The sequence below is a fragment of the Stenotrophomonas sp. CASM106 genome (assembly GCF_049384825.1).
GTDB lineage: Bacteria > Pseudomonadota > Gammaproteobacteria > Xanthomonadales > Xanthomonadaceae > Stenotrophomonas > Stenotrophomonas muris.
Map to the genome: position 1 here is coordinate 171,499 of NZ_JBMRFS010000004.1, position 55,999 is coordinate 227,497.

Here is a 55,999-nt window from a genome sequence, read left to right on the forward strand (position 1 = left end):
GCGGGTTCTCAGATTCACCGATGAGCACCGGGGCGAAGCTGATCCGGCACTGGGAGGTTCACAGGTCTGGACGTGATTAGTGCCGTGTCAAGAGTTCAGAACGGATGCTTCAGCGCACACGGTTCTAGAGCATCCGAGAAGCCCAGTGAAGAAGGAAGCGCTCTTGCTCCGCCGTTTCCACGGCTCCGGGACGAGCACTCCGAACTCTGGCCATAGCTTCTTCAGCGCTTAGGCATGATCTGCTCTCGAGCAGTAGCATCGAAGCCACGGTGCCCGCTCTGCCAAGCCCTCCTTTGCAATGAACGACTACTTTGTCACCGCGGAGCAAATCGTCAGTGAGGACGGGGCCTAGTCGTGTCCACTCGTCCAAGAACTGAGGATCCGGCGCTTCTCCATCACGAATCGGAAGACCATGCCAGTGCAGGCCATGAGCGCGCGCGCGTTCGGGTAGCGACCCTATCCCGAGATCGTCGAACTCCCACGGTTCAATCAAGGAAAGCAGATGGCGACATCCCCAAGCTGAGACGGACGCTAGATCGAGCTCGAGATCTCTACACCACGAGCCCGTCATTGCAACTTTCTGATGCTTACCGGGGGCAAAGGTAACGCCTATGGTTCCTCCGTTGGCACCGACGGAAAGTCCCGCAATCTGCAACGGATGAGACAAGCTAGTTCTGTGCACAGAATCCTCGAGTATTGGGGGCTGGCGGTGTCTCACTGCGGCGTCCGAAGATTGCATCCACGGCACACTCCATCCACTAAGGCCGCGCCTTGGGCTTTGTGCTGCCTGGATTGAGGCGCTCCTCAAGACGCTGGATCACCAGCTGCAGCCCCTCGTCTCCATCAGAATATGGTGCAGCGAAGAGAGGGGCTTCAATCCAGAGGAAGTGTTGGCCGGGATGCACGTAGGCCCCGTGATCATCCAGCAACAGTGCCTCGCCAAGTTCTGCCGAAACGAATCGAAGGTCCTTCGTCGGACCGTCCCATTCGATGTATGGGAGATGTTGAGACCATTCGGGAGCGCGTCCCTCCAGCACCAAGAGGGATGTAATCTCTGCAACAACCTTTTGGGGTACAGAGGTGAACATGACGATCCGATTGAAGGTGCTGCTGGCATAGTTTAGGAACTCCATCAGGCCGGGTCGGGGTATTTGACTGACGGCATTGGAGATAAGTGTTCCCTCAAGGTCCAGTGCAAGAATGATTGGACGCATCTATCAAGTCTCGTGATTCTTGGTTCAGCTGAGCCAGGGAAGTGGGTAATCGAGGGCCTCTGTTTTGACTAGATTTCGCCCAAGGATGGAGCTGCAAGCCAGTAGTCATCGCCTATCTTCAGTATGCTTTCCAGCGCTACATCGATCATCAGTGGTCGTCGCCAACCTGTGTCAGGAAGGAAGCAATAGTCGGTTCTTCGAAGTTCACCCGCGGCCGCCTTTACTACCAGCCAGCGCGTCCTCCTTCGCATCTCTCGGGAAAGCACTTCTAGTGCGGCGTCCTCGTTGCCACCGCTACTAAGGAACTGGCTCGCTGCTCCCCTTACAGATGACCAGAGCACGTATCGTTTCCGCCCCAGGCTCAGACGAGTCCACTCCTCATCCTGACTTCTCAGGATTTCATCTACGCGGTGCACTCCGATACGGTGACGGCGCAGCAATGATGTGAGATAGGCGCTTGCCTCTCGATCCGCTAGCTGGCGCCAGATCCAAAGTCTTGCGTGTTTATCAAGCGTCGGGCGCCAAGCATCAAGCATCCCCTTGAGCGCTGCATCAAGGTCATCAGGAAGAATCAGGTCATCGACGTAGGACCAACTGACCGGTTCGTAGAGAGAGCGCTTAACGGCTCCGTTGCCTGAACTGGAACCGGTCACAACACCTGCGCTTTTTAGGAATTGCAGGAGTTGCTGGGCGACAGCAGGGTCTGAGGAAACGGGCGCGCTAACGGAAGTGGAGCGTTCAAGCGCACACCAGGCGCAGGTGTAGAAAGGACCAAGCGATACGACAAGTGAGTCGAGCTCGGGCCACGAAGGAAGGAGGGTCTGTTGGCTACGGCCATAGATCACTCGATCCCCGGCAAATTAACCAGTCCGGATGCTACCAAGGCGGCACGATGTCGTCTACATGATTTTCATGTATGCCGTGCCCCGGTCATAGATTTCCATCCGCTCCTTGAGGCGGACCGGATGGCTACGAAGACGATCTATCAGAACCCGTACCTCCGTTTGGTCGGAAAGCTTCGGGAGCATCGGGAGATCTTGGGCATCAGTCAGACTCAGCTTGCTGCCCATCTGGGGTGGCCCCAACAGCGCATTTCTTCAATAGAGTCTGGATCACGTCGTCTAGACGTTCTCGAATTCTGCCAAATGGCATCTGCGCTGGGTGTCTCTCCAGCTGAGGTGTCTGATCTGATCTGCAAGGCTCTAAAGGCAGTGCGAGTCTCGAGGATCAATTGACAAGGCTCACATAAGTCGAAAGTCTTATTTCAAGCATAAGTAATTGATTTATATGCTTTAAATAAGTTTTCCGTTGTTATTTAGTCCTTCAGCAGCAAATAGGTCCGGCTGGTGCCGGCCGCTGGCCGGCAACCCCACGAACCCCGGTAGTGCCGGCCGCTGGCCGGCAACCCTGGAAACCGGAGGCGACCCCACGCCGCCCCCGGTGCCCTGCCTTCAGTACTCGATCCAGGCATCACGCCAGGCAGAGCCGGTACCCGGGCGGTAGGCCTCTGCATTGATGTTGCACCAGGCGCCTTCCGGGAACGGGCGGCAGGCATACAGCTTGCCGTCGGTGCCCTTCACCACGGTCTGGCCCGGCGTGTAGCTGCCGATACCCGCGGGGTATACGAAGTCGTAGTCGTCAGCCGGCGGCGGATCGATCGGATCGACCGGATCCGGCACGCGGGTATCGAGCTGGAACAGGTGGCCTGGCTTCAGATAGACGCGGTTCCCGGTAGCCGAGGCGACGGGCGTGATCACGCCGTTCTTCATCACCCCCACGCGCGCCTGCTGCGCAGTGCCATTGACCTTGTGGGCCAGTGCCAGCGGCCACTGGTTCGCAGCGGTCTGGCCGGCGGCAAGGGTGATCTGCGGGCTTTCCAGATCGTTGCCCTGGGCGTTGAAGACCCGCAGGGTCAGGACGGTGCCCACGTCCAGCGCACCACGGGCAGTGACCGGACCCGCGTCCTGCCACTGCGGCGGCGGGGTCACACCACCGCCCCCCTCGAAGCGCACGTCTGCGCAGGTATAGAACGCCTCGCCCGAATCCGAGCGCTGCCAGGTGTTGTAGATGATGTGCTGGCCGCTGCGCTTGGGTAGCGGGCAGTCCAGCTTGTAGACGTCGCCGGAGACCGGCACGTTGCCCAGCGTGCAGAATTCCTGCAGGTCGGCCCAGCGCAGCGGGCTGCCCGGTTGCCAGCCATCGCGGGTGACATAGAACTTCCACTCGCGGGTGGCATGCGGGGCCGGCGCCTTGAACTCGAACGTGTAGCGGCCACGGGCGTCGGCACGGATCGGCGAGGTCTGCCAGTCACTGCGGTTCAGATCCAGGCCGCGGTACTTGCGGTTGCCGCCGCTGCACAACTCGCCATCGGGCACGACGGCCTGGTGATTGCCATTGGCCTCGGCCTGGTTGATCCCGGCCCAGTCATAGAACGGTTGCGCACCACCGATGGCCTTGGCGGCAGCGCAGGCGGGGTTGGTCGGATTTTCGGGATTGCCCTGGTAACAGGCATAGACACGGCTGGCGGGTGTGGACAGGGTGCCGTGGGCGAACGCGCTGCCAGAGGTGGCAATGCCTGCGATCACAGACAGCGCGATGACAGTCCGGTGTGACAGATGCATGGAGATCTCCTGTGGGTGGTGAAACCCCGCGAAGTCTCGGCATCCCGCCCGCCCGCATCCATCGGATTACGTTGAAAAAAGCATCGCGTGGTTGCACATGGGAACGGCTTCACACTCACGCGCTGGTGCGTCTCACGCTATGCAGGGAACGGCGCTCTGCCACCGTTCCCTGTACCCGGTCTCAGTATGCAATCCACGCATCGCGCCAGGCCGCACCCACACCCGGCCGGTACGCCTCGGCGTTGACGTTGCACCATGCACCTTCCGGGAACGGGCGGCAGGCGTACAGCTTGCCGTCGCTGCCCTTCACCACGGTCTGGCCCGGCACATAGCTGCCGATGCCCGCCGGGTACACGTGGTCGAAATCACCGCCCGGTGACGGTGTACCCGGGTCGGGCACCTGGGTATCGAGCTGGAAGCGGTTGCCGTCCTTCAGGTACACGCGGTTGTCGGTGGCCGAGGCGGTCGGCGTGATCACGCCATTGGCAAGCACGCCCACGCGCGCGTGCTGGGCACTGGCATTGACCTTGCGGGCGAGCACCAACGGCCACTGCGCGGGTGCGGTCTGGCCGCTGGCCAGGGTGGCCTCCACACGTTCGACGTCATTGCCGTTGGCGTTGAACACGCGCAGCGCCAGCGTCGTGCCAACCGGCAGCTCACTGCGTGCGGTGACCGGGCCGGCGTCCTGCCATTGCGGTGCCGGTGCGGTCCCTCCGCCGCCCTGGAAGCGCACGTCCATGCAGGTATAGAACGCCTCGGTCGAATCCGAGCGCTGCCAGGTGTTGTAGATCACATGCTGGCCGGTGCGCTGCGGCAACGTGCACTGAAGCTTGTAGGTGCCGTCGGCCGACAGCGGCGTATTGCCCAGCGTGCAGAACTCCTGCAGGTCGGCCCAGCGCAGCGGGCTGCCCGGCTGCCAGCCTTCGCGGGTGACGAAGAAGCGCCAGTCGCGCGTGGCGTGTGGTGCGGTCGCCTTGAACACGAAAGTGAACTTTCCATTGGCATCGGCCTGGATCGGCGTGGTCTGCCAGTCACTGCGGTTCACGTCCAGGCCGCGGAAGGTCGGGTTGTTGCCGCTGCACAGCTTCCCGTCGGGCACCACGGCCTGATGGTTGCCGTTGGCGTTGGCCTGGTTGATGCCGTTCCAGTCGTAGAACGCCTGCGAACCGCCAATCGCTTTTGCAGCGGCACAGGCCGGGTTGGTCGGGTTCTCGGGATTGCCCTGGAAGCAGGCATAGACGCGGCTGACCGGCGTGGTCATCGTGCCGTGGGCGAACGCGTTGCCGGCCAGGCACAGGCCCGCAGCGGCGAACGAGGTGGCCAGCAACAGCGGTGTGGATCGGAATGACATGGCGCATCCTTGTGGTCGTCGAAAGGGAACGGTGACCGCAGGAGCTGCGCTGCGCGGCGGACTTTCGGCGGCACCACGGCGAGTATCGAGTCGCACTGCAGGCGACGGAACCATCGCAGTGCCGATCCGTGACTGCGCATGTGAAGCCCTTCCCGCAGGCTTCACGCAGGGCTGAACGGATGCGCTGGACGTCACGTGACCGGCGTGGCATCGATCACGTCATGGAGATCACGCGACGCAGTCCCGGTACCCACCCGATCTGCCTGGCACGAGAAACAGCCATGCGCCGCGTTGTGCAGCTGCACGAACGCCACCGACGGGTCGGCAAACAGTGCATCCAGGTGGTCGGCCACCTCGGTGCCCGCGCAGACCTGGGCACCGCACATCAGCGCGGCGTGGTCATAGGCACGCATCGAGATCATCCGGCGCTGCACATACGGGGGCACCTCGCCCGGCGGCAGGACGCAACGGGTCACGCCGCGCTGTACGAAGATCGGGCCGGCGGCGCGGTACGGCGAATGCAGCGGCAGGTGGACGTGGGACAGCAGGAGCAGCTCGCTGCCAGGCGCGGGATCGCTCAGGCTGATCCGGCAGGGATGTCCGCCGTTGGCGCCGGCCCAGCGACGCTGGATGCCGAGCGCGGCGAGCGCGCTGTCGCTCATCTCGAACAGGTGCAGGAAAGGGCGGTGGTCGATGCCGCCGAGGTACCACGCGTGCATGGGCGTCTCCTTGGGTTGTCCGCGGATTGTGCGCATGCGCCGGTCGCCGTGCTCGCCGTTTTCAGACCCCGCATCGCCGTCGGGCCGGAACACTGGCCCTTGGGGTGCTGCGGGCCGCCGCCGATGCCGCCCTGCACGGGCCAAGGCCGAGCGCGGGACTGCCAGGTCTGCGCGCCGTCGGCGGCGGATTCGTCATTGCCCATCGCCGTCGGCGCGCTGCCCGTGTAAGTTGGGTCACATCTTCCACGGCAGCCCGTCGTGGTCGACAGGAACGTCCTCCAGGGGAAACGAGCACGATGCAAAGACACCACCTCGCGCTGGCCGGGATGCTGGCCAGCCTGATGCTTGCCGGGTGCAGCCAACCGCCGCCGGCCACCGCCGGAAGCGCCAGCGATGCACCCAGCCGCCGCTTCGGCACGATCGACTTCCAGCCCTGCACGTTGTCCACCGAAGGCGCCAGCGCCAACGTGGAGGCGCAGTGCGCCACCCTGCAGGTGCCGGAGAACCGGGCCCAGCCCGATGGCCGCCGGATCGGCCTGCGCATCGCCTGGCTGGAATCGGGCAGCAGCGGCGCCAGCCAGCCCGACCCGGTGTTCTTCCTGGCCGGCGGCCCCGGCCAGGCGGCCAGCGAGGTGGCGGTCATCGTCGATACCGCACTGCGCCAGGTGCGCAAGCAGCGCGACGTGTTCCTGATCGACCAGCGCGGCACCGGCGGCTCCAACCCGCTCAGCTGCCTGGGCGCAGATGGCAAGTCGCTGCAGATGGACGAGGATGCCGCGCCTTCCGAGGCATCGCTGCGCGACTACGCCCAGCGCTGCGCCGCATCGCTGCAGGGGCGTGCCGACGCACGCTTCTACACCACCACCGAGGCGATCGCCGATCTGGACGCGGTGCGTGCGGCGCTCGGTGTGGACCAGCTCAACCTGGTTGGCGGCTCCTACGGTACCCGCGTGGCCCAGCGCTATGCCGGGGCCTATCCGCAGCACACCCGCAGCATCGTCATCGATGGCGTGGTACCGAACGAGCTGGTGGTCGGTGGCGACTTCGCGACCACCTTCGAGGATGCGATCGCCCTGCAGTCGGCGCAGTGCCGCAAGGATGCCGCGTGCAGCAAGCGTTTCCCGACCGACACCCGCGCGCAGCTGCGCAGCGTGGTCGACACCCTGCGCCGTGCACCGGTCTCGGTCGAGTATCGCGACCCGGGTACCAACGCACCGCGGCAGGATGTCCTGACGCCGGACAGCGTGGTCGGCCTGGCCTTCGCCTTCTCCTACGTGCCGCAGTATTCCTCACTGCTGCCACTGGTGCTGGATGAAGCCGCGCACGGTCGTTATGCCCCGTTGGCATCGCTGGCGCGCGGCGCGAACCGCAGCATGGATTTCCAGATCAACCGCGGCATGCAGTGGTCGGTGATCTGCAGCGAGGATGCGCCGCGCTACCAAGCGCCGGCCGAGGACCCCGAGCGGCTGTTCGGCAACGAAGTGGCCAGCGCCTTCTTCGCCGCCTGCCCGGTGTGGCCGCACCGTCCGGCGCCGGCAACCGATGCCGTGCCGCTGCGCAGCGACGTGCCGGCACTGCTGTTGTCCGGTGAGCTGGACCCGGTGACCCCCCCGCGCTACGCCGCACAGGTGCTCAAGGGCCTGCCCAATGGCCGTGCGCTGGTCGCCCGTGGCCAGGGCCATGGCACGTTGACCGCCGGCTGCATGCCGCGGCTGCTCGGCCAGTTCATCGACAAGACCGATGCCAAGGCGCTGGATGCTGGCTGCCTGGACACGCTGAGCTACGTGCCGGCGTTCACCTCGTTCAACGGATGGGAACCATGATCGTCGCCGACAACCTGCACAAGGCCTTCGATACCCGCACGGGCCGCATCCAGGCCGTCGCCAACGTCGGCTTCCGCGCCGGGGATGGGCAGATCACCGGCCTGCTCGGCCCCAATGGCGCTGGCAAGACCACCACCATGCGCATGCTCTACACGCTGATGACCCCTGACCAGGGCAGCATCAGCGTCGATGGCATCGACGCCGCCGGCAATCCGGTGGAGGTACGTCGCCACCTGGGCGTACTGCCCGATGCGCGCGGCGTCTACAAGCGCCTGACCGCGCGCGAGAACATCGCCTACTTCGGCGAGCTGCATGGCCTGTCGGCCGAGTGCATCCGCGAACGCATCGAGGTGCTGTCGCACGCGCTGGACATGGGCGACATCCTCGACAGGCAGACCGACGGCTTCTCGCAGGGCCAGCGCACCAAGACCGCGATCGCCCGCGCGCTGGTGCACGACCCGCGCAACGTCATCCTTGATGAACCGACCAACGGCCTGGACGTGATGACCACGCGCGCGCTGCGCCGCTTCCTGCTGGGCCTGCGCGAAGAGGGTCGCTGCGTGATCCTGTCCAGCCACATCATGCAGGAGGTGGGCGCGTTGTGTGACCACATCGTGATCATCGCCAAGGGCACGGTGATGGCCGCCGGCAGCGCCGACGAACTGCGTGCGCAAGCCGGTGAAGCCAACCTTGAGGACGCGTTCGTGAAACTGATCGGTAGCGAAGAGGGCCTGCACGCATGAGCATGATGTCGACCCTGATGACGGTGATGCGCAAGGAACTGCGCGACCTGTCGCGTGACCGCCGCACGCTGCTGCTGACCCTGCTGTTCGGGCCGCTGCTGTACCCGGTGCTGCTGCTGGGCATGGGCAAGCTGGCCGAGAGCCGGGTGCGCACCCAGATCGAGGAGCCGTTGCAGATCCCGACGATCGGCGCGGAGAACGCGCCGAACCTGGTGCGCTTCCTCGCCGCACAGGGCCTCAATGCTGCACCGGCGCCGAAGGACCTGGCCGAGGCCATCCGCAGCCAGGATATCGATGTGGCGCTGCGCATCAGCGGGGACTTCGGCAAGGACTGGGCCGAGGGCAAGCCGGCGCTGGTGGAGGTGATCAAGGACAGCACGCGTCGCGCGGCCGAGGTACCCAGTGCACGCCTGGAGGCGGCGCTGGCCACCTACAACGGCCAGGTCGGTGCCTTGCGCCTGATGGCACGCGGCATCGATGCACAGGTGGCACGCCCGCTGGACGTGGCACGCCAGGACCTGGCCAGTGCCGAAGCCAAGCGCGGCATGATCCTGTCGATGCTGCTGCCGGTACTGCTGACGCTGACCTCGTTCATCGGGGGTGCCTACCTGGTGATGGACGCCACCGCCGGCGAGCGCGAGCGGCAGTCGCTGGAACCCCTGCTGGCCACGCCGGGCTCGCGCAGCGCGATCGTCAGCGGCAAGATCGCCGCCGCCTGCGTGGTCGGTTTCGTGTCGCTGCTGCTGACCCTGGTCGCGTTCAAGGTGAGCGCGCAGATCGCACCCGGCAACATCGGCCGCCAGTTCAACATGAACGTCGGCTCGATGCTGCAGATGTTGCTGGTGATGCTGCCGATGCTGCTGATCGGCACCTCGCTGCTGACCTTCCTGTCGGCCGCGGCCAAGAGCATGAAGGAAGCGCAGAGCCACATGACCTGGCTGATGCTGCTGCCGATGCTGCCTGGCTATGCACTGGTGGCCTACCCGCTGAAGAGCGAGATGTGGCAGTACGCCGTGCCGTTCCTGTCGCAGAACCAGATGCTGCTGAAGGTGATCCGCCACGAGACCATCACCCCGACGGTCTGGGCGATCTACCTCGGCGCCAGCCTCGGCCTGGCCGCCGTGCTGTGGTTCGCCGCCGTGCGCCGCTACCACAACGAGCGCCTGGCCATCTCCGGCTGACCGCCACGGGTAGCGCCGGGCCATGCCCGGCGGAAATGAAACGAGGCCCGGTCATTCCGGGCCTCGTTGTTTTCAGGTTTGTGTTGCCTGCCAAGCGGCGAAGCGCTGGGCGATCACCGGTGCCAGTCGGTCGAAGTTTTCCCAGGTATCGGCGACGTGGTACAGCGAAGGAAGATCGTCTGCGAGCAATTCGATGTAGTCATCGGGATACAGGCAGTCATCCGCTTGGTAGTACTCCAGCGTGAATGCGTTCGCCTCATCGTTGATCATTTCGTCAAGGAACTTGCCATCACACACCAGCAGGAACTGACCGGGTGTCATAGCACGCCGAGTCAAGGATCTCAGCTCCTCCTGCATGTCGTCGGCCAGTTCTTCGCCTGCCATACCCCGCAGTAGGAGCCATGCCACGTACATACCGATATGCGTTGCACCGGCCTCGGGCGGAAGCTCGGCAGGAAAATCACCGTCGGAATGCCAGCTGGCGTCGTCGTACTTCATTTGTTTTCCTTTTGAAATGACAACCAGCTTAGGTCGCGAGGAATTGCGGCGGGAGTGTCAAATACGTCAGCCTTCGCTGTACCGCGCAGGCGTTACCCCCATCTCGCGCTTGAACACGTTGATGAAGGAACTGGGCGTGTCGTAGCCCATCGACAGGGCGACGCTGATCACCCGTTCGCCTGCCAGCAGGCGTGGCAGTGACAGCAGCACGCGCAGGCGCTGCCGCCACTGGCTCAAGGTCATGCCTGTTTCGGCCTGCCAACGGCGGGCGAGGCTGCGGCTGGACAGTCCGCTGGCGGCTGCCCACGCTTCGACGCTGCGCAGGTCGTCCGGCGAACGCGCCAGCGCCGCCGCGATCCGCCGCAACCGGCGATCCCGCGGCTGTGGCAGGGCAAATGGCAAGGGAGTGCTGGCACGGATCTCATCGGCGATGACGCCGGCCAGGCGTGCCTGCGCAGCGTCCAGTGCCTGATGGGGCCAGCGCAGTGCGCGCGTCACCGCCGCCTGCAACAGCGCATCGGGTTGGAAAATACGGGGCAGCGGGGGCAGATCCAGGCCGGTATCGGCGCGGACGTACAGGCTCCAGCCATCGAATGCGTCTGCCCCTATCAGGGCGTGGGGCAGCAAGGGCGGTATCCAGGCAACATGCCCCGCCGGCAGCAGCCAGTGCAGGTCGCCGGCCTCGATCCGCAGCAGGCCGTGGTGGGCACCCAGCAACTGGCCGCGCACGTGCTGGTGGCGCGCGGTGCGGCGCCGTCCCGGCACCCGCAGCTGGGAGGCCATGACGAGAGGACCGCCTTCAGCGTTCGCCAAAGCGGGGTCAATCAGCACAGGTGATGTCTGATCTGCCATATCCAATGGCAGTTATACGGCAGAACTGCCGATGACTGGGCGTCACACTGGGCTCCCGATCCCACAGGAGCATCACCATGCAGCCGCAGGACATTCTTCCCGACCATCAGAACGAGGTGCAGGTAAACGGCCTCACCGTGCGCAAGGGCAGCGTCGGCGCCTTCCTCGCCAGCGTCCGTGACTGGCAGGACCCCGCCAGCGATGACGCCACCCGCGTCACCGCCGAAGCAGATCTGCGTGGGCTGCTGCCGGGCCTGCATGCGCTGGGCCTGTTCCAGGTGCTGGCCGCGCGCGATCCGGCACTGCAACGCCTGATCGACAGCCTCTCCTGAAACGAACACGGCCCGGACATGCCGGGCCGTGTCCTCATTGCGGGGGCGGAAACGACTTAATCCCCTCCGTCCCCTTTTTGCGGTCAGGTGCCGCCCGGGGCGAATACCAGGGTACGGCGGGTGGTGACCGGTGCGCTGACCGGCTCGAAGCGCCAGCGCTTGACCGCGTTCATGGCTTCGCGATCGAAGACGCGCGACGGTGTTGCGCGCAATACGCGGGCGTTGGTCACTGAGCCGTCGGTGCCGACGGTGATTTCCACCAGCACTTCGCCGGAGGTGCCTGCACGCAGTGCCTCGGACGGATAGCGCGGCGCCGGGGTGCTGACCGGGCGCAGGTTCGGCGCCGCAGCGGCCGCTGGAGCCGCGGCCTGGCGTGCGGCACTGGCCTGCTGGGCGGCGGCCTGCTGCTGCTTCAGCTCGGCTTCGCGGCGCGCGGCGGCCTGGCGCTCGGCTTCCTGGCGCTCGTTGTCGCGGCGGGCGGCATCCTGCTGCGCAGCGATCTGCTTGGCCGCGTCGGCTTCCTTGGCACGCTGCTCGGCCAGGCGCTGCTGTTCGGTCTGCTGCTTGCTGCGGTCCTCGGCGTCCTTCTTGGCCTTCTCGGCTTCGGCCTCGGTGCGCTTGGCCGCGTTCTGCACGCCCTTGGCCAGGCCGTCCTTCAGGCGCGGCAGGGCCGGCGCGGATGCATCCACCTTCTCGATCAGCGCCACCAGCCGCTGCGCTTCGGTGTAGTCCTCGCGCCCCAGGTGCTGCTCGGCGGCGATCAGGGTGTACGGCAGCAGGTCGGTCAGCGCGCTCTTCACCGAGGCGTCGTCCGGGGTCTTGTCGCGCAGGGCGAGGTAGTACTCGATGGCGTTGTCGCCGGCCGGCGCGTACATGCGGTTCTCGCGCAGGGCCTGGCTGGCCGACTCACGCAGCTGCTCGGTGCCCATCGACTGCACCTTGGCGGCGACCACCGGTGCGGCCGGTGCAGCGGCGGTGGGGGCGGCGGCCGGAGCCGGTGCTGCGGATTCTTCCTTGCCCGAGCAGGCGGCCAGCGCCAGTGCCAAGGCAACCGGCAGCCACCGGCGCGCGGCGGTGATCGTTGAGACGTGCGACATCCTGCTCCCCTTTAGAAGACGACGTGACGTAAATCATTGATATGCATGGCCGGGACCCGTGGTCCAGGCGCGGCAGGGTGGCGTTTCCCGACGCCACCGCCGGCAACGGCGAGGATGCAATCTAGCATCCCGGCCACCGCCCCGCACAAGGGGTGGTGGCCGGGTGGGGCCGCGGCGATCATGTCGTGGCCGGCGGCGACCTCAGTGGTCGTGTGCCTTGTCGTGCGACTTGCTGTGGCCGTTGGACATCAGCTTGTCGGTCCAGGCGATGCCGATCGCCGACAGGATGAACACGCAGTGGATGATGGTCTGCCACAGCACGCCTTCCTGGGTCAGCATCGAGCAGCGGGCGACACCGATGTTGGCGGCGGCCACGCTCATCTGCTCCGGCGTGCACAGCGGGATACCGCCCAGCGCACCGCTGGCGATGAAGGTCTTCAGCAGGTGGATCGAGGAGATGCCGATGATCGCCATCGCCAGCTTCACCTTCAGCACGCTGGCATTGACGTGGCTCAGCCATTCCGGCTGGTCCGGGTGGCCTTCCAGGCGCAGGCGCGAGACGAAGGTCTCGTAGCCGCCGACGATCACCATGACCAGCAGGTTGGAGATCATCACCACGTCGATCAGGCCCAGCACGATCAGCATGATCTGCTGCTCGCCCATCGAGGCGGAATGCGAGATCAGGTGCCACAGTTCCTTGCCGAACAGGAACACGTAGACGCACTGCGCCACGATCAGGCCCAGGTACAGCGGCAGCTGCAGCCAGCGCGAGGCGAAGATCAGCGTGGACAACGGGGAGAGCGGCGGGCGGTTTGCACTCATGCGGGGGATGCTGCGTTTCGGGGGAGAGGCGAGGTTACCGGCCCGCCATGACGGTGCCAACCCAACTCACGCACTAGACTTCAGGTTCCTTTCCGCACCCCGAGCCGACGCCATGATCGACCTGTATTACTGGCCCACCCCGAACGGCCACAAAGTGACCCTGCTGTTGGAGGAAGCCGGCCTGGAGTACCGCATCCACCCGGTCAACATCGGCTCGGGTGACCAGTTCAAGCCAGAGTTCCTGGCCATCTCGCCCAACAACAAGATGCCGGCCATCGTCGACCACGCCCCGGCCGATGGCGGTGCCCCGCAGAGCGTGTTCGAGTCCGGTGCGATCCTGCTGTACCTGGCCGAGAAGACCGGCCGCTTCCTGCCCAGCGACCCGCGCGGCCGCGTGGCCACCCTGGAATGGCTGTTCTGGCAGATGGCCGGCCTGGGCCCGATGAGTGGCCAGATGGGCCACTTCAACGTGTACGCACCAGAAAAGATTCCCTACGCGATCGAGCGCTACGACAACGAGGTGCGCCGCCTGCACGGGGTGATGGACAAGCGCCTGGCCCAGCACGCCTTCCTGGCCGGCGACGAGTACACCATCGCCGACATGGCCAGCTACCCGTGGATCGGCGCCTACGACAAGCTGCCGGTGGACTTCGCCGCGTTCCCGAACCTCAAGCGCTGGCACGAGGCCATCGCCGCGCGCCCGGCCACCCAGCGCGCCTATGCGCTGCGCCAGCAGGTGAACCCGAACGCCGGCAAGCCGCTCAGCGACGAAGAGCGCAAGCACCTGTTCGGCCAGCGCTGACCCGCCGCGGGGTCGGATCCCTTTGCAACGCAAAGGGCCCTGACCCCAGCACCGCAGCATGGGCAGAAGGTCATGCTGCCTTCCTGCACGGGCTTGGTTAGGATGGGGGAACGACCGCCCCGCGCCCGCCGCAGGGCGGACCTGCCGTTTGCCGGGATCCTCCATGCGCCACCTGTTCGCTTCGCTTGCCCTCATGCTCGCCACCAGTACCGCCGCCCACGCCGAGAAGCTGACCCTGGAGGCCATCACCGGCCCGCTGCCGCTGTCCGGCCCGACCCTGATGAAGCCCAAGGTGGCGCCGGACGGTTCGCAGGTCAGTTTCCTGCGCGGCAAGGACAGCGATCGCAACCAGCTGGACCTGTGGACCTACGACATCGGCAGTGGCCAGACCCGGTTGCTGGTTGATTCCAAGGTGGTGCTGCCCGGCACCGAGACCCTCAGCGATGAGGAAAAGGCGCGCCGCGAGCGCCAGCGCATCGCCGCGATGACCGGCATCGTCGATTACCAGTGGTCGCCGGACGCACAGCGCCTGCTGTTCCCGTTGGGCGGCGAACTCTACCTGTACGACCTGAAGCAGCAGGGGGCGGCGGCCGTGCGCCAGCTGACCCACGGTGAAGGCTTCGCCACCGACGCCAAGCTGTCGCCCAAGGGCGGTTTCGTCAGTTTCATCCGCGGCCGCAACCTGTGGGTGATCGACCTGGCCAGTGGAAAGCAGCTGCAGCTGACCCGCGACGGCAGCACCACCATCGGCAACGGCGTGGCCGAGTTCGTCGCCGATGAAGAGATGGACCGCCACACCGGTTACTGGTGGGCACCGGATGATTCGGCGATTGCCTTTGCCCGTATCGACGAGGCACCGGTGCCGGTGCAGAAGCGCTACGAGGTCTACGCCGACCGCACCGATGTGATCGAACAGCGTTACCCGGCCGCCGGTGACGCCAACGTGCGCGTGCAGCTGGGCGTGATCGCACCGGCCGCCGAGGCGCAGCCGCGCTGGATCGACCTGGGCAAGGAACAGGACATCTACCTGGCCCGCGTCGATTGGCGCGATGCGCAGCACCTGAGCTTCCAGCGCCAGTCGCGCGACCAGAAGCAGCTGGACCTGGTGGAAGTGGCACTCGACTCCAACCGCCAGCGCGTACTCGCCCACGAAACCAGCCCGACCTGGGTGCCGCTGCACAACAGCCTGCGCTTCCTTGAAGACGGCAGCGTACTGTGGTCGTCCGAGCGCACCGGCTTCCAGCACCTGTACCGCATCGACAGCAAGGGCAAGGCCACCGCGCTGACCCACGGCAACTGGCCGGTGGACGAGTTGCTGGCGGTGGATGAGACGGCCGGCAAGGCCTACTTCCGCGCCGGCATCGAAAGCCCGCGCGAAAGCCAGATCTACGCGGTATCGCTGCAGGGCGGTGAGCCGCAGCGCCTGTCGAAGGCGCCGGGCATGCACAGCGCCACGTTCGCCCGCAATGCCAGCGTCTATGTGGACAGCTGGTCCAACAGCACCACGCCGCCGCAGATCGAGCTGTTCCGCGCCAACGGCGAGAAGATCGCCACACTGGTGGAAAACAACCTGGCCGATCCCAAGCACCCGTATGCGCGCTACCGCGACGCGCAGCGCCCGGTCGAGTTCGGCACGCTCACCGCCGCCGACGGCAAGACGCCGCTGCACTACAGCCTGATCAAGCCGGCCGGCTTCGATCCGTCCAGGCGCTACCCGGTGGCGGTGTATGTCTATGGCGGCCCGGCCAGCCAGACTGTCACCGACAGCTGGCCCGGCCGTGGCGACCATCTGTTCAACCAGTACCTGGCCCAGCAGGGCTACGTCGTGTTCTCGCTGGACAACCGCGGCACCCCGCGCCGCGGCCGCGACTTCGGTGGTGCGCTGTACGGGAAGCAGGGCACGGTGGAAGTGACCGACCAGCTGCGCGGCGTGGCCTGGCTCAAGCAGCAGCCGTGGGTGGACCCGGCGCGCATCGGCGTGCAGGGCTGGTCCAACGGCGGTTACATGACCCTGATGCTGCTGGCCAAGGCGTCGAACCAGTACGCCTGCGGCGTGGCCGGTGCCCCGGTCACCGACTGGGGCCTGTACGACAGCCATTACACCGAGCGCTACATGGACCTGCCGGCGCGCAACGACGCCGGTTACCGTGAAGCGCGCGTGCTGACCCACATCGATGGGCTGCGCTCGCCGTTGCTGCTGATCCACGGCATGGCGGACGACAACGTGCTGTTCACCAATTCGACCAGCTTGATGAGCGCGCTGCAGAAGCGCGGCCAGCCGTTCGAGCTGATGACCTACCCGGGTGCCAAGCATGGCCTGTCCGGCGCCGATGCCCTGCATCGCTACCGTGTGGCCGAAGCCTTCCTGGGGCGCTGCCTGAAGCCTTGAAACACAGACGGGAAGGAGCCCGCCGATGACACTGCCGCCGCCGATTCCCACCCACGGCCCGAAGCCCGCCGGCTGGTGGTCCCGCCACTGGCGCTGGGCGATGCCCGTGGCCGTGCTGCTGGTGCTGGCCGGGGCCGGTGGCACGGTGGCCTGGAGCGTGCTGCGCTGGAGTGAGGCGGCACGCGAGAGCCCACCGATGCGCGAGGCGATGCGTCGCGCCGGCTGCAGCATCGAACTGGTGGAAGCCTTCGGCGAGCCGTTGCGTACCGAATCGATGCCGCTGGGCAGCATGCAGACCGCACTCAACGGCCAGCGCGATGTCGGCCTGACCGTGGCCCTGGAAGGCCCCCGCGCACACGGCCGGTTGTTCGTGAAGGGCACCCGCAGTGACGACGTGTGGGACTACCCGGTGATGTACGTGCTGGGCGAGAACAAGCAGACCTTCGACCTGACTGCGCTGGATGACGATGAGGCCGCGCAGGAATGCGAACTGCAGGCCTGCCGCGAACGCGGCGAATGCCCGCTGACCGCAGCGTTGTGACCTCCGGCCGATTGTCGCCACCGCGCTGAGCGCGTAGGGTGCGGGCAACCCTGTCCTGGAGTGCACCATGAAGCCGATCGCGTTGGCCGTTGCCCTGGCCCTGACCGCCGCCCCGCTGCTGTCCGCACCGCCGGCGCTGGCGGCACCCGCCGCCAAGGCCGCCACACCGGCCAGCCCGGCCTGGGTCGCCCGCAGCAACGCACTGGCGCAGATCCTGCTCGATGCGCAGGGCCCGTTCCAGCCGGAAGAAACCGGCTTCTTCGGCGTGCCCGGCTACGACGACAAGGTGGCCGACCTCGGCGCGGACAACGGCAAGCGCTACCGCGCCGCGATGGCCAAGGCCCGCGACGAACTGAAGGCGAAGCTGGCCACCGAGCAGGATCCCAACGTCCGCCAGGACCTGGAGATCATGATCCACGCCGCCAACCAGAACATCGAAGGCAGTGAGCTCAACGAGAAGTACCTGTTGCCGTGGAGTGACGCGCCGCAGACGGTGTTCAGCGGCCTCAACCTGCTGCTGTCCGACCAGGTGCCGGCCGAGCGCCGGGCCAAGGCGATCGACCGCCTCAAGGCTTACGCCGGCCTGCAGCCGGGCGGCACCGCGTTCACCACGCTGGCCCGCCAGCGCTACGAAGAGCGCTTGAAGGACAGCAGCCTGCTGCAGCCGACGAAGATCGAAGTGCAGCAGTCGCTGGACAACGTCGAGACCTACATCAGCGGCATCGAGTCGCTGCTGAAGAAGTACCAGATCGCCGGCGCCGATGAAGCGATGAAGGCCCTGGCCGGGCAGATGAAGGACTACGCCAGCTGGACGCGCTCGACCGTGCTGCCGAAGGCGCGCACCGACGCACGGCTGCCGGCGCCGCTGTACGCCTACCAGCTCAAGCAGGTCGGCATCGACATCGACCCGAAGCTGCTGATGCAGCGTGCGCAGCTGGAGTTCATGGAAACCCGCTCGGCGATGCAGCAGCTGGCGCCGCTGGTGGTGAAGGAGAAGGGCCTGAAGGTGGCCGACCCGAGCGACCCGGTGGCGGTGATCCGCGCGCTGAAGGCCGACAAGATCGCCGACGACCATCTGGAAGGCCACTACCGCAAGGTGATCGATGCGATCGATCCGCTGATCCGCGAGCACGCCATCGTCGACGTGCCCAAGCGCGCCATGCAGATGCGCCTGGGTTCGGCCGCCGAGAGCGCGGCCAGCCCGGCCCCGCATTTCCTGCCGGCGCCGCTGGTCAACAACACCGGGCAGCAGGGCACCTTCGTGCTGCCGCTGGGCAACCCGGCCGCGGGCCCGGGCGCACAGTACGACGACTTCAACTTCGGTGCGGCGGCGTGGACGCTGAGTGCGCATGAAGGCCGCCCCGGCCACGAGCTGCAGTTCACCGCGATGGTCGAGCGCGGCGTGTCGCTGGCACGCACCATGTTCGCGTTCAATTCGGTGAACGTGGAAGGCTGGGCGCTGTATGCCGAGGCCGAGATGGTGCCGTACGAGCCGCTGGACGGGCAGATGATCGCCCTGCAGTTCCGCCTGCTGCGCGCCGCACGCGCGATGCTCGACCCGATGCTCAACCTCGGCCTGACCGACCGCGCCAACGGCGAGCGCGTGCTGATGGAGCAGGTCGGCCTGTCCAAGGCGATGGCCACCCAGGAACTGGACCGCTACATGGTGCGCATGCCGGGCCAGGCCGGTAGCTACTTCTACGGCTACACCCGTATCCTGGAACTGCGCATGCAGACTGAGCTGGCACTGGGTGCGAAGTTCGACCGCCTGGCGTTCAACAACTTCCTGCTCGACCAGGGCCTGCTGCCGCCGGACCAGCTGGCCGACGCGGTGAACAAGGTGTTCGTGCCGAAGTACAAGCGCTGAACACCCCCCGGTAGTGCCGGCCGCTGGCCGGCATTCCCCTGGCATCAAGAGGATTTCTGAGGTTGCCGGCCAGCGGCCGGCATTCCCCTGACGTCGGGAGGATTTCTGAGGTTGCCGGCCAGCGGCCGGCACTCCCCTGGCGTCGGGAGGATTCCTGAGGTTGCCGGCCAGCGGCCGGCATTCCCCTGGCGTCGAGAGGATTCCTGAGGTTGCCGGCCAGCGGCCGGCACTACCTGCGGTGACGCTGCCGCGTCACCGCTGCGGGGTGATCACCTGCGTCGGCAGTCGTGCCGGGGGTTCCGGGTTCGGCACCCAGATCGCCACGCCGGCGGCGCGCTTCTGCGTGGTCGGAATACCGATGCCGACGCCACCGCCGACATGCGAGCCGAACGTGCCGGCACCCACCGACATGCCCACCGGTGAGCCGCTGCTGCCCACGCCCATCAGCACCACGCCATTGGCGCCCAGCGCTGCGGCCTCGCGCTTCAGGCGCGCCACCGCTGCATCGGTCTGGCCCTGCGTGCCGAAGCCCACGGCAGACGCCGATTCCAGCTGGGCGATTTCCTGGGAGCCGGCCGGCGGCGTCGAATAGATCTGCACCAGTGCCGGATCGATCGGCGCGCGGGAGCGCCCCAGCATGACCTTGGAGGTGCTGGCACAGCCGGCGGCGACCAGCAGGATGGCCGCCAACGCGGCCCAACGGATGTTCATGGCACGACCCCTGTAGGACTGGTTGCGATCATCGGCGGGCCACTCTGAATCGGCGCCAACACCCGGCCCAGAGCAGGCACGGCGGCACGCTAGCACGGTGCCGGTGACAGCCCCGCCAACGGCAGTAGGCGGCGACGGCGGGAACGACTATGGTGCACAGACAGGAACCAACTGCGGGAGAGTGGAATGGGCGTGATCAGTCTGTTGTGGGGCGTACTGGCGCTGTTGTGGATGATCCTGGCGCTGATTCCGCTGCTGGGCTGGGGCAACTGGTTCCTGATCCCGTTCGCCGCCGTGGGCGCGGTGATCGCCGCGCTGGGCATCCTGTTCACCCACCCGACCAAGCGCGGCCGGGCCTGGGCTGGGCTGGTGCTGAACGGCATCGTGGTGGTGGTCGGCATCCTGCGCCTGGGCCTGGGTGGCGGCGTGATCTGAGCCGCATCGCCGGGTGCGACAGGGCGTCGCAGGTACACGGCCGCGGGTCGGGCAGGGGCGTACAATGAACGGCTGCGCGAGCCCCCCGCGTGCCTGTGAATCCGCGCCCGGCGCGGCTGCCCCATGATCATCCGACCCCGTCCCCACGGCTGGCAACTGCTGTACATCCTGCGCGGCTCGATCGTAAAAGCGATCGCGCCGAAGGTGCTGGCCATCCTGATCCTGTCCATCGCGGTGGCCGCGGTGGTGGAGCTGGCGCCGCCGACCGGCATCGAGCGCGTTTCCGTCACGCCGTTCACCCTGCTCGGCCTGGTCCTGTCGATCTTCCTCAGTTTCCGCAACAGCGCCTGCTACGACCGCTGGTGGGAAGGCCGCAAGCTGTGGGGCCAGCTGGTCTACGAATCGCGTTCGCTGGCCCGCCAGGTGAATCTGCTGCTGGCCGATGACGCCGGCCGCCGCCGCCGCATCGCCTACCTCACTACGGCTTTTGCCCATGCGCTGGCCGCGCGCCTGCGCGGGCGCATCGTGGCCCTGGCGGCGTTGCCGTGGCTGGACAAGCCGCAGCGCGAGCAGCTGGGCCAGCGCGAGAACGTGCCCGACGCATTGCTGTCGATGATCGCTACCGAGCTGGCCCACGCCCTGCGCGCCGGCGAACTCGACCCGATCCTCTACACCCAGCTGGAAGAGCGCCTGCACGCGATGTCGTCGATCCAGGCGGGCTGCGAGCGCATCCTCACCACGCCGCTGCCGTTCGCCTACACCCTGCTGCTGCATCGCTGCGCATGGATGTTCTGCGTGCTGCTGCCGTTCGGCCTGGCCAGCTCGCTGGGCTGGGGCACGCCGGTACTGTCGGCGGTGCTGGCCTACGCCTTCTTCGGCCTGGACCAGCTGGGCGAAGAAATGGAAGACCCGTTCGGCCTGGAGCCGAACGACCTGCCGCTGGACGCGCTGGTGCGCACGATCGAGATCGACCAGCTCGACGCGCTCGGCGAACGCCCGTTGCCCGAACCCCTGCTGCCGCAGGGCTACCTGTTGCAATAGCCACTCCTCGGAGCCTGCCATGTCCCACCCGCTTTACCGCCCGCGCCGCATGCGCCACGACGAGTTCTCGCGCCGCCTGATGCGCGAGAACACGCTGACCACCGACGACCTGATCTACCCGGTGTTCGTGCACGAACGGGCGGGCCGCACCGCAGTGCCGTCGATGCCGGGCGTGGAGCGGCTGTCGATCGAAGAGCTGCTGAAGGTGGCCGAAGAAGCGCTGGAACTGGGCATTCCAGTGATCGACCTGTTCCCGGTGATCGACCCGTCGCTGAAGTCGCTGGACGCGTCGGCGGCGTGGGCCGAGGACGGCCTGGCGCAGCGTGCGATCCGCGCGCTGAAGTCGCGCTTCCCGGAACTGGGAGTGATGACCGACGTGGCGCTGGACCCGTACACCACCCACGGCCAGGACGGCATCATCGACGACAAGGGTTACGTGCTCAACGACATCACTGTCGAAGCGCTGGTCAAGCAGTCGCTGTCGCACGCCGAGGCCGGTGTGGACATCGTCTCGCCGTCGGACATGATGGACGGCCGCATCGGCGCGATCCGCCGTGCGCTGGATGCCGATAACCACATCAACGTGCGCATCATGGCCTACTCGGCCAAGTACGCCTCGGCGTTCTACGGCCCGTTCCGTGATGCGGTGGGTAGCGCGGCCAGCCTCGGCAAGGCCGACAAGAAGACCTACCAGATGGACCCGGCCAACGGCGACGAGGCCCTGCGCGAGATCGCGCTGGACCTGGAAGAGGGCGCCGACATGGTGATGGTCAAGCCGGGCATGCCGTACCTGGACCTGGTGCGCCGGGTGAAGGAGACATTCGGTGTGCCGACCTTCGCCTATCAGGTGAGTGGCGAGTACGCGATGATGAAGGCCGCCTTCGCCAACGGCTGGCTGGACGAACGCGCCTGCGTGCTGGAGTCGCTGCTGGGCTTCAAGCGGGCCGGCGCCGATGGTGTGCTGACCTATTTCGCGCCGCAGGTGGCGCGCTGGCTGCGCGAGCGCTGACAATAGCGCCACGATAGACGGAGGACTGCGCGATGGGACCCGAACTGGGATGGATGCAATGGCTGATCTGGGGCACCGGTACGCTGGTGTTCGGCGCCATCATCGTCGCTGTCTTCATCGCCGCCTGGCGGGCCGGCAAGCGCCCGCCGGAACAGCTCTCCGCTGCCCGCCACGTGGCCCGTGAGCAGGCGCTGCCGGAGACCGTGCAGGCCGAGCTGGCCGCGTTGAACCAGCGCAAGGACAACGGCCAGCTGAGCGAGATGGAGTACGAGCAGTTGCGCGCCAAGGTGTTGTCGCGCTGACGGGGCGTTTCATCCACGCATGGCGTGGATCTACTGGTAGTCGCCAACCTTGGTTGGCGCTTTCACGTATGCCAACCAAGGTTGGCATCTACCAAACGGCCATCCACGCATGGCGTGGATCTACCGCACGCACCCGGCCGCCGCCGCCACCTTCGGCACGGCCAACCGGTACACGTCCACGCCACCGGCACGCGGCGCCTTTGCTGCGCTGCTGGCGACCATCATCTCGCCAGGCTTGGCGTTGTCGACCACCGGCGCACCGGTCCAGCCGCCGGTCTGGTTGAACGACAGCCCCAGCGGCTGCAGCGCTACACCGCTCCACGCACAGCCGCTGCTCCAGACCTGCGCGGTACTGCCGTTGCCGCGGCTGAACACCACGGCGCCGTCCTGGCCGAGCCAGTCGCCGTCGGTCTCGTCGTCGGCGCTGTTCAACGCGCTCAGTGCGCTGGCCGGGCCGCGCAGGCCCTGCGCATCCAGCGTCGCCACGAACAGGTCCCAGCCGGCGCCACGGCCCTGCTGGCGGGCAAACAACAGCTGCTTGCCGTCCGCGCTCAGGGCCGGCCCGCGCTCTTCCCGGCGCCCGCCGTCACCGGCCAGCGGCTGCGCCGGGCCCAGCCGGCCGTCGGCGGCCAACGCGGCGCGGTACAGCGCCAGCGCGCCCTCGCGGCCGGCCGCGAACAGCAGCCAGCGGCCGTCACGGCTGAAGTAGGGATCGCGGGCTTCACCGGCCACGCCTACCAGCAGCGCCTGTGCCTGTTGCCAGCGACCGTCCACCACGCGTGCCTGCCACAGGCCCCAGCCGGCCTCGCCGCGGCGGGCGAAGACGATGCGCTGGCCATCGGCGCTGATCGTGGCGCGGCCTTCGTCGGCGCGGGTCGAGACCACGCCCATGCCTTCGATGCCGTACTCGTTCAACGCCATCGCCACGGGGGCAGAGAGTAGACTGGCGGCGAGCACCAGCAGGGGCGGGGTGATGCGCATCATCCGGTTCCGTGCACGAAAGAGCATCAGTCTAGCCAGCTTGAGGATTCCATGACCGACCGTTACGCCGTCTTCGGACACCCCGTTGCCCACTCGAAGTCGCCGCAGATCCACGCGACGTTCGGTCGCCAGGAAGGCATTGCCATCGACTACCGCGCGATCGACCTGGCCCCGGATGCGTTCCTGGCCGGACTGGAGGCCTTCGCCGCCGAGGGCGGTGTTGGCGCCAACGTCACCCTGCCGCACAAGGAAGCCGCGTTCTCGCTGTGCACCACGCTGACCGCGCGCGCGCGCCGCGCCGGCTCGGTCAACACGCTGCTGCGCAAGGGCGACCGCTGGCATGGCGACACCACCGATGGCATCGGCCTGGTGCGCGACCTGACCGACCGCCACGGCCTGGACCTGCGCGGCCGCCGCGTGCTGATGATCGGCGCCGGTGGCTCGGCGCGCAGCGTCGCCCCGGCGCTGCTCGATGCCGGCATCACCGAACTGGTGGTGGTCAACCGCACGCCGGAGCGCGCCGACGAACTGATCGACGCGATGGGCGAGCCCGGCCGTGCGATCAGCCGCTACTGGGAAGACCTGCGCGACCTCGGCGACTTCGAACTGATCGTCAATGCCACCTCGGCTGGCCGCGACCGCGACGTCGAGTTCAAGCTGCCGCTGTCGCTGGTCAATTCGATGACCACTGCCGTCGACCTGAACTACGGCGAGGCGGCCATCGCCTTCCTGGCCTGGGCCCGTGCGGCGCAGTGCCGCAATACCGTCGACGGCCTGGGCATGCTGGTCGAGCAGGCCGCCGAGAGCTTCCTGCAGTGGCACGGCGTGCGCCCGCAGACCGGCGAGGTCTACCAGTCGCTGCGCCAGGGCTCGGCCGTGCTGGCCGGCGAGGACTGACCGATGGACAGCACAACCCTGATGGTGACCGTGCTGAGCATGGTCGGCGTGCGCCTGCCGGTGCTGATCGCGCTGTGCGTCGGCCTGGTCTGGGTGGTCGGTGCGCCGCGCGATGCCACCCGCACCGGCGCGCTGGTCGGCCTGCTGCTGTTGCTGCTGTCCAGCCTGGGTGGCCTGGCGGCGGGCATGCTGCCGATGTGGCTGGTCAGCAGCGGCAACTTCAGCGCCATCTCGGGCATGAGCGCCATCTTCGGCGTGGTGCACTTCGCGCTGGCGATGGTCGAGGCCATCGGCGTGGTGCTGCTGGTGTGGGCGCTGGTGCGCCTGCTGCGTAGCCGTCCCGCCCCGGTCGCCTGAGCGCTGGCGCCGGGCCACGCCCGGCGTGTTTCGCCCCTGTGCGGCGCGGGCTTCGGACCGTGCGCGCCGGCGGGCGTCGTCGCTGGCTCGTTCAGGGTGCCAGCAACAGTGAATGCGGCCGGCCATGCGACAATGACCGGCCTGATCCAGCTACGGTAGTTCCCGGCGTGACCGAAACCGTCGCCGCTCCGCGCACGCTCGATGACACCTTGAAGGACGCGATCCGCAAGGCGTACACGACGCTGCAGGCCAATACCCCCGGCTTCTCCACCCGTCGCTCGCAGAGCCAGATGATCGGCGTGGTGTCGCGCGCGCTGTCGAAAAGCGGTGGCGTCGGCGTGGTCGAGGCGCCGACCGGCGTCGGCAAGAGCCTGGGCTACCTCACCGCAGGCGTGCCGATCGCACTGGCCACCAAGAAGAAACTGGTGATCAGCACCGGCACCGTGGCGCTGCAGTCGCAGCTGGTCGAGCGCGATATCCCGAATTTCCTGAAGGCCACCGGCCTGGAAGCGACCGTGGCGCTGGCCAAGGGACGCACCCGCTACCTGTGCACGCGCAATGCCGCCGAGGCGCAGGGCGAGGGCTCGCAGGGCGGCATGTTCGAGGATGACGCGCCACTGTTCGACCGGCCGCTGGCGCCGATCGAGATGGACATCGCCAAACGCCTGACCGACGCCTTCACCAGCGGCAGCTGGGATGGCGATATCGACAATGCGCCGGAGACCATCAGTCCCGGCCTGCGCAGCCGCATCACCACGCCGGCCTCGGGTTGTGCCGGGCGACGCTGCGCCTATTCGGCGCAGTGCGCGGTGCTGCGCTCGCGCAATACGGTGCGCGACGCACAGATCGTGGTCACCAACCACGCGCTGCTGCTGTCGGCGCTGTCGATCGGTGACAGCGACAACGGCCAGCCGTTGATCGCGCCGCCCTCGGACATGCTGCTGGTGCTGGACGAAGGCCATCACATCGGCAATGTGGCGATCGACCAGGGCGCGGCCAGCCTCGCGCTGGACGAGATGGCCAAGCGCACCGGCCGCCTGCAGATCCTGATCGCCGGTGCGTACCGCGCGGTCGACAAGGATCGGCTGGGCAACCTGCTGCCGAACGAAGCGATCGAAGTCGCCAGCAACGTGGCCAAGCAGCTGCGCGCGTTCCGTGATCACATCGAGCGGGTGTGGATGCCGGCGCCGGCGGACGAAGAGCCGATGTGGCGCGCAGCCAACGGGCGCCTGCCCGAAGCCTGGCGCGAGCCGATCGAGGCACTGGCCGACGATACCCGCAGCCTCTACAACTGGGCGCATGCGGCCACCACGCAGGTGGCCAAGGGCAAGCCGGACGATGCCGCGCGCGAGCGCCTGCAGCGCAACCTGGGCATGGCGCTGGAGATGATCGAGCAGCAGTACAACCTGTGGCAGGCGTGGCGCCGCGAAGACAAGGACGGCGCGCCGCCGATGGCGCGCTGGGTGACTGCCACCCGCGATGGCGACCTGGTGCTGCACGGTTCGCCGGTGTCGGCCGCGCACGTGCTGCGCAAGCTGCTGTGGGATGAAGTGGACTCGGTGGTGATGACCTCGGCGACGCTGACCGGCGGTGGCGACTTCCAGGCGCTGGCGATCGACAACGGCATTCCGGAAGAGGCCGAGATGGTCTCGCTGTTGTCGCCGTTCGACCTGCCCAACCAGGCCGAACTGATCGTGCCGAAGTTCCCGGTCACGCCGGACGACCGCGAAGGCCACCCGCGCGAAGTGGCGCGCTACCTGGACACCGAACTGGACTGGGCCAAGGGCTCGATGGTGCTGTTCACCTCGCGCTGGAAGATGGAGAAGGTGGCCGGGCTGATGCCGGCCGCGCGCCGCAAGCAGGTGCTGGTGCAGGGCGAGATGTCCAAGACCCGGCTGATCGAGGAACACCTGAGGCGTGTCGAGGCAGGCGAGGGCTCGGTGCTGTTCGGCCTGAACTCGTTCGGCGAGGGCCTCGACCTGCCCGGCGAGGCCTGCACCACGGTGGTGATCACCCAGGTGCCGTTCGCCGTGCCGACCGACCCGCAGACCGCCACCCTCAGCGAGTGGTTCGAGGGACGCGGGCTCAACGCGTTCAACCTGATCGCCATTCCGCATGCGCTGCGCACGCTGACCCAGTTCGCCGGCCGCCTGATCCGCACCTCCACCGACACCGGCCGCGTGGTCATCCTCGATTCGCGGCTGCTGACCCGCCGCTACGGCAAGCGCATCATCGACGCGCTGCCGCCGTTCAAGCGCGTGATCGGCTGACCGGTAGTGCCGGCCGCTGGCCGGCAAAAAGGGGACGGAGGGGATTAAGTCGTTTGAGGCACACACGACTTAATCCCCTCCGTCCCCTTTTCCCAGATGGCGGCCAGCGGCCGGCACTACCGGATCGGCATCAATCGCCGAGCAGGGCGGTGTTGCGTACGGCGCCCTTGTCGGCGCTGGTGGCCAGCAGGGCGTAGGCCTTCAACGCGCTGGTAACCTTGCGCGGGCGTGGCGCGCGCGGTTTCCAGCCACGTGCATCGGCGTCGGCGCGGCGCTGGGCCAGCGTGGCCTCATCCAGCAGCAGGTCGATGCGGCGGGCCGGGATGTCGATGCGGATGCGGTCGCCGTTCTCCACCAGACCGATGACACCGCCGCTGGCGGCTTCCGGCGAGACGTGGCCGATCGACAGGCCCGAGGTGCCGCCGGAGAAGCGGCCATCGGTCAGCAGCGCGCACTGCTTGCCCAGTCCTTTCGATTTCAGGTAGCTGGTGGGGTACAGCATCTCCTGCATGCCCGGGCCGCCCTTCGGCCCTTCGTAGCGGATCACCACTACCTCACCCGGTTGCACCTCGTCGGCGAGGATGCCGGCGACGGCGGCGTCCTGGCTTTCATAGACACGCGCGGGGCCTTCGAACACGTGGATCGATTCGTCCACGCCGGCGGTTTTCACCACGCAGCCATCCACGGCCAGATTGCCACGCAGCACGGCGAGGCCGCCTTCCAGTGAGTACGCATGCTGCAGCGAGCGGATGCAGCCCTCGGCGCGGTCCATGTCCAGGGTCGGCCAGCGCGTGGCCTGGCTGAAGGCCTCCTGGGTAGGGATGCCGGCCGGGCCGGCCTTGAAGAAGGCATGCAGGGTGTCGTTGTCACTGCGCACTACGTCCCAGCGTTCCAGCGCGTCGGCCAGGCTGGCGCTGTGCACGGTCGGCACCGTGGTATCGAGCAGGCCGGCACGGTCCAGTTCACCGAGGATGCCGAACACGCCGCCGGCGCGGTGCACGTCCTCGATGTGGTACTTCGGCGTGTTCGGCGCCACCTTGCACAGCTGCGGCACGCGCCGCGACAGCGCGTCGATGTGGGTCAGGTCGAAGTCGACCTCCGCCTCCTGTGCTGCGGCCAGCAGATGCAGGATGGTATTGGTGGAGCCGCCCATGGCGATGTCCAGGGTCATCGCATTGGCGAACGCGGCCTGGGTGGCGATGCCGCGCGGCAGCGCGCTGGGGTCTTCGCCGCCATACCAGCGATGGCAGAGTTCGACGATCAGGCGGCCGGCGCGGCGGAACAGCGCCTCACGGTCGGCGTGGGTGGCCAGCGTGGTGCCGTTGCCGGGCAGCGACAGGCCCAGCGCCTCGGTCAGGCAGTTCATCGAGTTGGCGGTGAACATGCCCGAGCAGGACCCGCAGGTGGGGCAGGCGCTGCGCTCGAACGCGGCGACTTTCTCGTCGGAGGCGCTGTCATCGGCGGCCACCACCATCGCATCGACCAGATCCAGCTTGTGCTCGGACAGCCTGGTCTTGCCCGCTTCCATCGGCCCGCCGGAGACGAACACCACCGGGATGTTCAGGCGCAGCGTGGCCATCAGCATGCCGGGGGTGATCTTGTCGCAGTTGCTGATGCACACCAGCGCGTCGGCGCAGTGCGCGTTGACCATGTACTCCACGGCGTCGGCGATGATCTCGCGGCTGGGTAGCGAATACAGCATGCCGTCGTGGCCCATCGCGATGCCGTCGTCCACGGCGATGGTGTTGAATTCCTTGGCGACGCCGCCGACCTGTTCGATCTCGCGCGCGACCAGCTGGCCGAGATCCTTCAGGTGCACGTGGCCGGGCACGAACTGGGTGAAGGAGTTGGCGATGGCGATGATCGGCTTGTGGAAGTCGCCGTCCTTCATGCCGGTGGCGCGCCACAGGGCGCGGGCGCCGGCCATGTTGCGACCGGCGGTGGAGGTGCGGGAACGGTATTCGGGCATGGCGGGCGGAACGGGCGGGCCGTACGACGTGGGGGTCAGCCGATCATGGCCAATTTTTTCGGTTGCTGCTGCAACCACCTTCACCGCTTGCAGCGGCTTGGCGGTCCGCGCATTTCCCCTTATCCCCGCGCCTTCGGCGCGCCCCCCTTGAACAACAAGGGGGCTTCTTGCCGGAGACTTGGCTGCGCGCGCCGGGCATGACCGGGCGCCGCGGGATGTGTGCCAACCAAGGTTGGCACCTACCAGAGCGGTGCGTCGCCTGGGGTCGGATCCCATCGCGGCGCGATGGGCTCTGACCCCAATGCCGACGAAAATGAAAGTCCGTTCATCTTTCGCACTTTGCCGATTCCGGTTGCTGGCCCGGATTTGGCATCATTGGGGCATTGATCCGTCGACAGGGCATGAGGCCATGAAACGTTCCCGCACCACCGCGCTGCTGCTGATGAGCGCCGCGCCGCTGCTGTTCACCGCCTGCCAGAAGGAGCCGGAGGTGAAGGTGCAGGAAGGCCTGTATACCTCGGTGGAGGCCTGCACCGAGGCCACCGGCGATCCGTCGTCGTGCCGCAATGCGTTCGCCGAAGCGCAGAAGCAGGCCGCCGATGCGGCGCCGAAGTACGCCAGCAAGGAAGCCTGCGAGAAGGACTACAAGCCGGAACAGTGCGTGCAGCAGCACACCTCGGCCGGTACCTCGTTCATCGGCCCGATGATGATGGGCTTCTTCATGTCGCAGATGCTGAGCAACCGCGGCGGCCTCGCCCCGCAGGCGCCGGCGTCGGCACCGGCTTACCAAGACAAGAATGCGGGTTGGGCGCGCCCGGCACCGGGCGGCAGCGGTGGCCTGAACACCGCCAGCGGCATCGGTGCTGGCAAGGCCGGCCTGGCCCCGGTCACCAGCGAGCCGAACCGTGCGGTCACTGCCAGCCGTGGTGGCTTCGGCAACACCAGCGCACGCCGCAGCACCAGCGGCAGCTACGGCGGCTGATCGACCCATGCAGCGCATCCGGATTGCCGAGCGTGCCCAGTGGCGGGCGCGCGCGGAAGAGGCGGGTTTCCGCTTCCACACCATCGACGGCCAGCCGTACTGGGATGAAAGCGCGTATTACGCCTTCACCCTGCGCCAGATCGAACAGGACATCGAAGACCCCAGCGCCGAGCTGCACCAGATGGCGCTGGATCTGGTCGGTGATGTCATCGGCAGCGAACGCTTGATGGACCAGCTGGCGATTCCGTCGCACTACCGCGACTGGATCGCCGACAGCTGGCGCCAGCGCCAGCCGCACCTCTATGGCCGCCTGGACCTGGCCTACGACGGTACCGGTCCGGCCAAGCTGTACGAATTGAACTACGACACGCCGACCTCGCTGTTCGAAGCCAGCTTCTTCCAGTGGCAGTGGCTGGAAGACCAGCGCAATGCCGGCCGCCTGCCGCAGCATGCCGACCAGTTCAACGCGATCCACGAAGCGCTGGTCGAGCGTTTCGGCGACCTCGCCACGCAGCTGCCGCCGCCGCTGTACTTCAGCGCGGTCGGCAGTTCGGAGGAAGACCGTGGCACGGTCGAGTACTTGCGTGACTGCGCATCCCAGGCCGGCCTGTTCGGGCAGGCCATCGCCATCGAGGACATCGGCCTGTCCGAGGACGGCCGCTTCACCGCGCTGGACGATTCGGTGATCGGCACGCTGTTCAAGCTGTATCCGCTGGAAGACCTGATGGCCGAGGAATTCGGCCGCGCGCTGCCCGGTTCGGGCGTGCAGCTGCTGGAACCGGCCTGGAAGGCGGTGCTGAGCAACAAGGGCATCCTGCCGCTGCTGTGGCAGCGCAACGTGGGCCATCCGAACCTGCTGGAAGCGCATTTCGATGACGGCAGCACGCTGGCGTCGGGCTGGGTACGCAAACCGCTGTTCTCGCGCGAAGGCGCCAACATCGAGATGCACCTGGCCGATGGCAGCACCCAGCGCAGCGACGGGCCCTACGACGGCCCGGCGATCATCCAGCGTGCGCATCCTCTCACCCGCTTCGAAGGCGGCTATCCGCTGATCGGCAGTTGGGTGATCGGTGACCATGCCTGCGGCATCGGCATCCGCGAGGATGACAGCGCGATCACCCGCGACAGTGCGCGCTTCGTGCCGCACGCGATCGTCGACGAGGCGCCGACGCGGATCTACGTCTGATGACGGTGCGGCGCAATCGCGACCTGCGGCCTGCGCCGCTGCCGGGCCGGCATCTGGATGACGGCCACGCCCTGTGGCGCTATTCGGACCGCATCGCGGTGCGCTGCCACCGCTGCGATACGCCCGGCTGGGTGGTGCGGACGCCGGAATCGCGACGTTTCCGCTGCCTGGGCTGCAGCGCAGCCCTCGACAGTGGATGCGGCTGCGGTTGCTGTGCCGCGGGCGACTGGGTCGGGCCCGTGCGCTACAGCGGCTATCGTCCCTGCGGATACTGCGGGCACAAATGGGTCCGCGCCGAGCTGCACCGTGCGCGTGCAGTGTCGCCGTTGCGGACGCTGGCGGCGGACTGCAGTCAGTGCGGACGCAGCAGCGAGGTGGAGGTCACGTTGTCGCGATGGCGTGGCAATGAGGCGATCGATCCGCATTTTGGCTTGCCGCTGCGGCTGGTCGAAAAGACCGCGGCCGGCGTGCTGTGGGCCTACAACGAAGCCCATCTGCAGGCACTGCACGACTACGCTGCCGCGCCTCTGCGCGAGCGCGCGGGCGTTACCAACGGTTCGATGTTCTCGCGCCTGCCGCAGTGGATGAAGCTGGGCCGCAACCGGGTGCTGCTGCAGCGTGCGGTGGAGCGGTTGCAACGTCGGTTGCTGCAGGGGTAGTGCCGGCCGCTGGCCGGCAACCGGTTTTGGTAGATGCCGACCCTGGTCGGCGCTGTGGATTTCGTGCCAACCAAGGTTGGCACCTACCAGGGCGATGCATCGGTTGTTGCAGGGGGTAGTGCCGGCCGCTGGCCGGTGACTGTGTTTGGTAGATGCCGACCATGGTCGGCGCTGTGGGTTCGTGTTAACCAAGGTTGGCACCTACCAGGGCGATGCATCGGTTGCCGCAGGGGTAGTGCCGGCCGCTGGCCGGTGACCGCCGTTGGTAGATGCCGACCTTGGTCGGCGCTGTGGATTTCGTGCCAACCAAGGTTGGCACCTACCAGGGCGATGCATCGGTTGCCGCAGGGGTAGTGCCGGCCGCTGGCCGGTAACCGGTTTTGGTAGATGCCGACCTTGGTCGGCGCTGTGAATTTCGTGCCAACCAAGGTTGGCACCTACCAAGGCGATGCGGCGGTTGTTGCAGGGGGTAGCGCCGGCCGCTGGCCGGCAACCGGTTTTGGTAGATGCCGACCTCGGTCGGCGCTGTGGATTCGTGCCAACCAAGGTTGGCACCTACCAGGGCGATGCATCGGTTGCCGCAGGGGTAGTGCCGGCCGCTGGCCGGCAACCGGTTTTGGTAGATGCCGACCTCGGTCGGCGCTGTGGGTTCGTGCCAACCAAGGTTGGCACCTACCAGGGCGATGCATCGGTTGCCGCAGGGGTAGTGCCGGCCGCTGGCCGGTAACCGCCGTTGGTAGATGCCGACCTTGGTCGGCGCTGTGGGCGGGCCAACCAAGGTTGGCACCTACCAGGGCGATGCGGCGGTTGTTGCAGGGGGTAGTGCCGGCCGCTGGCCGGTAACCGGTTTTGGTAGATGCCGACCTCGGTCGGCGCTGTGGATTTCGTGCCAACCAAGGTTGGCACCTACCAGGGCGATGCATCGGTTGTTGCAGGGGTAGTGCCGGCCGCTGGCCGGCAACCGGTTTTGGTAGATGCCGACCATGGTCGGCGCTGTGGGTTCGTGCCAACCAAGGTTGGCACCTACCAGGGCGATGCATCGGTTGTTGCAGGGGGTAGTGCCGGCCGCTGGCCGGCAACCGGTTTTGGTAGATGCCGACCTTGGTCGGCGCTGTGGATTCCGTGCCAACCAAGGTTGGCACCTACCAGAGCGATCGCGGGTATCAGAGCAACCCTTCGCGCTTCACCGCCAGATAGCGTTCCACCAGCGCGCCGGGCAGGGCATCGGCGGTCACGTCCAGCACCATCACCTTTTCGCTGCGCAGGGCCTCATGCGCCTTCGCGCGTTGCTGCAGGTACAGCGCGGCGGCACCGGCCTGGGTGGCGTCTTCCAGTGTCTGCACCTCGCCTTCCAGTGCGCCGTCCAGCTCGCGTTCGCGCAGGCTGGCCACGCACACCAGGTGGCGCCGCTGCAGCAGGCGCACTGCCGCCAGCAGGTCTTCGATGTCCTCATCGCGCACGTTGCTGACCAGCATCACCAGCGCACGCCGGCGCTGGCGCAGCGACACCTCGGTGGCGGCGGCCAGGTAATCGGTGGCCACCGCGCGTGGCTGCAGGTCGTAGCTGGCGCGCAGCAGGTGCTCGACCGTACCCATGCCGCGCTGCGGTGCCACCCAGCGGCGTTCGCCACCGGCAGCGTACAGGCCGGCAGCGTCGCCCTGGCGCAGCGCCAGGTAAGCCACCACCAGCGAGGCGTTCAAGGCATGGTCGAAGTGCGAGAGCCCGCCTTCGCTGGCCAGCATGCGCCGGCCACTGTCCAGCATCAGCAGCAGCTGCTGGTTCTTCTCGTCCTGGTACTCCCGCGAGATCAGCTTGCATGCACGTGCGGTGGCCTTCCAGTCCAGCTGGCGCAGGCTGTCGCCGATGCGGTACTCGCGCATCTGATGGAAATCGGTGCCTTCGCCACGGCGGCGCTTCACGTGCGCACCGACCAGCCGCGAGGCCTGGTCGGCACTGAACAATGCGAAGCGGGTGAGCGGCACGAAGTTCGGATAGACCCGCACCTCCAGCGCCGGCGGCAGCGTGCGTTGCTGCCACCACAGGCGCCACGGCGAACGCATGCGCAGGTGCACCCCCTCGAAGCGGAAGTGCCCACGCTGCAGCGGCTGCAGGTGGTAGTGCAGGGTGGACGCCGTACCGGCCTGCAGGCGCACGCGCTGCGGCAGCGCTTCCAGCGGCCAGCCGCCGGGCACCAGGTCGAACACCTGCACCGTCATCGATTGCTCGGCCTGCAGGCGCAGCGCCGCCTCGCGGCGCACGCCCAGCGCCAGCGCTTCGGGCAGCTCGCGCTGTACCTGCGGCGACGGACGCCGCGACTGCCGCCACAGATCCCACAAGGCGGGCAGCGCGATGACGACGGCTGCCAGCGCCCAGCTCCAGCGCGGCAGCCACCCGCCCAGCACCAGGCCGCCCAGGGCAGCCCAGGCCAGCAGCAGCGCCAGCAGCAGCGGGGCCGGTCTCATCGGCGCGGTGCTTCCACCTTGGCCAGCAGCGCGCCCAGCACGTCGTCGGCGTCCTGGCCTTCGATCTGCAGCTCCGGGGCCAGTGCAATGCGGTGGCGCAGCGCCGGGCGCGCAATGTCGCGCACGTCGTCCGGCGTGACGAAGTCACGGCCGGCCAGCACCGCCTGCGCGCGCGAGGCACGCACCAGCGCGATGCTGCCGCGGGGGCCAGCGCCGACCGCGATGCCCGGCCACTGCCTCGTGGCCGCCACAATCCGCACCGCGTAGTCGATCACTTCGTCATCGACGGTGATCGCCGCGGTCGCGCGCTGCAGTTCCAGCAGCTCGCCGGCCCCCAATACACGCGGCACCTGGCTCAGGTCGAAATCGCTGGCGGCACGGCCACTGGTGATCGCGGTCACCATGCGCTTCTCGTCCTCCAGCTGCGGGTAGTCGATCAGCACCTTCAGCAGGAAGCGGTCCAGCTGTGCTTCCGGCAACGGGTAGGTGCCTTCCTGTTCCAGCGGGTTCTGCGTAGCCAGCGCCATGAACGGCGGCGCCAGGGTGAAGGCCTTGCCTTCGATGGTCACCTGGCCTTCCTGCATCACTTCCAGCAGGGCCGACTGGGTCTTGGCCGGGGCACGGTTGATCTCGTCGGCCAGCAGCAGGTTGGTGAACACCGGGCCGCGACGGATCTTGAAGCTCTCGCTCTTGGGGTCGTACACCGCGTGGCCACTGACGTCGCTGGGCATCAGGTCGGGGGTGAACTGCACGCGCCCGTAGTCCAGCTCCAGGGCCTGTGCCAGTGCACGCACCAGCAGGGTCTTGCCCAGACCGGGCACGCCTTCGATCAGCACGTGGCCACCGGCCAGCAGCGCCACCAGGATCTGGTCCAGTACATCGGCCTGGCCGATGAAGGCGTGTCCAACGGCGGTGCGGATGGCATCGACGCGTTCGATCAGGCGGGCGTTGGCGGCCGCCGGCAGCTCGGGGACTTCGGTCATAGCAGGGATCTCATCTGGAGCAGCAAGCGGATGCGCTCGCGCAGGGCGGAGGAATCGTGCGGTGGCGGGGGCGTGAGCGCGCTGGCAATACGGCCTTGCGGCCATTTCAGCAGCTCGGCGATGGCCTGATCGCGCGGCGCACCGTCCAGTGCAGCGGCTACTGGTGCGCGCAGGCGCAGGCGATGCAGGAACAGGGCGAACACGGCGTCGTACAGGCGCGTGCCGTGGCCGAAGCGCAGCAGCAGCTCGCCACTGGCACGCACGTGCTCCAGCAGCGAGCGGCGTTCCAGCACCGGCGACGGCAGCAGGCTGCCGAAGCGCTGCGAGCGGGCCCACAACCAGCCCAGCAGGGCCAGCAGCAGCGGCGCCCACAGCGGCCAGCCCTGGTAGAACAGGCGCGCCCACAGTGACGGCGGGCGGCTGGCATAGACCAGCCAGAACGCACCCTTGCCGTAATTCGGGTCGAGCAGGTAACGGGTCAGGTCGCGGTGCGAGAGATCGTGCAGGCCATCACTGGCCTTGCCCGCGGCCGACGCCAGGCGTGCCGCCGGCGAATCCACCTCGCCGCGCATGAATTCCATGTCGGCCAGCACGCTCACCTTGCCCTGGCCATGGTGCAGGCGTGCGAACACCAGGCTGTGCTCGTTGCCCCAGCGCCGTTCGGCCCGCGCATTGGCGGCAAAGCCCAGCGTGAAGCGACGGCCGCCGCAGAACTCGACGTGGCTGGGATCATCGATGACGTGGAATGGCTGGCAGTCGCTCTGCTGATACAGGCTGTCCACGCCCAGCTGGTCCAGCAGGGGGCCCTGCGTGCTGCTGGCGTCGTCCTCGGCTGGCGGCGGCGTACGCACCAGCAGATGGCCACCACCATCAACCCAGGCCAGCAGGGCCCTGGCCGCGGGCGCCGGCAGCTCGCTGCTGTCCTGCAGCAGCACCACCGTATCGTGCGGGCCCAGCGCCATCTGCTGCAGGTCCAGCCGCGGCCGCGAGTGCACCTCGATGCCATCGGCACGCAGGGCCTGGCCCAGCACGTACAGCGGGTTGTAGCCAGCTTCGCCCTGCGGCGGCAGCTGCACGGTCTCGGTCACGCGTTCGTGCGTGCGCAGGTAAAGGATCGTCAGCGGCACGCCGAACAGCACCAGCGCGCCCAGCAGCAGCGACCAGAACAGGCGCGGACTCATGCCAGCCACCTGTACTGCCGGCGCAGGGTATCGGCCAATGCATCGAAATCGGCGCGGCTGGGCAGGCGGCCACCGTAGGCGGCGTACTGCCACATGCGCACGATGCGCGCGAACAGGTCACGGTCGGTGGCATCGGGCATGCGCCGCGACGCGCGCAGGCATTGCGCTTCGGTAGCACCGGGCGGAAGCGCGATGCCGCTGCGCTCGCCCACCGTGCGCACGCTGGCGCGGTACAGCAGGGCCAGCGCCTGCCGCGGCCGCCCCTGGTCCCACAGCAGGCCGGCCTGGGTGGCCACGTCCGGCGGCAGCACGACCGGCAGTTCCACCGGTTCTTCCACTACCTCCGGTGCGGCCTCGGCCTTGCGCCGGCCACTGCCGCGCAGCCACGGCAGCCACAGCCGTGCGGTCAGCAGCAGCACCAGCAGCAGGACGCCCAGCAGGCCCCACAGGCCCCACTCGGCCAGGCGTGCCAGCCAGGCGATGCCGTCCTTGCGCGTTTTGCGTTCACCCTTGCTGTTGGTGTCACGCTGCAGCTGCTTGTCTTCCTTCTTTTTTTCCTCGGCCTGCTCGATCGGCTTCCAGCGCGTGACCTGGCGGGTCGGGCGCTGCAGCGGATCTTCATAGGCGCGGTTCACCGCCTGGCGGAAGCCGGCGGTGTCCACTGGCGCTGCACCGAAGATCATGGCCGGTGCATTGGCCGGATCGTTCGCCGCAGTGGCCGGTTCCTCCGCGCTGTCCTCGTCCTCTCCGGCATCGTCTGCCTGTTCTGCGGCCGTCTGCGCGTCCTGCGCATGCACTGGCGCGTAGGCCAGCGGCAGGGCAAGGCACAGCAGCAGGGCCAGCGTGGATGCCGCCGGCAGCAGCCGCTCGCGCAGGCGGCGCAGGGCGATCTCCACGTCCCACGCTTCCATCTGCGTGCGCCGGTTCAAGTAAAGGCCGAAGCCGGCGCCGACGTAGAACGGACCGATCAGCACCGAGGCCAGCCAGCACGCCAGGTTGAAGCCGGCCCGCGCCCAGGCGGGTGTGTCCTGGCCGATCATGTCCCACGCGGCACGCCATGATTCGGACATCAGCTCCAGCGGCATGAACATGAACACCGCGCCGATCGCACCGGACACCAGCACCGCTTCAAACGCCATGCAGGCCACGGTCAGCACGGCGGCGGCACCCGCCGCACCAGCGGCCACAGCGCGGCGGCGTGCACCGCGCTGGGCCGGCGCATTGCCCTCCAGCAGGTTCACCGGCAGGCACAGGCTGCGCAGCACGCTGAAACGGCGCCAGCCCAGGTAGCCCCAGAAACCTGCATTGCCCCAGCTGTGTTGCGCGCGCAGGGCCGCCAGCGTACCGACCGGCTCGCCGAAGATGCCACGCGACAGCACGTACAGCGGCGCCCGTTCGAACAGCGGCTTGCACCACCACATCGCCAGCCACGCCCAGCCGAATGCATCCAGCCACCAACCCAGCGCGTTGAAGACCACGAACAGCGGCGCACTGGCCAGCAGCCAGCTGCCCCATACCGCGCGTGCGTGGCGGCGCGACAGGGCACTGCCCAGCTCCATTGCTTCCCAGCCGCTGCGCGCGCGCAGCACCACGTCCAGGTGGTCAATGCGCATGGCCGCCTCCGCGTCCGCCGCGCCACAGCCACAGCAGCACGCCGGCCCACAGCATGCCGGCCACGCTGAACTTGCCCCACGCCGGCACGTCGGCAATCGACGACCAGAAGGCTTCGATGAACGCGGCCACCAGCAGCATGAACGCCACGCCCAGGCACAGGCGCGCACCGATGCGGCCGCCCTCGACCAGTGCCTCCAGGCGGCTGCGCCGGCCGGGTGCCAGCAGTTTCATGCCCAGCTGCAGACCGGCACCGCCGGCGATCACGATCGCGGTCAGCTCGAAGGCACCATGGCCTGCGACGAAGCGCCAGAACGGATCACCATGGCCGATGTGCTGCAGGTGGCCCGCCACCGAACCGATGATCACGCCGTTGAACAGCAGCACCAGCAGCGTGCCCAAGCCGGCCAGCAGGCCGCTGGCGAAGGTACGCAGGGCGATGCTGATGTTGTTGAGGATGTAGTGGCCGAACATCATCCAGTCGGTGCCGCTGTCGCGTCCCAGGCGCTCGGCGGCCGGATCGTACATGCGCTCCATCTCGGCGATCTGGCGGTTGTCCATCACCATGTGGATCAGGTCCGGATAGACCTGCACCAGCACGAAGCAGGCCAGCGCCGGCAGCGCGAACATCGCCAGCGCCACCCACATGCTGCGCGCCTGGCTGCGCACCAGCAACGGGAAGTCGGCCACCAGGAATTCCAGCGCACCGCGCCAGCGCGTCGGCGGCGTGCGGTACAGCACGCTGTGGCCCTGCTGCATCAACTGCTGCAGGCGCTGCACCAGCTGCGGGCTGTAGCCGCGCTCGCGGGCCAGCGCCAGCTGCTGGCACAGGCGCCGGTAGCGCTGCGGGAAGGCGGTATCGTCCAGCGCGAGCGCGCTGGCCTTGCGCCGCGTGCGGCGCGAAGCACCGGCGCGCAGCAGCAGCCAGTGTTCCAGGTCCTGCCATTCCTGCTGGTAGCGGGCGACGAACTGTTCCTGCTTCATCGCCGCCCCAGCAGCCAGTTGGCCATGGCATACAGGCGCAGCACGCCGACCTGGCCGTGGGTGCCGGTCAATGGCTCGGCAATGCCGGCCAGTTCCTGCTGGCGTGCCGCCGACAGCCGCGGCGCGCGCTCGGCGAAGGCCATCAGCGCCGCCTGTTCTTCCGGTCGCAGCGGCTGCGGCGGGGCCAGCACGCTGTCGATGGTGGGCGGAGGCGGCAGGTACAGCACCGGTGCATGCACCACCACGGTACCGGCCACCAGGTCGCCGAGGCGGCGGCCGTGGGAATCGAACAGGCTGCTGATCAGGCCCAGTGCATAGCCGAACGGCAGCATGTCCACGGTGCGCAGCAGGTTGCGGGTGATGGCGGCCATCCAGCCCACCGGCGCGCCATCGCGCGCGAGCACGCGCAGGCCCAGTGCGCGCTTGCCCAGGGTGCGGCCCCACCGCGCTTCGCAGACGATCGGGTAGGCCCAGTAGACCAGGAACATCAGCACCAGGCCGAGCCCGGAGCCGAACGAATCCAGCAGTGCCAGCGGAATCGACATCAGCACCAGCACCGCGATGCGCACGCCCAGATCGATCAGCCAGGCCATCGCCCGGGGCACCGGGCCGGCCGCCGGCAACTGCAGCGGCACACCCTCCGGCGTCACCACCTCGCGGTAGGTATCGAGCATCGGTGCGGCCATCAGTGCGATGGCCTTCGTTGTGGGCGGCGGAGTCCTCTCCGGCAGGCAGCCACAGGCATGGGGGTCTCGACAGGTCCTGGTCGGGCCCAGACTTTAGCAGAGCCGCATGGCGGCGTTGGCCGTTCAGCCCAGGTATTCGTCCTTCAGCCGCACGTAGTGGTCGGCCGAATAGTGCAGCGACTCGATCTCCTTGTCGCTCAGCGTGCGCGCCGGGCGGGCCGGGTTGCCCACCCAGAGCTCACCTTCACCGACCACCTTGCCCGGGCCGACCACCGCTCCGGCACCGACGAAGCCATGGCGTTCCACACGGGCGCCATCGAGGATGCAGGCGCCCATGCCGATCAGGCTGTAATCACCGATGGTGCAGGCGTGGATGATGCAGCCGTGGCCGACGGTCACGCCTTCGCCGATCAGGGTCGGGTAGCCGGCCTTGTTGTACGGGCTGTGGTGGCTGACGTGGATGATGGTGCCGTCCTGCACATTGGTGCGCGCACCGATGCGGACGTAATTGACGTCGCCGCGGATGATCGTACCCGGCCACACCGACACGTCCTCGGCCAGTTCCACGTCACCGATGAGGGTGCAGGCCGGATCGATGTACACGCGCTGGCCGAGGACGGGCATCTTGTCGCGGAAGGGGCGCAGCGGGTTCATCGGTGTCTCCGGAAATCAGGGCGTTCACCGCGATGATACCTGCGTGGTAGTGCCGGCCGCTGGCCGGCAACGTCATGGGCGTACCTGGAATTCTGCGGTTGCCGGCCAGCGGCCGGCACTACCCGAGTCAGGTGCAGCCGCTCAGATCGGCGCGTGCTCGCCCAGCATCTGCCGGAACAGCTCATCCAGCCACGCCGCATCACCGTGTCCAGCGGGCAGCTGCGGCGCCTGCGCAGTCCGGATGGCCAGTTCACGATCGATGAAATCGCTGATCGCCGCGATGCGTGGCCCGGCACTGACCTCGGCACTGGCGCGTTTAACGGCCAGCAGGGCATCGATGGCTTCACGCACCGGGCCGTGCGTCAGCAGCCGGTCCAGCAGGTCCTCGAAGGCCATCGGCGGGGGGGTCTGTTCGTGCTCGATCCACTGGCAGGCCAGCAGTGGGCGCAGCACGTACAGGTACTTCTTCGTGCGTACCGTTTCGCCACGCAGGTAACCGCGATGGTTCGAGCGCGCCATGTTGAAGTAGTGCCACCACGTGCCCAGTGGTGAATAGAACGACTCAGCTGCCTTCCAAAGCTGCGACACTGCGGTGTGATCCTGCTGGTAGATGATCGGCGAGCGCAGCCATTCAATCAGTGTCGGATTGGATTTTGAAACCAGGCGCAATGCCTTGCGCAGGTCCCAGCCGCTGACATCGAGCTCATCGTCGATCGGCAGCTCGATCACGTCCCGCTGCGCATCGCCGGGGCCGGTGCTCTCGTTGACGGTGAGATACCACGGCTGGCGATGCACGTAGATGAAGCGTGCATCGTAATCGCTGTCCGGCGAAGAGAAGCCCCAGCCACGGCTGCCGGACTCGCACGCCAGCAGAACGCGCACGTCGTGTCGCTGTTCGATGTCGGCGAGGCTGGAAAGAATGGCGGCGCGCTTGTCCGGCGCGATCGGGTGGATGTCGTCCATGCAGTCGTGATCCGTTGATGTCGAGCGTGCTCGACTGTAGCGCAGTTGCGCACGGGTAGTGCCGGCCGCTGGCCGGCAACCTCAATGGGCGCACCTGGAATTCTGCGGTTGCCGGCCAGCGGCCGGCACTACCGGCTAGGGTTCGTAGCTGTAGCCCATGCCGTACACCGAACGGATCGGTTCGCCTTCCATGCCGGCGTCGGCCAGCTTGCGGCGCAGGTTGCGCACATGGCTGTCGACGGTGCGGTCGACCACCACGCGGTGGTCCAGGTAGAGGCGGTCGAGCAGCTCATCGCGCGCCCAGATCCGGCCGGGCGTGGCCAGCAGGGTGCGCAGCAGGCGGTATTCCACCGGCGTCAGGTCCAGGCCCTTGCCGTTCCAGGTGGCGCGTGCCGCCGGTTCGTCGATATGCAGCCCGCTGTTGGCGCGTGCAGCGGGGTCCGGGCGGTAACGGCGCAGCACTGCCACCACCCGCGCCACCACCTCGCGCGGACTGAACGGCTTGCAGATGTAGTCGTCGGCACCGATGTCCAGGCCCAGCAGGCGGTCGATCTCTTCCACCCGCGCGGTGACCATGATCACCGGTACGTCGCTGCCGGCGCGCAGTTCGCGGCACAGGTCCACGCCATCGCGTTGCGGCAGCATCAGGTCCAGCAGCACCAGGTCGGGCTGGTAGCGGGCGAACGCGTCGATCACCTGGCCGCCATCGTCCACCCATTCGCTGGTCATGCCGGCGGCGGCCAGGTAGTCACGCAGCACCGAGGCCAGGCGTGGCTCATCCTCGACGATCAGGATCTTCGCGGACGCGGCGGGGGACAGGCTCATGCGGACTCCGGCAGTGTGACGACCACGCGCAGCCCGCCCAGCGGCGAGGGATCGGCGTGGATATGGCCGTGGTGGGCGAGGATGATGTTGTGGCTGATGGCCAGGCCCAGCCCGCTGCCGCCGCTGGCGCGGTTGCGCGAACTCTCCACCCGGTAGAAGCGCTCGAACAGCAGCGCGCACTTGTCGGCCGGTACGCCCGGCGCGGTGTCTTCCACGATCAGCTGCACGCCGGCGGGCACGCGCGCAGCCTGCACGCGCACGCGGCCGCCGACATGGGTATAGCGCAGCGCATTTTCCAGCAGGTTGGCCAGCACCTGCTGCAGGCGGCGCTCGTCACCGGACACCTGCAGCGGTGTGGCGGGCAGCGCTTCTTCCAGTGCCAGCCCCGCCGTGGAGAAGCGCACGCGCATGCCATTGAGCTCGCTACGCAGCAGCGCCACCAGGTCCAGCGGTGCGAAGCGGTAGGCCAGGCCGCCGGACTGGGTCATCGACAGGTCGTGCAGGTCGTCGATCAACTTGCCCAGCTGGCGGATCTCGCCCTGCAGGGCACCCAGGTTGGCGCGGTCCAGCGGGCGGATGCCGTCCTCGATCGCCTCCAGTTCGGCGCGCACCACCGCCAGCGGCGTGCGCAGTTCGTGCGAGATGTCGGCGATGAAGGCGCGGCGGTTGCGCTCGGTGTCGTCCAGCGCCTGCGCCATCCGGTTGAAGTCGTTGACCAGTGCATCCAGCTCGTCATCGCTGGTGCGCTCGATGCGGGTGGCGTAGTCGCCGGCGGCGAGCCGGTGGGTGGCGGCGGCCAGCTTGGCCAGGCGCTGGCGCAGCGCGCGCGACACCAGCCAGGCCAGCACTACGGTCACCAGCAGCAGTGAGATGCCGATCACCCACCATGCGCGCATCTGGGTGTTGTAGAAATTCAGGTCGTTGGTGGCGATGACGGTCTGGAACGGCACCATGCCCAGCCAGCCGACGGTGTGCCCGTCCAGCTGCACCGGATGCGGCTCGTCGTCGCTGATCGCGTCCGGGTTGCCGGCCACGAACCGATGCTGCGCGTCGAACAGGCCCAGCCGCGAGGGAACGCCGGTCTGGTCGGACAGCGGCGGCACGGGCCCCTCGTGCCCATGGCCCAGGTCCGGGCGCAGCAGCCGCGCCCAGCGGTCACTGTCGCCGCGCAGATGCTCCCAGCCGCCGTGCGTGCGGTACTCGCGCTGCAGGTGTGGCATCACGCGCTGCATGCGCAGGTCGCCCTGGTCGTTGAGGTAGTCCAGGAAGCCGGTCTGGAACGCCACGCGGCTGGCAATGCCGTTCACTGCCAGCACCAGCAGGCAGGCGGTGAAGATCGCGAGGAAGGTCTTCGCGGTCAGGCCGAATTTGAATCGAATCTTCGCCATCGCCGGGCCATTAGCGGCGCATGCGGCGCCGAAAGCAAGCGCCCGCTGAGCCGGTCGCACAATCTCCATATTCTCTGCACACTTTCACGGCAGCGTGCACGGGTCAACGAAAGGCCCCCACGCCCCCCATGTCACTCCTGCGTCCGCTGTTCCGCTCCCCCCGTGCGTTGTTGTTGCCCCTGCTGCTGGCCCTGGCGGCCTGCTCGGCGGGCAGGACCGAGGCCCCGGCCACCCCCGAAGTCGGCGTCATCACCGCCCGGGCGCAACCGCTGGCACTGCAGCAGACCCTGCCCGGCCGGGCGGTGCCGTTCGAGGTGTCCGAGGTGCGGCCGCAGATCGGTGGGCTGATCCGCCAGCGGTTGTTCACCGAAGGCCAGCAGGTCAAGGCCGGGCAGCTGCTGTACCAGGTCGATCCGGCGCCGTACCAGGCCGCCTTCGATACCGCGCGTGGCCAGCTGGCGCAGGCCGAGGCCGCTGTGCTTTCGGCGCAGCCGAAGGCCGAGCGCACCCGCACGCTGCTGGGCATGGACGCGGCCAGCAAGCAGGACGCCGACGATGCCACCTCGGCACTGAAGCAGGCCCAGGCCAACGTGATTGCCGCGCGCGCGGCATTGCAGGCCGCCCGCATCAACCTGGACTACACCCGGGTGACCGCACCGATCGACGGCCGCATCGGTACCTCCAGCGTCACCGCCGGCGCGCTGGTCGCCGCCGGCCAGGACGCGGCGCTGGCGACCATTCAACGGCTGGACCCGGTCTATCTGGATGTGACCCAGTCCAGCACGCAGATGCTGGCGCTGCGCAAGCAGCTCGACGCCGGCCTGGTGAAGGCCATCGATGGCAAGGCCCAGGTGAAGGTGCTGCTGGAGGACGGCAGCACCTATGCCCATGAGGGCACGCTGGAGTTCGTCGGCAGCGCAGTCGATCCAGGCACCGGCAACGTGGTGCTGCGCGCGGTCATTCCGAACCCGGAGGGCCTGCTTCTGCCGGGCATGTACCTGAAGGCGGTGTTGCCGATGGCCACCGATGCGCGTGCCCTGCTGGTGCCGCAGAAGGCGGTGCTGCGCAATGAACGTGGCGAGCCGCTGCTGCGCCTGCTCGACGCAAAGGATCGCGTGGTTGAGCGGCGGGTCAGTACCGGCCAGGTGGTGGGCAACCAGTGGCAGATCACGCAGGGCCTGAAGGCTGGCGAGCGGGTGATCGTCAGCAACGGCAGTGCGGTAGCGCTGGGCCAGCAGGTGAAGGCGGTGGCGGCCACCACGGCGCAGCTGGCGGCGATGCCGGCGGTCGACCCGAACGGCAACACCGACGAAAAGTCGCACTGAGGCCTGCCGCGCATGGTTCGTTTCTTCATCGACCGGCCGATCTTTGCCTGGGTGATCGCCATCGCGGTCAGCCTGCTCGGCCTGCTCGCGATCCTGATCCTGCCGGTGGACCGCTACCCGCAGATTGCCCCGCCCACCATCACCATCCGCGCCACCTACACCGGCTCCTCGTCGCAGACCGTGGAAAACGCGGTCACCCAGGTCATCGAGCAGTCCCAGCAGAGCCTGGACCACCTGATGTACATGACCTCGACCAGTGCTTCCGATGGCTCGGCGCAGGTCAACCTGGTGTTCGCCACCGGCACCAACCCGGACACCGCGCAGGTGCAGGTGCAGAACCAGCTGCAGGCCGCGATGGCCACGCTGCCGCAGGCGGTGCAGCAGAACGGCCTGACCATCACCAAGTCCAGTGGTTCGATCTTCGAGGTGCTGTCGTTCACCAGCGAAGACGGCAGCATGGACAACTTCGATGTCGCCAACTTCATGGAAGCGCGCATCGACGACCAGATCAGCCGCGTCAGCGGTGTCGGCAACATCCAGCCGATCGGCCAGGAATACGCCATGCGTATCTGGCTGGACCCGGAAAAGATGCGCCAGTACGCGCTGATGCCGTCGGACATCGAAACCGCACTGCAGGCGCAGAACACCGACGTGTCGGCCGGTGAACTCGGTGGCCAGCCGGCGCTGAAGGGCCAGCAGCTGGACGCGACCGTGACCGCGCGCAGCCGCCTGCACACGCCCGAGCAGTTCGCGCAGGTGGTGCTCAAGGCCGATGCCAATGGCAGCGTGGTGCACCTGGGCGACGTGGCGACGATCGGCCTGGGCCCGGAAAGCTATGACAGCATCAGCACGTTCAACGGCAAGCCGTCGGCCTCGCTGGGCATCGAGCTCAACGCCGGTGCCAACGCCATCGCCGTCTCCAAGGCCGTCGAGGCACGGCTGCAGCAGCTGCAGAAGTACTGGCCGCATGGCTACACCTACCACGTGGCGTTCACCACCACGCCGTTCGTGACCATCTCGCTGAAGGAAGTGGTGATCACCCTGATCGAGGCGATCGCGCTGGTCGTGCTGGTGATGTACCTGTTCCTGCAGAACTGGCGGGCCACGCTGATCCCGACCATCGCGGTGCCGGTGGTGCTGCTGGGCACCTTCGGCGTGCTGGCCGCCTTCGGCTATTCGATCAATACGCTGACCATGTTCGCGCTGGTGCTGGCCATCGGCCTGCTGGTGGACGACGCCATCGTGGTGGTGGAGAACGTGGAGCGGGTGATGACCTTCGAAGGGCTGGCACCGAAGCCAGCCACGTTGAAGGCGATGGGCCAGATCACCGGCGCGCTGGTCGGCATCGTGCTGGTGCTGACCGCGGTGTTCCTGCCGATGGCGTTCTTCAGCGGTGTCACCGGCGTGATCTATCGCCAGTTCTCGGTGACGATCGCCGCTGCGATGATCCTGTCGGTGCTGGTGGCGATGACCATCACCCCGGCGCTGTGCGGCAGCATCCTGCACCAGATTCCCAAGGGCGGCCATCCGCATGGCGACCACGCTGGCGAGCCGGGCCTGCTGGGCAAGTTCTTCATCTGGTTCAACCATCGCTTCGAGCGCACCTCCAACCGACTGCGCCATCGCGTCGACCGCTTCCTCGGCCGGCGCACGCTGGGCGTACTGTTCTACCTGGTGCTGAGCGTGGCCACCGGCCTGTTGTTGTGGCACCTGCCGGGCGCGTTCCTGCCCGATGAAGACCAGGGCATGCTCAACGCGCTGGTGAAGCTGCCCGCCGGGTCCACCCTGGAGCAGACCCGTGCCGTGATGGATCGCCTGAGCGCCGCCGCGGTGAAGGACGACAGCGTACTGTCAATCCAGGCCACCGCAGGTTTCAGTGTCAGCGGCAGTGGCCAGAACGTCGGCCAGGCCTTCATCCGGCTGAAGGATTGGGACGACCGCAAGGACGATGCCGATACCATCGCCGCGCGCTTGACCGCGGCCATGGCCAGCGTGCCCGATGCGCAGGTGTTCATCACCTCGCCACCGGCCATCCTCGGCCTCGGCGATGCCGGTGGCTTCACCCTGGAACTGCAGGACGAAGGCGGTGCCGGCCATGCCGCCGCCGTGGCCGCGCGCAACACGCTGCTGAAGGAGGCTGCCAAGGATCCGAAGCTGGTCAACGTGCGCTACGCCAGCCTGGAAGACGCGCCGGTGTACGCGGTGAAGGTGGACGACGCCAAGGCGCAGGCGATGGGCGTGAATCCGCAGGACATCAATGACACCTTGAACGCCGCGCTGGGTGGCGACTTCGTCAACAACTTCATCTACAAGGGCCGCATCAAGAAGGTGTTCATCCAGGGCACGGCCGAAGCCCGCATGCAGCCGCAGGACATCGAGCGCTGGAGCGTGCGCAACCAGGCCGGGCAGATGGTACCGCTGTCGTCGCTGGTCAGCGCGCACTGGACCAGTGCGCCGGCCGCGCTGCAGCGCTACAACGGCGTCTCGGCGATGGAGATCACCGGCCAGCCGGCACCGGGCGTCAGTTCCGGCGAGGCGATGGCCGAGATCGCACGCCTGGCCGACACGCTGCCGGAAGGCTTCAGCCATGCCTGGTCGGACATGGCCTACCAGGAACAGCTGTCGGGGAACCAGGCGCCGATGCTGTATGCCATCTCGCTGCTGTTCGTGTTCCTGTGCCTGGCCGCGCTGTATGAAAGCTGGGCGGTACCGTTCGCGGTGATGCTGGCAGTGCCGGTGGGCGTGTTCGGCGCCGTGCTGATGATGAACCTGCGTGGCCTCAACAACGACGTGTACTTCCAGGTCGGCCTGCTGACCACGATTGGCCTGGCAGCGAAGAACGGCATCCTGATCGTCGAGTTCGCGCGCATCCTCGAGCAGCAGGGCAGGAGCACCCGCGACGCGATCCTGCAGGCGGTCTACCTGCGGCTGCGACCGATCGTGATGACCTCGCTGGCATTCCTGATGGGTGTGCTGCCGCTGGTGTTCGCCACCGGCGCCGGTTCGGCCGCGCGCCGTTCGCTGGGTACCGGCGTGGCCGGCGGCACGGTCGCCTCGATGGTGCTGGGCATGTTCTTCGTGCCGTTGTTCTACCTGCTGGTGCGCCGCCTGTTCCCGGGCCGCGCGCCGGCCGACGCCACTGCCCCGGAGGCACGCCCATGAAGCCGATGCTGCTGCGCGCGCTGGCGGCCGCAACGATGACCACCGTGCTGGGCGGCTGCGTGAGCATGGCCCCGCACTACCAGCGCCCCGAGGCGCCGGTGCCGGCACAGTTCGCCAATGCCGCCACCGGCGAGACCGGGCCAGCACTGGCGATGCCGGCCTGGCGCGAGGTGTTCCTGGAGCCGCGCCTGCAGCAGGTCATCGCGCTGGCACTGCAGAACAACCGCGACCTGCGCGTGGCGGTGCTGCAGGTGGAGAAGGAACGCGCGCAGTACCGCATCCAGCGCGCGGCGCTGCTGCCGTCGGTGGATGCCAGCGGCAGCATCACCCGCTCGCGGGTGAGTGATGCCAACAGCGAGATCGGCGTCAGCCAGGTGACCGAATCCGATAACGTGCAGGTCGGCATCAGCAGCTGGGAACTGGACCTGTTCGGGCGCATCCGCAGCCTGAAGAACGAGGCGCTGCAGAACTGGCTGGCCAGTGCCGAGAACCAGCGTGCGGCGCGCACCAGCCTGGTCGCCGAAGTGGCCACGGCCTGGCTGGCGCTGGCGGCCGACGAGCAGTCGCTGGCGTTCACCCGGCAGACGCTGGACAGTCAGCAGCAGACCCTGCAGCGCACCGAGGCCCGCCATGCACAAGGCCTGGCCTCGGGCCTGGACCTGTCGCAGGTGCAGACCAGTGTGGACGCCGCGCGCGCTGCGCTGGCCCGGCTGCAGACCCAGCAGGCGCAGGATTGTGATGCGCTGCAGTTACTGGTGGGTGCTCCGCTGGACGCGGCATTGCTGCCCAGCGCACAGGCACTGGACGGCACCGTGGCGCTGGCGCCGTTGCCTTCCAACCTGCCCTCGAGCGTGCTGCTGCAGCGTCCGGACGTGCTGTCCGCCGAACACGCGTTGCAGGCGGCCAACGCCGATATCGGCGCCGCGCGCGCCGCGTTCTTCCCGACGCTGACGCTGACTGCCAACTACGGCCACAGCTCCACCGCGTTGTCGACGCTGTTCTCGGCCGGCACCCGCGGCTGGTCGTTCGCGCCCAGCATCACGGCGCCGATCTTCCACGCCGGTGCGTTGAAGGCCTCACTGGATGCCTCGAAGATTGGCAAGGACATCGGCATCGCTCAGTACGAGAAGGCGATCCAGCAGGCCTTCAGTGAAGTGGCCGATGCCCTGGCCACGCGCGATCACCTGGCCGCGCAGGTGGAGGCACAACGGGCACTGGTCGCCGCCAGCCAGCGCAGCTACACGCTGGCCGAGGCGCGCTATCGCACCGGGCTGGACGGCTATCTGCAGGCGCTGGATGCGCAGCGCAGCCTGTTTGCCGCGCAGCAGGACCTGATCGCGCTGCAGCAGCAGGAAGCGGGAAACCGGGTGACGCTGTTCAAGGTGCTGGGCGGTGGCGCAGACGCACGGTAACGCGCCCTGCTCTGGTAGGTGCCGACCTTGGTCGGCACGGAAGCATGGAGTGTCGCGATCTGATGATTCGTGCCGACCAAGGTCGGCACCCACCAAGGCAGACACATGTGCCGACCAAGGTCGGCACCCACCAAGGCAGACCCATGTGCCGACCAAGGTCGGCACCCACCAAGGCAGATTCATGTGCCGACCAAGGTCGGCACCCACCAGAAGCGGACGGTGCTGCCTACGCCACGCGGCCGCGGCGTGCACGCTCCAGGTGCACCAGCAGCAGCGAGATTGCCGCCGGGGTCATGCCCGGGATGCGCTGCGCCTGGCCGATGGTCTGCGGACGCACGCGTTCCAGCTTCTGCAGGGCTTCGGCCGACAGCCCGCGCACCGTGGCGTAGTCGAAGGCTTCAGCGATCGGCGTGGCTTCATGCCGCTGCTGGCGCTCGATCTCCTCGCGCTGGCGGTCCAGGTAGCCGGCGTACTTCACGCCGATCTCCACCTGCTCGGCCACCTTGGCGTCGGCCACGGCCGGGCCCAGCGACGGCACCTGCATCAGCTGCGCGTAATCCAGCTCGGGGCGCTTGATCAGGTCCAGCACGTTGGTTTCGCGGCTGACCGCCACGCCCAGCGTGTCCTGCACTTCGCGGCCCAGCGCATTGGCCGGGGTCGCCCACAGCGCGCCCAGGCGCGCGCGCTCGGCGGCGACGGCGGCCTGCTTGGTCTCGAACGCGCTCCAGCGCTGGTCATCCACCAGGCCCATCTCGCGGCCGGCCGGGGTCAGGCGCTGGTCGGCATTGTCCTCGCGCAGCTGCAGGCGGTACTCGGCGCGGCTGGTGAACATGCGGTACGGCTCGTTGGTACCGTGGGTGATCAGGTCATCCACCAGCACGCCCAGGTAGGCCTCGTCGCGACGCGGGCACCAGCCGTCCAGCCCACGCACCTGGCGTGCGGCGTTGAGGCCGGCCAGCAGGCCCTGCGCGGCGGCTTCTTCATAGCCGGTGGTGCCGTTGATCTGGCCGGCGAAGAACAGGCCGTTGACCAGCTTGGTTTCCAGCGAAGCCTTCAACCCGCGTGGATCGAAGAAGTCGTACTCGATCGCGTAGCCGGGGCGGGTGATGTGCGCGTTGCCGAAGCCGCGGATGCTGCGCACCATCTCCAGCTGCACGTCGAACGGCAGCGAGGTGGAGATGCCGTTGGGGTAGATCTCGACGATGCCCAGGCCTTCGGGTTCGACGAAGATCTGGTGGCTGGCCTTCTCGGCGAAGCGCACCACCTTGTCCTCGATGGACGGGCAGTAGCGCGGGCCGATGCCTTCGATCTGGCCGCTGTACAGCGGCGAGCGGTGCAGCGCGTCGCGGATGATCTGGTGGGTCTGTTCGGTGGTGTGGGTGATCCAGCAGCTGACCTGCTGCGGATGCTCGTCCACCGAACCCAGGAAGGACATCACCGGGCGCGGCGAGTCGCCGGGCTGCTCATCCATCACGCTGTAGTCCAGCGAGCGGCCGTCGATGCGCGGCGGCGTGCCGGTCTTCAGGCGGTCCACCTGGAACGGGCGCTCGCGCAGGCGCGCGGCCAGCGTGGTGGCCGGCGGGTCGCCCATGCGGCCGGCGGCGTACTGAGTCGGGCCGACATGGATCTTGCCGGCCAGGAAGGTGCCGGCGGTCAGCACCACGGCCTCGGCATCGAAGCGCAGGCCGGTCTGGGTGATGACCCCGCGCACGGCGTCGCCGTTGATGACCAGGTCATCGACGGCCGCCTGGAACACGGTCAGGTTGGCCTGGCCTTCAACGATGGCGCGGATCGCCATGCGGTACAGGTTGCGGTCGGCCTGGCAGCGGGTGGCGCGCACGGCCGGGCCCTTGGAGGCGTTGAGGGTGCGCCACTGGATGCCGGCACGGTCCGCGGCATGCGCCATCGCACCACCGAGGGCGTCGATTTCCTTGACCAGGTGGCCCTTGCCGATGCCTCCGATGGCCGGGTTGCAGCTCATCGCGCCCACCGTTTCGATGTTGTGGGTCAGCAGCAGGGTGCGCACGCCGGTACGGGCCGCGGCCAGCGCGGCTTCGGTGCCGGCGTGGCCACCGCCGATGACGATGACGTCGTAACGATGGAAGGACGGGTTCATGGGGCTGTTCAGCTGGGGGCGGGCGCGGCCGGGGCGGCGCCGGGGTGGCGATTTTAGCGCCATTCGGGGCCGCGGCGTCGGTGCCGGCCGGCCGGCGTCGAAATCAGCCCTAAAGTTGGCAGGATTTTTGCAGATAACCCAATAGCACCCACCGTGGCTGGCGCCGCAGGCGCCCGTGACCGGAATTGGAACAGGGGCCGGTACAGGCGCACGGTGGGGGAGCAGAGGGCCGGCAGTCGGGGGACTGTCCGGCCCTGTTTTTTTGGGATTGCCGGGAAAGGCCCGACCACGCATGGCGTGGATCTACCGACGCTGGGGCTCTCTCCGGTTGGCGACCCGGCAAAACAGACGGCCCCGCAGTGCGGGGCCGTCTGTCTTCAGAGGTGCCGACATCCGACAGGGCCGGAACAGGGGGGATCCAGATGTTCCTGTCGGATATCGACGTAGAGATTTTTGCGGCGGCCCGTCTCGTTTTTGTCACTTTGTGACGCGGGCCGTCACCGGTTCCGTAGAGTGCAACCTGGACCGGGTGAAATGCAAGACGGTTCAGCGCTCAACTGTGCGCTGCGTCCCACGATCCATGTTGCGCCACGGGGAACCGTTCATCCTCGGCGCGCTCGGCGCCGGGGCCGGACGGGCCGGCGGTGGCGGCGCCGACGGCTGGATGTTCGACTGCGGCGGGCGACGCATCGAGTCCATGTTCCGCCACGGCGAACCGCCGTTGTACGACGGCCGCGGCGGCGGCGGCGGACGGTTCTCGCCACCGTTGCCGGGCGGGCGCGGTGGCGGACGGTGGTTGTGCGGCGGGCGGTAGATCGGGCGCGAGTAGTACGGATTGCCATAGCCGCCGTAGTAGCCGCCATAGCCGCCGTAGTAAGGGTAGCCGTAGTTGTAGGGATAGCCGGCCGGGTAGCGGTACTCCACCGACGGCGCACCGTGGTAGTAGCTGCCGCTGCGGCCACCGCCGACATAGTCGTAGGTGGTGCAGCCGGTCAGGGCCAGCAACAGGCCACCGGCAAGCATCAGGCGCGTTTTCATGGTGGGTCCCCCCAGAGGACGGGTTGTGCAGTCAGCTTCGTGCGCAGGCGTTGAATCGGCCCTTAACTTCACTGCCCAGGATGAATGGAGGTGAAGGCCCTCATGCTGGCATGACCTGTGCCGGGGTCGCCAGCGTGGGGCCATACGTTAATCTTGCGTCATGAGCGATTCACTGTTGCCCCGTGCCGACGATGTCCTGGCTGCTGCTGCGCGGATCGCGCCGCACGCCAGCGTGACCCCGGTGCTGCGCTCGCGCACGCTTGATGCGCTGGCCGGCGCGCAGCTGGCGTTCAAGGCCGAGCACCTGCAGCGCGGCGGCGCATTCAAGTTCCGCGGGGCCTGCAACGCGGTGTGGTCGCTGGATGCCGATCGCGCCCGTGCCGGCGTGGTCACCCATTCGTCCGGCAACCACGGCGCTGCCCTGGCCCTGGCCGCGCGCACCCGTGGCATTCCCTGCCACGTGGTGGTGCCCGAAGGTGCGGTGGCGGCCAAGCTGGCCAACATCGCCCGCCACGGTGCCACGCTCTGGCGCTGCCCGCCGACCATCGCCGACCGCGAGGCCGCCTGCGCCAAAGTACAGGCTGATACCGGCGCGACCCTGGTCCATCCCTATGCGGACCCGGCGGTGATGGCCGGGCAGGGCACCGCGGCCCTGGAACTGCTGCACAGCGACGGTCCGTTCGACGTGCTGGTAGTCCCAGTCGGAGGGGGCGGCTTGGCCAGCGGTACCGCCCGGGCCCTGCAGTTCGCCAGTCCCCAGACCCGGCTGGTGCTGGCCGAACCGGCCGGTGCCGACGACACCGCGCGCTCGCTGGCCGCAGGCGAGCGCCAGGGGGCTTTCACCCCGGACACCATCTGTGATGGCCTGCGTACCCTGATCGGCGCCCCCAACTTCGCGCTGCTGCGCGCGGCCGGCGTCGAGGTGATCGTGGTCGACGACGCCGCCACCATGGCCGCGATGCGCCTGCTGTGGGAGGTGCTCAAGCAGGTGGTCGAGCCGTCCTCGGCCACCGTGCTGGCCGCGGTGCTGGCACAGCCGCAGCGGTTCGCCGGCCTGCGGGTGGGCCTGGTGCTGTCCGGTGGCAATGTCGACCTGCCCGCGCTGCGTTGGGGGGCGCCTTGAGCCGCGACGGGCACCGGCCCCGCACCGGCCTGCTGGGCTGGCTGTGGCGGCTGTTCGTGCTGCTGGTGGTCTGGCTGCTGGGCGTGACCGCCTGGATCGTCTGGGTGGGGGAGCGCGACCAGGCAGCCAAGGCCGACGCCATCATCGTGCTCGGTGCGGCGGCCTATGACGCCAAGCCGTCGCCGGTATTCGAAGAACGCATCCGTCATGGCCTGGATCTCTATGAAGCCCGGTACGCGCCACTGCTGATCTTCACCGGCGGCTACGGTGGCACCGGCGCGCGCTTTTCCGAATCGCAGGTGGCGCGGCGCTATGCGCTCAAGCATGGCGTGCCGGACGATGCGATCCTGATCGAGACCGCCTCGCGCAACACCGTGCAGAACCTGGTCGAGGCCAAGCGGCTGATGGACCAGCGCGACCTGCACCGGGTGATCATCGTCAGCGACCCGTTGCACATGGCGCGCGCGCTGCGCCTGAGCAAGGCGCTGGGCATCGATGCGCTGGCCTCGTCCACGCCCAGCACGCGCTTCCGCAGCTTCCACACCAGCTGGCGCTTCCTGGTGCAGGAAATCTATTTCTTCCACCGCGACCTGGTGCGGCCGCCGCTGAGTTCGCCGGCCAACACCTGAGGCGGAAACCTGATTTGGGCAGACGCCCATCGTGGAAACGTGAGGTTGCCGGCCAGCGGCCGGCACTACCGGGCGATCAGGTCTGCCTGCGCCGGATCGGGATCGCCGACACCGGCACCGAGGCCACGTCATGCCCGCCTTCGCGGATCGGTGCGCCCGGGTCCGGTGCCCAGGCGTGGGCGTAGATCACTTCCCAGCTGCTGGGCAGCTTGCCGTCGGCGCGTCGCATCGGTTCATACGCCGCTGCCGCCGCGGCGAAGCGGCCACGCCCGGTCAGCGTGTGGCGGCGGTCCACCCGCGCATTGGTCGCGCCCATCGCGCGCAGCTCGCGCATCAGCGAGGGCAGGTCGTCGTAGGTCAGGGTGAACAGATCGCGGTCCAGCACCGGGTCGCGGAAACCGGCCATCATCAGCGCATCGCCGAACTGGGCGATCTGCGCGAAGCGGCTCACGTGCGGGCGGTCATCGGCAGCTGCGAACGCTTCGTTGAGTTCGACCAGCGTGTCCGGGCCGAAGGTGGAGCACAGCAGCAGGCCGCCGGGCTTGAGCACGCGACGGAACCCGGCGAACACCGCCGGCAGGTCGTCCACCCACTGCAGGCACAGGTTGCTGAAGATCACGTCCACGCTGTTGTCGGCCAGTGGCAGCGCGGCGGCGTCGCCGCACAGGCGCTGGAACGGCTTCCACCAGCCGGCCTGGCGCTTGGCCTGGTCCAGCATCGGCAGCGCCACGTCCAGCGCGATCACCTGCGCCTTCGGCCAGCGCTTCTTCATCAGCGCACTGGCGTGGCCGGTACCCGCGCCGATGTCCAGCACTACCTCGGGCTTGCGTGCCTCCAGGTAGTCCAGCGATTCCACCAGCCGCGCCTGCACCTCGCGCTGCAGGGCGGCGGCGGCGTCGTAGCTGTTGGCGGCGCGGGCGAACGCGCGGCGGACATGGCGGGCATCGAAGTGGGACGGCATTGCGAAAGTCTCTTAGAACGTACCGGGGTAGGCGCCGCCGTCGATCAGCAGGTTCTGCCCGGTGAGGTAACCGGCCTGTGCGGTGCACAGGAAGGCGCAGGCCGCGCCGAATTCATCCGCCGTGCCGAAGCGGCCGGCCGGGATCTGCTGGCGGCGGCGTTCGGCCACTTCGGCAGCATTGCCGTCCTTGCCCGCACTGTGGGCGAAGTTGGCGCGCAGGCGGTCGGTGTCGAACTGGCCGGGCAGCAGGTTGTTGATGGTGACGTTGTGCGCCACGGTACGGCGCGACAGCCCGGCGACGAAGCCGGTCAGGCCGCTGCGCGCGCCGTTGGACAGCGCCAGGATGTCGATCGGGGCCTTCACCGCCGACGAGGTGATGTTGACGATGCGGCCGAAGCCACGCGCGATCATCGCGTCCACGGTCGCGCGGATCAGCGCGATCGGCGCCAGCATGTTGGCGTCCAGCGCGGCGATCCAGTCGTCGCGCTCGAAACTGCGGAAGTCGCCCGGCGGCGGGCCACCGGCATTGGTGACCAGGATGTCCACCTGCGGGCACGCGGCGAGCGCTGCGGAGCGACCGGCCTCGGTGGTCACGTCGGCGGCGACCACGCGGACTTCGGCGGCGCCGGGCAGGGCGCGCAGCGCTTCGGCGGCGGCCTGCAGCGCAGCCTCACCACGGGCCACGATCACTACGTTGACGCCCTCGCGCACCAGCGCACGCGCGCAGCCCAGGCCCAGCCCCTTGCTTGCGCCGCAGACCAGTGCCCAGCGGCCGTTGATACCCAGATCCATGCATCAATCCTGCGGAATGAGGAAGGCGCTCATTGTCCGCCATCGGCCGGTGA

52 protein-coding genes (1 of these 52 cut by a window edge) are annotated in these 55,999 nt (G+C 67.9%); 24 read left to right on the forward strand and 28 right to left on the reverse strand.

Annotated elements, in window-relative coordinates:
• Window positions 1-124: 124 nt before the first annotated feature.
• The 3 genes from VG556_RS11295 to VG556_RS11305 all read right to left on the reverse strand — a co-directional run bounded on the left by VG556_RS11295 (window position 125) and on the right by VG556_RS11305 (window position 1,867).
• Window positions 125-739: a cyclin-dependent kinase inhibitor 3 family protein gene (locus VG556_RS11295; RefSeq protein ID WP_162838411.1), complete on the reverse strand. Its 615-nt coding sequence runs from the start codon at window positions 737-739 to the stop codon at window positions 125-127.
• A 19-nt stretch (window positions 740-758) separates the two neighbouring features.
• On the reverse strand, window positions 759-1,214 hold the full coding sequence (locus VG556_RS11300) for an NIF family HAD-type phosphatase (RefSeq protein ID WP_032961321.1): 456 nt from the start codon (window positions 1,212-1,214) through the stop codon (window positions 759-761).
• Between the two features lie 68 nt (window positions 1,215-1,282).
• Window positions 1,283-1,867, reverse strand: a complete 585-nt coding sequence (locus VG556_RS11305) for a hypothetical protein (RefSeq protein ID WP_141097639.1) — start codon at window positions 1,865-1,867, stop codon at window positions 1,283-1,285.
• 312 nt (window positions 1,868-2,179) lie between these two features.
• Here VG556_RS11305 and VG556_RS11310 point away from each other — a divergent pair, with 312 nt between their 5' ends.
• Entirely contained in the window at window positions 2,180-2,449 is a 270-nt protein-coding gene (locus VG556_RS11310; protein ID WP_075075810.1) for a helix-turn-helix domain-containing protein, read from the forward strand.
• A 216-nt stretch (window positions 2,450-2,665) separates the two neighbouring features.
• Here VG556_RS11310 and VG556_RS11315 read toward each other — a convergent pair whose 3' ends face one another.
• The 3 genes from VG556_RS11315 to VG556_RS11325 form a co-directional block, all read right to left on the reverse strand.
• The gene (locus tag VG556_RS11315; protein WP_049404905.1) at window positions 2,666-3,835 is read right to left on the reverse strand and encodes a lytic polysaccharide monooxygenase; all 1,170 of its coding nucleotides are present in this window, start codon (window positions 3,833-3,835) and stop codon (window positions 2,666-2,668) included.
• Between the two features lie 181 nt (window positions 3,836-4,016).
• On the reverse strand, window positions 4,017-5,186 hold the full coding sequence (locus VG556_RS11320; RefSeq protein WP_032959046.1) for a lytic polysaccharide monooxygenase: 1,170 nt from the start codon (window positions 5,184-5,186) through the stop codon (window positions 4,017-4,019).
• A gap of 191 nt (window positions 5,187-5,377) precedes the next feature.
• Entirely contained in the window at window positions 5,378-5,905 is a 528-nt protein-coding gene (locus VG556_RS11325; RefSeq protein WP_100450776.1) for a DUF1203 domain-containing protein, read from the reverse strand.
• Window positions 5,906-6,201: 296 nt separating this feature from the next.
• Between VG556_RS11325 and VG556_RS11330 the strand changes: the two genes are divergently transcribed.
• The 3 genes from VG556_RS11330 to VG556_RS11340 are packed head-to-tail and all read left to right on the forward strand — an operon-like array spanning window position 6,202 to window position 9,652.
• Complete coding sequence (locus VG556_RS11330) at window positions 6,202-7,728, forward strand: alpha/beta hydrolase (RefSeq protein WP_100450775.1); 1,527 nt, start codon at window positions 6,202-6,204, stop codon at window positions 7,726-7,728.
• On the forward strand, window positions 7,725-8,471 hold the full coding sequence (locus VG556_RS11335) for an ATP-binding cassette domain-containing protein (protein ID WP_100450774.1): 747 nt from the start codon (window positions 7,725-7,727) through the stop codon (window positions 8,469-8,471). The genes VG556_RS11330 and VG556_RS11335 overlap by 4 nt, the downstream gene beginning before the upstream one ends.
• Window positions 8,468-9,652 carry an ABC transporter permease gene (locus VG556_RS11340; protein ID WP_049404907.1) on the forward strand — a complete coding sequence of 395 codons (1,185 nt, stop codon included), beginning with the start codon at window positions 8,468-8,470 and terminating at the stop codon, window positions 9,650-9,652. Before VG556_RS11335 ends, VG556_RS11340 begins: the two co-directional genes overlap by 4 nt.
• 72 nt (window positions 9,653-9,724) lie before the next feature.
• Here the strand turns inward: VG556_RS11340 and VG556_RS11345 are convergent, their stop codons facing one another.
• The gene (locus VG556_RS11345) at window positions 9,725-10,150 is read right to left on the reverse strand and encodes a hypothetical protein (RefSeq protein WP_049404908.1); all 426 of its coding nucleotides are present in this window, start codon (window positions 10,148-10,150) and stop codon (window positions 9,725-9,727) included.
• Between the two features lie 66 nt (window positions 10,151-10,216).
• The gene (locus tag VG556_RS11350) at window positions 10,217-11,002 is read right to left on the reverse strand and encodes an AraC family transcriptional regulator (protein WP_049404909.1); all 786 of its coding nucleotides are present in this window, start codon (window positions 11,000-11,002) and stop codon (window positions 10,217-10,219) included.
• A 77-nt stretch (window positions 11,003-11,079) separates the two neighbouring features.
• On the opposite strand from VG556_RS11350, the gene VG556_RS11355 reads away from it, so the two are divergent.
• A complete protein-coding gene (locus VG556_RS11355; protein ID WP_032959056.1) occupies window positions 11,080-11,334 on the forward strand; it encodes a hypothetical protein in 255 nt (84 codons plus the stop codon).
• 83 nt (window positions 11,335-11,417) lie between these two features.
• Here VG556_RS11355 and VG556_RS11360 read toward each other — a convergent pair whose 3' ends face one another.
• Together VG556_RS11360 and VG556_RS11365 are read right to left on the reverse strand one after the other, a co-directional pair.
• A complete protein-coding gene (locus VG556_RS11360; RefSeq protein WP_014648799.1) occupies window positions 11,418-12,431 on the reverse strand; it encodes an energy transducer TonB in 1,014 nt (337 codons plus the stop codon).
• Between the two features lie 201 nt (window positions 12,432-12,632).
• Window positions 12,633-13,253, reverse strand: a complete 621-nt coding sequence (locus VG556_RS11365) for a TIGR00645 family protein (protein WP_041863948.1) — start codon at window positions 13,251-13,253, stop codon at window positions 12,633-12,635.
• A 112-nt stretch (window positions 13,254-13,365) separates the two neighbouring features.
• Here VG556_RS11365 and VG556_RS11370 point away from each other — a divergent pair, with 112 nt between their 5' ends.
• The 4 genes from VG556_RS11370 (at window position 13,366) to VG556_RS11385 (ending at window position 18,852) form a co-directional block, all read left to right on the forward strand.
• The gene (locus tag VG556_RS11370; RefSeq protein ID WP_046433096.1) at window positions 13,366-14,055 is read left to right on the forward strand and encodes a glutathione binding-like protein; all 690 of its coding nucleotides are present in this window, start codon (window positions 13,366-13,368) and stop codon (window positions 14,053-14,055) included.
• A 163-nt stretch (window positions 14,056-14,218) separates the two neighbouring features.
• Window positions 14,219-16,444, forward strand: coding sequence for a S9 family peptidase (locus VG556_RS11375; protein ID WP_100450773.1), 2,226 nt, complete (start codon window positions 14,219-14,221; stop codon window positions 16,442-16,444).
• 25 nt (window positions 16,445-16,469) lie between these two features.
• Window positions 16,470-16,985 (forward strand): cytochrome c oxidase assembly factor Coa1 family protein, encoded by a 516-nt coding sequence (locus tag VG556_RS11380; protein ID WP_014648795.1) that lies wholly within the window; start codon window positions 16,470-16,472, stop codon window positions 16,983-16,985.
• 67 nt (window positions 16,986-17,052) lie between these two features.
• Window positions 17,053-18,852: a DUF885 domain-containing protein gene (locus VG556_RS11385; RefSeq protein ID WP_046433089.1), complete on the forward strand. Its 1,800-nt coding sequence runs from the start codon at window positions 17,053-17,055 to the stop codon at window positions 18,850-18,852.
• A gap of 252 nt (window positions 18,853-19,104) precedes the next feature.
• Here the strand turns inward: VG556_RS11385 and VG556_RS11390 are convergent, their stop codons facing one another.
• Window positions 19,105-19,563 carry a hypothetical protein gene (locus VG556_RS11390; protein ID WP_100450772.1) on the reverse strand — a complete coding sequence of 153 codons (459 nt, stop codon included), beginning with the start codon at window positions 19,561-19,563 and terminating at the stop codon, window positions 19,105-19,107.
• 186 nt (window positions 19,564-19,749) lie between these two features.
• Here VG556_RS11390 and VG556_RS11395 point away from each other — a divergent pair, with 186 nt between their 5' ends.
• From VG556_RS11395 to VG556_RS11410, 4 genes are all read left to right on the forward strand, one after another.
• Window positions 19,750-19,998, forward strand: coding sequence for a hypothetical protein (locus tag VG556_RS11395; RefSeq protein WP_005420185.1), 249 nt, complete (start codon window positions 19,750-19,752; stop codon window positions 19,996-19,998).
• Window positions 19,999-20,121: 123 nt separating this feature from the next.
• Complete coding sequence (locus VG556_RS11400; RefSeq protein WP_100450771.1) at window positions 20,122-21,039, forward strand: bestrophin family protein; 918 nt, start codon at window positions 20,122-20,124, stop codon at window positions 21,037-21,039.
• A 19-nt stretch (window positions 21,040-21,058) separates the two neighbouring features.
• Window positions 21,059-22,048 (forward strand): porphobilinogen synthase, encoded by a 990-nt coding sequence (hemB, locus tag VG556_RS11405; protein WP_014648793.1) that lies wholly within the window; start codon window positions 21,059-21,061, stop codon window positions 22,046-22,048.
• A gap of 32 nt (window positions 22,049-22,080) precedes the next feature.
• Entirely contained in the window at window positions 22,081-22,350 is a 270-nt protein-coding gene (locus VG556_RS11410; RefSeq protein ID WP_032959066.1) for a hypothetical protein, read from the forward strand.
• A 120-nt stretch (window positions 22,351-22,470) separates the two neighbouring features.
• Here VG556_RS11410 and VG556_RS11415 read toward each other — a convergent pair whose 3' ends face one another.
• On the reverse strand, window positions 22,471-23,334 hold the full coding sequence (locus VG556_RS11415; protein ID WP_100450770.1) for a TolB family protein: 864 nt from the start codon (window positions 23,332-23,334) through the stop codon (window positions 22,471-22,473).
• A 48-nt stretch (window positions 23,335-23,382) separates the two neighbouring features.
• Between VG556_RS11415 and aroE the strand changes: the two genes are divergently transcribed.
• From aroE to dinG, 3 genes are all read left to right on the forward strand, one after another.
• Window positions 23,383-24,228 (forward strand): shikimate dehydrogenase, encoded by an 846-nt coding sequence (aroE, locus tag VG556_RS11420; protein WP_046433083.1) that lies wholly within the window; start codon window positions 23,383-23,385, stop codon window positions 24,226-24,228.
• A 3-nt stretch (window positions 24,229-24,231) separates the two neighbouring features.
• Window positions 24,232-24,585 (forward strand): hypothetical protein, encoded by a 354-nt coding sequence (locus VG556_RS11425; protein WP_014648789.1) that lies wholly within the window; start codon window positions 24,232-24,234, stop codon window positions 24,583-24,585.
• A gap of 167 nt (window positions 24,586-24,752) precedes the next feature.
• The gene (dinG, locus tag VG556_RS11430) at window positions 24,753-26,855 is read left to right on the forward strand and encodes an ATP-dependent DNA helicase DinG (protein WP_100450769.1); all 2,103 of its coding nucleotides are present in this window, start codon (window positions 24,753-24,755) and stop codon (window positions 26,853-26,855) included.
• Window positions 26,856-26,985: 130 nt separating this feature from the next.
• Here dinG and ilvD read toward each other — a convergent pair whose 3' ends face one another.
• The gene (gene ilvD, locus VG556_RS11435) at window positions 26,986-28,824 is read right to left on the reverse strand and encodes a dihydroxy-acid dehydratase (RefSeq protein WP_100450768.1); all 1,839 of its coding nucleotides are present in this window, start codon (window positions 28,822-28,824) and stop codon (window positions 26,986-26,988) included.
• Window positions 28,825-29,233: 409 nt separating this feature from the next.
• On the opposite strand from ilvD, the gene VG556_RS11440 reads away from it, so the two are divergent.
• The 3 genes from VG556_RS11440 to VG556_RS11450 are packed head-to-tail and all read left to right on the forward strand — an operon-like array spanning window position 29,234 to window position 31,651.
• A complete protein-coding gene (locus VG556_RS11440; RefSeq protein ID WP_100450767.1) occupies window positions 29,234-29,806 on the forward strand; it encodes a DUF1190 domain-containing protein in 573 nt (190 codons plus the stop codon).
• A 7-nt stretch (window positions 29,807-29,813) separates the two neighbouring features.
• Complete coding sequence (locus VG556_RS11445; RefSeq protein ID WP_100450766.1) at window positions 29,814-30,992, forward strand: glutathionylspermidine synthase family protein; 1,179 nt, start codon at window positions 29,814-29,816, stop codon at window positions 30,990-30,992.
• Window positions 30,992-31,651 carry a hypothetical protein gene (locus VG556_RS11450; RefSeq protein WP_032957033.1) on the forward strand — a complete coding sequence of 220 codons (660 nt, stop codon included), beginning with the start codon at window positions 30,992-30,994 and terminating at the stop codon, window positions 31,649-31,651. Before VG556_RS11445 ends, VG556_RS11450 begins: the two co-directional genes overlap by 1 nt.
• 1,163 nt (window positions 31,652-32,814) lie before the next feature.
• On the opposite strand, the gene VG556_RS11455 is transcribed toward VG556_RS11450, so the two are convergent.
• The 10 genes from VG556_RS11455 to baeS form a co-directional block, all read right to left on the reverse strand.
• Window positions 32,815-34,113, reverse strand: coding sequence for a DUF58 domain-containing protein (locus tag VG556_RS11455; RefSeq protein ID WP_100450765.1), 1,299 nt, complete (start codon window positions 34,111-34,113; stop codon window positions 32,815-32,817).
• Entirely contained in the window at window positions 34,110-35,096 is a 987-nt protein-coding gene (locus VG556_RS11460) for an AAA family ATPase (RefSeq protein ID WP_014648782.1), read from the reverse strand. Before VG556_RS11460 ends, VG556_RS11455 begins: the two co-directional genes overlap by 4 nt.
• A complete protein-coding gene (locus tag VG556_RS11465) occupies window positions 35,093-36,277 on the reverse strand; it encodes a DUF4350 domain-containing protein (RefSeq protein WP_100450764.1) in 1,185 nt (394 codons plus the stop codon). The genes VG556_RS11460 and VG556_RS11465 overlap by 4 nt, the downstream gene beginning before the upstream one ends.
• The gene (locus VG556_RS11470) at window positions 36,274-37,890 is read right to left on the reverse strand and encodes a DUF4129 domain-containing protein (RefSeq protein ID WP_100450763.1); all 1,617 of its coding nucleotides are present in this window, start codon (window positions 37,888-37,890) and stop codon (window positions 36,274-36,276) included. The genes VG556_RS11465 and VG556_RS11470 overlap by 4 nt, the downstream gene beginning before the upstream one ends.
• A complete protein-coding gene (locus VG556_RS11475) occupies window positions 37,880-38,872 on the reverse strand; it encodes a stage II sporulation protein M (RefSeq protein WP_100450762.1) in 993 nt (330 codons plus the stop codon). Before VG556_RS11475 ends, VG556_RS11470 begins: the two co-directional genes overlap by 11 nt.
• A complete protein-coding gene (locus VG556_RS11480; protein ID WP_049404933.1) occupies window positions 38,869-39,558 on the reverse strand; it encodes an RDD family protein in 690 nt (229 codons plus the stop codon). Before VG556_RS11480 ends, VG556_RS11475 begins: the two co-directional genes overlap by 4 nt.
• A gap of 123 nt (window positions 39,559-39,681) precedes the next feature.
• Window positions 39,682-40,212, reverse strand: a complete 531-nt coding sequence (locus VG556_RS11485; RefSeq protein ID WP_014648777.1) for a gamma carbonic anhydrase family protein — start codon at window positions 40,210-40,212, stop codon at window positions 39,682-39,684.
• Window positions 40,213-40,353: 141 nt separating this feature from the next.
• Complete coding sequence (locus VG556_RS11490; protein ID WP_100450761.1) at window positions 40,354-41,175, reverse strand: nucleotidyltransferase domain-containing protein; 822 nt, start codon at window positions 41,173-41,175, stop codon at window positions 40,354-40,356.
• A 135-nt stretch (window positions 41,176-41,310) separates the two neighbouring features.
• Window positions 41,311-42,000, reverse strand: coding sequence for a response regulator (locus VG556_RS11495; RefSeq protein WP_014648775.1), 690 nt, complete (start codon window positions 41,998-42,000; stop codon window positions 41,311-41,313).
• A complete protein-coding gene (gene baeS / locus VG556_RS11500; RefSeq protein ID WP_100450760.1) occupies window positions 41,997-43,388 on the reverse strand; it encodes a sensor histidine kinase efflux regulator BaeS in 1,392 nt (463 codons plus the stop codon). The genes VG556_RS11495 and baeS overlap by 4 nt, the downstream gene beginning before the upstream one ends.
• Window positions 43,389-43,516: 128 nt before the next feature.
• Between baeS and smeA the strand changes: the two genes are divergently transcribed.
• The 3 genes from smeA to smeC are packed head-to-tail and all read left to right on the forward strand — an operon-like array spanning window position 43,517 to window position 49,287.
• Window positions 43,517-44,713, forward strand: coding sequence for a multidrug efflux RND transporter periplasmic adaptor subunit SmeA (gene smeA, locus VG556_RS11505; protein WP_049403957.1), 1,197 nt, complete (start codon window positions 43,517-43,519; stop codon window positions 44,711-44,713).
• A gap of 12 nt (window positions 44,714-44,725) precedes the next feature.
• Window positions 44,726-47,875, forward strand: a complete 3,150-nt coding sequence (gene smeB, locus VG556_RS11510; protein WP_100450759.1) for a multidrug efflux RND transporter permease subunit SmeB — start codon at window positions 44,726-44,728, stop codon at window positions 47,873-47,875.
• On the forward strand, window positions 47,872-49,287 hold the full coding sequence (gene smeC, locus VG556_RS11515; RefSeq protein ID WP_100450758.1) for a multidrug efflux transporter outer membrane subunit SmeC: 1,416 nt from the start codon (window positions 47,872-47,874) through the stop codon (window positions 49,285-49,287). The genes smeB and smeC overlap by 4 nt, the downstream gene beginning before the upstream one ends.
• A 226-nt stretch (window positions 49,288-49,513) precedes the next feature.
• Here the strand turns inward: smeC and mnmG are convergent, their stop codons facing one another.
• Together mnmG and VG556_RS11525 are read right to left on the reverse strand one after the other, a co-directional pair.
• Entirely contained in the window at window positions 49,514-51,403 is a 1,890-nt protein-coding gene (gene mnmG / locus VG556_RS11520; protein ID WP_100450757.1) for a tRNA uridine-5-carboxymethylaminomethyl(34) synthesis enzyme MnmG, read from the reverse strand.
• Between the two features lie 546 nt (window positions 51,404-51,949).
• Window positions 51,950-52,441 carry a hypothetical protein gene (locus tag VG556_RS11525; protein WP_049403950.1) on the reverse strand — a complete coding sequence of 164 codons (492 nt, stop codon included), beginning with the start codon at window positions 52,439-52,441 and terminating at the stop codon, window positions 51,950-51,952.
• Window positions 52,442-52,601: 160 nt separating this feature from the next.
• Between VG556_RS11525 and VG556_RS11530 the strand changes: the two genes are divergently transcribed.
• Together VG556_RS11530 and VG556_RS11535 are read left to right on the forward strand one after the other, a co-directional pair.
• On the forward strand, window positions 52,602-53,564 hold the full coding sequence (locus VG556_RS11530) for a pyridoxal-phosphate dependent enzyme (protein WP_014648768.1): 963 nt from the start codon (window positions 52,602-52,604) through the stop codon (window positions 53,562-53,564).
• Window positions 53,549-54,193, forward strand: a complete 645-nt coding sequence (locus VG556_RS11535; RefSeq protein ID WP_032957535.1) for a YdcF family protein — start codon at window positions 53,549-53,551, stop codon at window positions 54,191-54,193. Before VG556_RS11530 ends, VG556_RS11535 begins: the two co-directional genes overlap by 16 nt.
• A 76-nt stretch (window positions 54,194-54,269) precedes the next feature.
• Here VG556_RS11535 and bioC read toward each other — a convergent pair whose 3' ends face one another.
• The 3 genes in view from bioC to bioH are tightly spaced (at most 29 nt apart) and all read right to left on the reverse strand, a layout consistent with a single transcriptional unit that may run on beyond the window.
• Window positions 54,270-55,154 carry a malonyl-ACP O-methyltransferase BioC gene (gene bioC / locus VG556_RS11540; RefSeq protein ID WP_140230551.1) on the reverse strand — a complete coding sequence of 295 codons (885 nt, stop codon included), beginning with the start codon at window positions 55,152-55,154 and terminating at the stop codon, window positions 54,270-54,272.
• Between the two features lie 12 nt (window positions 55,155-55,166).
• A complete protein-coding gene (locus tag VG556_RS11545; protein WP_100450756.1) occupies window positions 55,167-55,946 on the reverse strand; it encodes an SDR family oxidoreductase in 780 nt (259 codons plus the stop codon).
• Window positions 55,947-55,975: 29 nt separating this feature from the next.
• Window positions 55,976-55,999, reverse strand: partial view of a pimeloyl-ACP methyl ester esterase BioH gene (gene bioH, locus VG556_RS11550; protein WP_032957531.1) — the end only. It continues 756 nt past the right edge of the window; only the last 24 of its 780 coding nucleotides appear in the window; the start codon falls outside the window, past its right edge; it ends in the stop codon at window positions 55,976-55,978.

Bases quoted from the DNA above. Each gene is read 5' to 3' on its own strand.
- VG556_RS11295 (WP_162838411.1), bottom strand. From the start codon at position 739: ATGCAATCTTCGGACGCCGCAGTGAGACACCGCCAGCCCCCAATACTC.
- VG556_RS11300 (WP_032961321.1), bottom strand. From the start codon at position 1,214: ATGCGTCCAATCATTCTTGCACTGGACCTTGAGGGAACACTTATCTCC.
- VG556_RS11310 (WP_075075810.1), top strand. From the start codon at position 2,180: ATGGCTACGAAGACGATCTATCAGAACCCGTACCTCCGTTTGGTCGGA.
- VG556_RS11315 (WP_049404905.1), bottom strand. From the start codon at position 3,835: ATGCATCTGTCACACCGGACTGTCATCGCGCTGTCTGTGATCGCAGGC.
- VG556_RS11320 (WP_032959046.1), bottom strand. From the start codon at position 5,186: ATGTCATTCCGATCCACACCGCTGTTGCTGGCCACCTCGTTCGCCGCT.
- VG556_RS11325 (WP_100450776.1), bottom strand. From the start codon at position 5,905: ATGCACGCGTGGTACCTCGGCGGCATCGACCACCGCCCTTTCCTGCAC.
- VG556_RS11330 (WP_100450775.1), top strand. From the start codon at position 6,202: ATGCAAAGACACCACCTCGCGCTGGCCGGGATGCTGGCCAGCCTGATG.
- VG556_RS11335 (WP_100450774.1), top strand. From the start codon at position 7,725: ATGATCGTCGCCGACAACCTGCACAAGGCCTTCGATACCCGCACGGGC.
- VG556_RS11340 (WP_049404907.1), top strand. From the start codon at position 8,468: ATGAGCATGATGTCGACCCTGATGACGGTGATGCGCAAGGAACTGCGC.
- VG556_RS11345 (WP_049404908.1), bottom strand. From the start codon at position 10,150: ATGAAGTACGACGACGCCAGCTGGCATTCCGACGGTGATTTTCCTGCC.
- VG556_RS11350 (WP_049404909.1), bottom strand. From the start codon at position 11,002: ATGGCAGATCAGACATCACCTGTGCTGATTGACCCCGCTTTGGCGAAC.
- VG556_RS11355 (WP_032959056.1), top strand. From the start codon at position 11,080: ATGCAGCCGCAGGACATTCTTCCCGACCATCAGAACGAGGTGCAGGTA.
- VG556_RS11360 (WP_014648799.1), bottom strand. From the start codon at position 12,431: ATGTCGCACGTCTCAACGATCACCGCCGCGCGCCGGTGGCTGCCGGTT.
- VG556_RS11365 (WP_041863948.1), bottom strand. From the start codon at position 13,253: ATGAGTGCAAACCGCCCGCCGCTCTCCCCGTTGTCCACGCTGATCTTC.
- VG556_RS11370 (WP_046433096.1), top strand. From the start codon at position 13,366: ATGATCGACCTGTATTACTGGCCCACCCCGAACGGCCACAAAGTGACC.
- VG556_RS11375 (WP_100450773.1), top strand. From the start codon at position 14,219: ATGCGCCACCTGTTCGCTTCGCTTGCCCTCATGCTCGCCACCAGTACC.
- VG556_RS11380 (WP_014648795.1), top strand. From the start codon at position 16,470: ATGACACTGCCGCCGCCGATTCCCACCCACGGCCCGAAGCCCGCCGGC.
- VG556_RS11385 (WP_046433089.1), top strand. From the start codon at position 17,053: ATGAAGCCGATCGCGTTGGCCGTTGCCCTGGCCCTGACCGCCGCCCCG.
- VG556_RS11390 (WP_100450772.1), bottom strand. From the start codon at position 19,563: ATGAACATCCGTTGGGCCGCGTTGGCGGCCATCCTGCTGGTCGCCGCC.
- VG556_RS11395 (WP_005420185.1), top strand. From the start codon at position 19,750: ATGGGCGTGATCAGTCTGTTGTGGGGCGTACTGGCGCTGTTGTGGATG.
- VG556_RS11400 (WP_100450771.1), top strand. From the start codon at position 20,122: ATGATCATCCGACCCCGTCCCCACGGCTGGCAACTGCTGTACATCCTG.
- hemB (WP_014648793.1), top strand. From the start codon at position 21,059: ATGTCCCACCCGCTTTACCGCCCGCGCCGCATGCGCCACGACGAGTTC.
- VG556_RS11410 (WP_032959066.1), top strand. From the start codon at position 22,081: ATGGGACCCGAACTGGGATGGATGCAATGGCTGATCTGGGGCACCGGT.
- VG556_RS11415 (WP_100450770.1), bottom strand. From the start codon at position 23,334: ATGATGCGCATCACCCCGCCCCTGCTGGTGCTCGCCGCCAGTCTACTC.
- aroE (WP_046433083.1), top strand. From the start codon at position 23,383: ATGACCGACCGTTACGCCGTCTTCGGACACCCCGTTGCCCACTCGAAG.
- VG556_RS11425 (WP_014648789.1), top strand. From the start codon at position 24,232: ATGGACAGCACAACCCTGATGGTGACCGTGCTGAGCATGGTCGGCGTG.
- ilvD (WP_100450768.1), bottom strand. From the start codon at position 28,824: ATGCCCGAATACCGTTCCCGCACCTCCACCGCCGGTCGCAACATGGCC.
- VG556_RS11440 (WP_100450767.1), top strand. From the start codon at position 29,234: ATGAAACGTTCCCGCACCACCGCGCTGCTGCTGATGAGCGCCGCGCCG.
- VG556_RS11445 (WP_100450766.1), top strand. From the start codon at position 29,814: ATGCAGCGCATCCGGATTGCCGAGCGTGCCCAGTGGCGGGCGCGCGCG.
- VG556_RS11450 (WP_032957033.1), top strand. From the start codon at position 30,992: ATGACGGTGCGGCGCAATCGCGACCTGCGGCCTGCGCCGCTGCCGGGC.
- VG556_RS11455 (WP_100450765.1), bottom strand. From the start codon at position 34,113: ATGAGACCGGCCCCGCTGCTGCTGGCGCTGCTGCTGGCCTGGGCTGCC.
- VG556_RS11460 (WP_014648782.1), bottom strand. From the start codon at position 35,096: ATGACCGAAGTCCCCGAGCTGCCGGCGGCCGCCAACGCCCGCCTGATC.
- VG556_RS11465 (WP_100450764.1), bottom strand. From the start codon at position 36,277: ATGAGTCCGCGCCTGTTCTGGTCGCTGCTGCTGGGCGCGCTGGTGCTG.
- VG556_RS11470 (WP_100450763.1), bottom strand. From the start codon at position 37,890: ATGCGCATTGACCACCTGGACGTGGTGCTGCGCGCGCGCAGCGGCTGG.
- VG556_RS11475 (WP_100450762.1), bottom strand. From the start codon at position 38,872: ATGAAGCAGGAACAGTTCGTCGCCCGCTACCAGCAGGAATGGCAGGAC.
- VG556_RS11480 (WP_049404933.1), bottom strand. From the start codon at position 39,558: ATGGCCGCACCGATGCTCGATACCTACCGCGAGGTGGTGACGCCGGAG.
- VG556_RS11485 (WP_014648777.1), bottom strand. From the start codon at position 40,212: ATGAACCCGCTGCGCCCCTTCCGCGACAAGATGCCCGTCCTCGGCCAG.
- VG556_RS11490 (WP_100450761.1), bottom strand. From the start codon at position 41,175: ATGGACGACATCCACCCGATCGCGCCGGACAAGCGCGCCGCCATTCTT.
- VG556_RS11495 (WP_014648775.1), bottom strand. From the start codon at position 42,000: ATGAGCCTGTCCCCCGCCGCGTCCGCGAAGATCCTGATCGTCGAGGAT.
- baeS (WP_100450760.1), bottom strand. From the start codon at position 43,388: ATGGCGAAGATTCGATTCAAATTCGGCCTGACCGCGAAGACCTTCCTC.
- smeA (WP_049403957.1), top strand. From the start codon at position 43,517: ATGTCACTCCTGCGTCCGCTGTTCCGCTCCCCCCGTGCGTTGTTGTTG.
- smeB (WP_100450759.1), top strand. From the start codon at position 44,726: ATGGTTCGTTTCTTCATCGACCGGCCGATCTTTGCCTGGGTGATCGCC.
- smeC (WP_100450758.1), top strand. From the start codon at position 47,872: ATGAAGCCGATGCTGCTGCGCGCGCTGGCGGCCGCAACGATGACCACC.
- mnmG (WP_100450757.1), bottom strand. From the start codon at position 51,403: ATGAACCCGTCCTTCCATCGTTACGACGTCATCGTCATCGGCGGTGGC.
- VG556_RS11525 (WP_049403950.1), bottom strand. From the start codon at position 52,441: ATGAAAACGCGCCTGATGCTTGCCGGTGGCCTGTTGCTGGCCCTGACC.
- VG556_RS11530 (WP_014648768.1), top strand. From the start codon at position 52,602: ATGAGCGATTCACTGTTGCCCCGTGCCGACGATGTCCTGGCTGCTGCT.
- bioC (WP_140230551.1), bottom strand. From the start codon at position 55,154: ATGCCGTCCCACTTCGATGCCCGCCATGTCCGCCGCGCGTTCGCCCGC.
- VG556_RS11545 (WP_100450756.1), bottom strand. From the start codon at position 55,946: ATGGATCTGGGTATCAACGGCCGCTGGGCACTGGTCTGCGGCGCAAGC.